Genomic DNA, 57,671 nt, shown 5'->3' with positions numbered 1-57,671 from the left:
GAGTGTGTTGTTCTACCTCACGGTGCTGCTGTTTATGAACTTCGGCATCTTTCAGTTCCTGCAGCTGTCAGAGGATAGGTTTGGGGTACAGAAACTGGACGATTTCAGCGGCCTTGGCCGTGCCTATCCCTTTGTTGGTGTGATGGCGCTGCTCTACCTGCTCTCGCTCACCGGGCTACCTCCTTTGGCAGGGTTCATGGGTAAGCTGCTTATCTTCAGTAATGTCTGGGAAGCCTACACTCTAAGCCGGAATACGCTTCTGCTTACGCTGCTCGTCGTCGGGATTTTGCTGACAGGGGTGGCACTATTCTATTATATCAAGATACCTTTCTACCTTTTCTTTAAAGGGAATTTAAGAGAGGAAAATTTAGTTACTTCACTGTCAGATAAACTGCTGCTTGCATTGTTTTCTCTGCCGCTGCTGGTTTTGTTCTTTAAGCCTGACCTGCTGCTGAACTGGATTGAACAACTGCTGGCCAGATAATATAATTTTATAGCACCTATGAGCGACGCTATTAAACATGAATGTGGTATTGCCTTGATCAGGCTCAGAAAACCCATTAATTATTATGTAGAAAAGTACGGTACCCCCATGTACGGCATCAACAAGCTGTACCTGCTGATGCAGAAGCAGCACAACCGCGGGCAGGACGGTGCCGGAGTAGCCAGTATCAAAATTAACGCCCTGCCAGGTATTGAGTACATCAGCCGCTTCCGCTCTGTTAAAACACGTGCCATCGACAGCATCTTCGGGAAAATAAGCAAGGAGTATAAAAACCTGAAGGAAGAATATCCCGACAGGGCTGATGACACGGAGTGGATATGGGAGAACACGCCTTTTCTGGGTGATGTATACCTGGGCCACCTGCGCTACGGCACACACGGTATTAACAGCGTGGATAATTGCCACCCGATGGTGCGTGAGAACAACTGGCGTAGCCGCAGCCTCGCTGTTGCCGGTAACTTCAACATGACAAACGTGGATGAGCAGTTTGAGAAGCTACTGGAGTTGGGGCAGCATCCGAAGCAAAAGTCTGACACCATTACCGTACTGGAGAAAATCGGCCATTTCCTGGATGAGGAAAACCAGGTGAAGTTTAACCACTTCAAGAAAGGAGATCACACCAATAAAGAAATAACGCAGCTGATCGAGGAAAACCTGGATCTGCAGCGTGTACTGCGCCGCGCCAGCCGCGACTTTGACGGTGGCTATGCTATGGCAGGCCTCACAGGCTACGGCGCTTCTTTCGTGTTGCGTGACCCCAATGGCATCCGTCCTGCTTACTACTACATGGATGATGAGGTAGTGGTGGTAGCGTCTGAAAAGCCAGCGATAAAAACTGCCTTTGATATAGAGTACAGCGATATACAGGAAATAAAGCCAGGCTACGCGTTGATTGTAGACAAAGCCGGCAACCCGCAGCATGTAGAAGTGGTGGAGCCACGTGAGAAACTCTCCTGCAGCTTTGAACGCATCTACTTCTCCAGGGGCAACGACCCGGAGATCTACACCGAGCGCAAGAACATGGGTAAACTGCTATGCCCACAGATTCTGGAAGCCATCAACTACGACCTTAAAAATACCGTGTTCTCATACATTCCCAATACCGCCGAGTCGTCATGGCTGGGTATGATGAAGGGGATTGAGAACCACCTGCGGGAGTACCGTAAAAAAGCTATTCTGAATCAGGAACTCACCGAGGAGCAGCTGGATGAGATTCTGCAGTTTAAGCCACGTGCTGAGAAGCTGGTAATCAAGGACGTGAAGCTCAGGACCTTCATTACAGACAACGACAGCCGGGATGACTTGGTGACGCACGTGTACGATACCACCTATGAGGTGGTGAAGAAGGGCGTAGATACGGTGGTGGTACTGGATGACTCTATTGTACGCGGTACAACCCTTGAGAAGAGTATCATCAAAATGCTGGACAAACTGGAGCCGAAGAAAATCATCATTGTGTCATGCGCCCCGCAAATTCGCTACCCTGACTGCTACGGTATCGACATGTCGCGCATGAAGGAGTTCGTGGCTTTCAGAGCACTGCTGGCACTCCTGAAAGAGCGCGGTTTGTACTTCAAAGCAGAGGAGATATATGATAAGTGTGCGGCTTTGGCAGGTACACCGGCATTCAGGGAGGCAAACTATGTGCAGGAGCTGTATGATATGTTTACAGCTGATGAAATATCCGCGAAAGTATCTGAAATAGTGAAAGCGCCGGATGTGAACGCAGAGGTGCAGGTTATTTACCAGCGTATTGAAGATTTACACCTCGCTTGCCCTAACCATAAAGGCGACTGGTACTTTACAGGTAATTACCCAACTCCAGGTGGAACAGGTGTCGTAAACCGTGCCTTCATGAACTTTATGGAAAATAAGTTGGCGAGAGCTTACTAAGACCGTACATTAAAAATCAGCTGTGTATCATATACATAGCTTAAAAGGCTGTTCTGAGTAATCAGGGCAGCTTTTTTATTTAACGCTGCATATGATAAGAAAAAATAAATAATCAATTGAACTTTGTAAAGCGAGTGCAGGTTTGGTTTCTGTTCTATCAGAGTATAATTATACTAATTAACTGCTGGAGCATAAACAGTATAACCTCTCTTAAGAATGATTAAAAGCTTTACTCTTCTCCGTCAGGTTTTCATTTGCCTGGCCGTTTTTCTTGTATCTGAAACTGCAACCGCTCAAATCAGTATGGAAAGGAGCCATACCAATTACACTCAAAACTTTGATATACTACCGGATTCCGGCACAGCTGTTTGGGCAAACGGCACCAGCTATATGGCCGGTTGGAGTGTACAACGTACCAAGCAGACCAGCAGCATCATTGCAAACGACGGTTCAAGTAACACGGGAGCTTTCTACAGTTACGGTTCCAATGGTTCTAAAGAAAGGGCCTTGGGTGCCATCAGTTCACTTAATGCAGGCGAGTTTGCATGGAGTGTGCTATTACAGAATACGACAGGCGACACCATTCATCACGTGGACATCAGCTTTTATGGTGAACAGTGGCGCATCTCTAATAAGACCGCAGGCGAGCACAAAATTGCCTTCTACTACGCCCTTAGTGATAAAAAAGAGTCTTTCGACCTCTCCCCGAGAGCTGATGCAAAATGGGTGCCTTATCCGGACCTGGATTTTAAAAGCCCCCACTTCTTCACAGAAGGGAAGCGTTTGAACGGCAATGCTTCTGCGAACAGGGCTTTCCTGGCCACGCAATTAACTGTAAATATACCTGACGGGCACTACCTGATGCTGCGCTGGAAAGATGCGGATGAACTGGAGGCGGACCATGGTTTAGCCATAGATGACTTTAGCATTACCTGGAGTGTTAAGCCTGATGAGCCTCTAGTAGTGCTTCCTGTGGAACTGGTCCGCTTTACTGCCAGGAACAGTGGCGCTGTGGTACAGTTGCAGTGGCTAACTGCCTCAGAATTTCAAAATGATTTTTTCTCTATAGAGAGGAGCTCCAATGGGCATATTTTTGAGAGTATTGGCAGAGTGGCTGGTAACGGAACGACGGCACAAGGCGCTGCCTATGGTTTTAAAGATGAATACCCCTTGGTAGGCACATCCTACTATAGATTAAAGCAGGTAGATGAAGATGGCAGCCACTCATACTCTTCTGTAGTTGCTGTGACAAGAACTGCTGCCACAAAGCTGGCCAAAGTCTATCCTACACTTACAAGTAATAAGTTGGAGATTAGTGTAGAACAAATCGGCACGAAGCAGCAGGTACTGGTGATGGACATGATGGGAAGGCAAGTGCTTCAGAAAAAGCTTGATAAAACTTCGCTCCAGCACACCTTGGATGTCAGCAACCTAAGTGACGGCAGTTATGTGCTTGTACTGCTGGATGAGCAGGGACAGCGCCAGACAACCCGGTTCATGAAAAGGTAAGAGAGCATCATCTTCTTATAAACACAAACGCCCGGCTTGTTGGAAGCCGGGCGTTTGTGTTTATTGAGCGTAATAACTTTTATACTGAAAAGCTGTCGCCGCAACCGCAGGTGCGGGTGGCATTGGGGTTGTTGAAGTAAAAGCCTTTGCCGTTGAGGCCATCAGAGAAATCAAGTTCCGTACCTGCCAGGTATAGAAAACTCTTCATGTCTACTACTACCTTCACGCCTTTGTCTTCAAACTCCTGATCCATCGGCTTCACTTCATCGTCGAAGTCAAGGTTATAGGACAGACCAGAGCAACCACCACCTGCAACAGAAGCGCGCAAGCGGTACGTGTCGTCCAGCTGAGCGTCCTGCTTCAGCTTGATTACCTTCTCTTTTGCTTTATCTGAAACTGTGATCATGATATGTATCTTTTAAGAGACAGGATTCAGCACCACACTAAAAACGGTGATGGTGTTCATGTCTCGGCCATAGTATAATTTATCGAGTGCCTCATACATATTACGTGCCCGGAAATAAGAAGTGTTCAGCTCCTTCTCGTCGCGGGATATCCACTGCACTGTATAAGAGCTTTCCTGTTCACGGTAATTCTGAACATAGGCCAGCATCTTACGCAGCGCATCCACCCGGTCATAGCCAATTTCTGAGTGAAACAGAAACGACTGGTGGTGGCGTGGGTTTACGGTAATCAGGTCGAGGCGCTCTTTGTTGTCGATGTGCCTGAATTCAAAAAGCAGACTGTTGCCGCTTATACCTAAGTGGTTTTCAATCTGCTTCTGAATGCGTGCATTTTCAACATGCACATCCGTATTTTTTGACTCCATTGAGTCCGTGTCTTAGTGGTGCGACTTAGCCATTTCCAGTGCTGGAAGGCCATTCTTCACTCTGTAGTCGTTTATAGCAGATTTTATTGCGTCTTCAGCCAGTACAGAGCAGTGAATTTTTACCGGCGGCAATGCCAGTTCTTCCACAATCGCCATGTTATCTATAGCAAGAGCCTCGTCTACTGATTTTCCTTTCAGCCACTCTGTTGCCAGGGAAGAAGAAGCGATAGCAGAACCACAACCAAACGTTTTGAACTTCGCGTCAGTAATTACCTGGTTCTCGTCTACTTCAATTTGAAGGCGCATCACGTCACCACACTCAGGGGCACCAACAAGTCCAGTACCCACACTTGTTTTAGATTTATCTAGCGTACCTACGTTACGTGGGTTGCTGTAATGATCAATTACTTTATCTGAATAAGCCATAGCTTTAATTTAATTACGAATGATGAATTATTAATTATGAATTGAATCAGAAATTACAAATTATGAAATTCTGCTTTCAGAACCTTCATAATTCATAATTTCTAACTCATCATTTATTTCTTAGTGTTCTGCCCACTCAATTGAGTCAAGGTCTATACCTTCTTTAAACATCTCCCATAGCGGGGATAGTTCACGTAGTTTGGAAACGGCTTCTTTCACGTGACCAATGGCATAGTCTATTTCCTCATCTTTCGTGAAGCGGCTCAGGCCGAAACGCAGAGAGGAGTGTGCCAGGTCATCGCTCAAGCCTAGTGCTTTTAATACGTAAGATGGCTCCAATGAGGCTGAAGTACAGGCAGATCCGGAAGATACCGCCAGGTCTTTTACACCCATCATCAAACCTTCGCCTTCCACATATTTAAAAGAGATGTTGGATACGTGCGGCAGGCGGTGCTCACGCGAACCGTTTACATAAGACTCTTCAATCTGGGTCAGTTCTCTCTCCAGGCGGTCGCGCATTGCTGAGATACGGGCGTTATCAGACTCCATATCCTGCTTTGCTATTTCAGCAGCTTTGCCGAGGCCAACAATACCTGGCACGTTCAGCGTACCGGAACGCATACCGCGCTCGTGGCCACCACCGTCCATTTGGGCGGTTACTTTTACACGTGGGTTCTTACGACGCACGTACAAAGCACCAACTCCTTTTGGCCCGTACATCTTGTGAGCTGAGAAAGCCATCAGGTCAATGCCGTCAGCCTCTACGTCCACCGGGATTTTACCTACAGCCTGTGTAGCATCTGTAAAGAAAAGGATGCCATGCTTCTTGGCAATAGCAGAAATCTCACGGATTGGCTGGATTACACCAACTTCATTGTTGGCATACATGATAGAGATAAGAATAGTCTTATCGGTAATCGCTTCCTCCAGTTCGTTCAGGTCAATCAGGCCTTCAGCGTTTACCTGCAGGTACGTTACTTTACCACCAATTTTCTCGATGTGCTTACAAGTGTCCAGTACAGCCTTGTGCTCAGTAGTAGCCGTAATAATATGGTTACCCTTAGAAGCGTACATTTCATAAACGCCTTTGATGGCCAGGTTATCAGATTCTGTGGCACCAGAGGTAAAGATGATTTCTTTTGGAGAACAGTTGATAAGCGACGCAATTTGCTCACGGGCATAATCAACAGCCTCTTCCGCCTGCCAGCCAAAAGCGTGGTTACGGGAAGCAGCATTACCGAACATGTTTGTCATGTAAGGTAGCATTGCCTCGAGTACACGCGGGTCTAACGGCGTAGTGGCATTGTTATCCAAGTATATAGGAAGTGTTAGCATAGCACTGTGTTTTTTTCTATTTATTGTCTGTTTTATAAACAGTTGAAAGAAATTATTAGTTTTGAATTCCACGCAAAATTACTAAAAAAAGCTTACTTAGACTAATTACAAATACAAAATGCGCAACGTAGAACATATAGGCATTGCTGTAAAGGATTTCAGCGAAGCAAATGCTTTGTACTTCAAACTTTTGGGCGTAAAACCCTATAAGACCGAATTTGTTTCGTCTGAAAATGTCAACACCTCTTTTTTTAAAGTAGGCGACACAAAGATTGAGTTACTGGAAGGAACAACAGAAGACAGTGCAATTACAAAATTCATTCAAAGGCGCGGAGAAGGCATCCATCATATCGCTTTTGAAGTAGAAGATATAATAAGCGAAATGGAGCGACTGAAGCAGGAGGGATTCACGCTAATGAACGAAACGCCCAAGAAAGGAGCCGACAACAAACTGGTGTGCTTCGTGCACCCCAAGAGCGCCAATGGTGTGCTGATAGAACTGACGCAGGAGATACGTTGATTGATGGATTGTTAATTGTTAAAAAAAATAACGCCAACAACAGTTTAACAACCAGCAATCAACAACTAACAATTAACAACAATAAAATGAGCCAGTTAATAAACGCCGTACAGGCAGCAGAAGAGGAATTACTGGTGGGCAACATTATACTCTACCCCACCGATACCGTCTGGGGAATTGGCTGCGATGCAGAAAATGCCGCGGCGGTGAAGCGGGTGGTGAAAATCAAAGAGCGTGACGCCTCCAAATCAATGATTCTGCTGGTAGCCGACCAGCAGATGCTGCTGCACTACATTGCATCACTGCCTGCAGATTTCCAGCAATTCGTGGAAAAGCAGGAGCGGCCTACCACCTATGTTTTTTCAAATCCGAAAAACCTGCCAAAAGAAGCCCTGGCTGACGATGGTACCGTCGCGATCAGGATTGTGAATGACGAATTCTGCCATCGCCTCATCAGGCAGATTAGCCGGCCCCTGATTTCTACATCGGCCAACATCAGCGGAGAACCTGCCCCCAAATCGTTTGCAGATGTTTCTGAAGAAATAAAGAAGCGCGTGGATTTTGTAGTGAACTGGCGGCAGGAGGAAACCATAGAGGCAAATCCTTCCCGTATAATTAAAATCAACCCTGACGGGAGCCAAAGAGTACTGCGCGATTAGCACAAATACCTTCTGACAGAAAGATGGTAGCGGCAATTCGGAACCCGTAATTCGTAATTGACGAGGTAATCCTTAATTTTGCACCTCAGGCCGCGCCACCGTTGCCTGAGGTTTTTGATTTTTAGAGATGGATAAAGTAGAACTACCGCAACACCCGATTTTTAATGTTGTAGCCGAGGCGGCCGCTGAGTTAAGCACTGATGCCTACGTCATCGGGGGCTTTGTGCGCGACCTGGTGCTGAAGCGGCCATCCAAGGACATCGACATTGTGTGTGTGGGCGATGGCATTGCGTTGGCGGCCATGGTGGCGCAGAAGCTGCGGCATAAACCAAAGGTATCCATCTTTAAAAACTTCGGGACGGCCATGCTGCGTGCGGATGAGTGGGAGGTAGAGTTCGTAGGAGCCCGCAAAGAATCTTATAGGGAGCATTCCCGGAAGCCTGAGGTGGAGCAGGGCACGTTGGACGATGACCTGAAACGGCGTGACTTTACCATCAATGCCCTTGGCATCAGCCTGAATAAAGAGAACTATGGTGTGTTGATTGATGAGTTTGAGGGTGTAAAGGACATGAAGCGCAAGGTTATCCGGACACCGCTGGAGCCGGGTATCACCTTCTCTGATGACCCGCTGCGCATGATGCGCGCCATCCGTTTTGCTTCCCAGTTAGGCTTTGATGTTGATCCGGATACTTTTGATGCCATCACGGAAAATAAAGAGCGCATCCGGATTGTGTCGCAGGAGCGTATTACGGATGAGTTGAATAAAATCATACTTTCACCTACGCCTTCTTATGGCTTTAAATTGCTGTTTGTGTCCGGGCTTCTGGAGCTCATCTTCCCGAAAATGACGGAGCTGCATGGGGTGGAAACGATAAACGGCAACTCACACAAGGACAATTTTTACCATACGCTGCAGGTGCTCGACAATGTGGCGGAGGTGTCGGATGACTTGTGGCTGCGCTGGGCGGCTATTATGCACGACATCGCCAAACCTGACACCAAGCGTTACTCGCCCAAGGTAGGCTGGACCTTCCATGGGCACGAAGACAGGGGTGCCCGCATGGTGCCGAAGCTGTTTAAAGACTTGAAGCTGCCCCTGAACGAGCACATGAAGTTTGTGCAGAAGCTGGTGAAACTGCACCTGCGTCCGATTGCCCTGGTTAAAGAAACCGTTACAGACTCGGCCATACGCCGCCTGCTCTTTGAGGCCGGAGACGATATAGAGGCACTCATGGCGTTATGCCGTGCCGACATCACCTCAAAAAATGACAACAAAGTAAAGCGCTATCTGCAGAATTTTGATAAAGTAGAGAAGCGACTGGTTGAGGTGGAGGAGAGCGATAAACTGCGCAACTTCCAACCGGTTATCACAGGCGAAGTCATCATGGAAACTTTCGGTTTGAAACCATCCAAAGCTGTAGGAGAACTGAAGGAGGTACTGACGGAGGCTATTCTGGAGGGGAAAGTAAGAAATGAGTTTGACGAAGCCTTCGCCTTTCTGCTGGAAAAAGGAAAGGAGAGGGGGCTTCGCCAAGTGCACTCATCAAACAACAACTAAACTAAGTTTACTTAAGGGTAACGCTCGTTTCAGTCTTTCTTATATATACTTTCCTAATATTTATTTCCGATACCCGAGAAACATACTTGGTTTTAAAATGCAAGCTGTTTATTTTCATGTTGTGGCTATAGTTTCGCTTGCTAGGCGAGGGCACACCGGATAGCCGGGGCCTGCATCGGCACATGATTTCGACCCACAACGGCATATACCTTCTCACCTCTTAACACGGCTTCAGTCAGGAGCCGGTACATGTGCAGGTTCCGGAACTCACTGCTGTGGCGGTTGATAGTATGTGTGAATTTGCCACCTGTTTTTTCTCCGTCTCCACCAGGCGTAAACCATTCTGCCGGAGCTTCCCACCAATTGGCCGGTGCTGACCAGTATTTGCTATAAGCAGGCTGCAGCGACGCTATATCGGGTAAAACAGTAGCGAAAGCAGGTATAAGGCTGTTGGCCCGCTGCAATAACTGCGCGATAGTAGCCTTTATCTGCTCCTCGGTCATGTTCTTGCGCTCTCGTAGTCTGCTTGCCTCCCGCAGTATGAAGAACAGCTTGATCTGCTCCGGTGTGAATTCCTTTCGGGATAATAAATAATCTGCCTCCTCCTGTGGGCTCGGCTCCAACGACTTTGTCTTGACACCATCGGCCTTTGCCATATACCTTACAAATCCTGATTCACCGAATTTGGAAATGGTTTCTGTCTCAGAGTCTGCTATACCCCTGTCTGGCCCTTCGAAGAAAGCTATAGTTGGTTTTTGTAATGCCCATGCCTGACGCAGCGCCGGAAACTGAGCATCTGCGGCATCATCAGAATGGGAGGCACCTATGTACTGCAGGCTTCCGCCATTTCTGGCTGTGAGGTGCAGCGACCATTCTGTATCCGGGGTTTCTTTCCAGTTTAGGTAAGAGAGTAATTTCTCATCGCAGGCTGTGGAGTTTTGATTCTGTGCCAAAGCTTCAGGAGCATGATGTAGTATGGCGGCGGCAGTCAGCAAAAGGAAAAGTTTATTTTTAACATAGTTTTAGATTGTACTAGCGGAGGTTTTGTTGGCGGGCTGAGGTTTAAAGAGCCTCAGCCGCTATTTTCATTCTTTTACTTTTAGTTCATATTTGGCTAGCGGCGCTTCACGCTGCTGGGGCCATTGCTGTCGATGGTGGTATCGGAGGGGTTGCCTTTGTAGGTGATGCGGCTGGCGCCTGATGCCTGGGCGCGAAGTTTGTCAGTGGCATACACCTGGGCTGCACTGGCACCTGTTACGTCAGCATCCACTGAGGTGGCCTGAAGGCCTTCTGCATCCACAACTCCGGCTCCGGTTGCATCCAGTTCAAAGTTCTCGGCACGGCCTGTAAACTTACTGATAGAAGCACCGGCAATACCCACTTTCAGGTTATGCACATTTAAGTCAGCAGTAGACCGGATGGCACCTGCTAAATTCAACTCCAGGTTATCAGAGTTAATTCTGCCGATATCCGCTTTGATAGCTCCGCTCAGGTCGATGTCAGTGTAATTAGGTGCTACAATCTGAATCAGCACCGGGTCGCGGTCATCAAACAGATCAAAGTCTTTTTCCTTATAGCCGATGCGCAACTCCTGGCCTGACTTTTCGATAGATATTAGCCTGAGCTCTTTGTCTCCGCCCCGCACCCGGATGCTGTAGTTGCTGCCCTGCTGAATCTGCACATGGTATGGCCCACTCACGGTTACTTGGCTGAAGTCATCGAAGTCAAAGGATTTAATATTGCTGCTGTACTCGCTCTCATTCAGCAGCACGCTTCCGCTTATACCGCTGGTAAAGCCGGTGTCAATAGCATTCGTAGAACTGTACTCCTGTGTGTCCAGCGTATCAGCGGCACAGGTAAGGCACTCCAGTTGGTTGCCGCTTGCCTGCCAAGTGTTGCGCACGATTTTATCAGTATCATAGCTTTGGGCAAAGGTGGCGCTTGGCAGCAGGTTGGTAAACTCGCGGGTCAGGCGCAGGGGCTTGTTCTGCGGGAGCATGAGCGTGACGCTTAATTCCTGGTCGCGGTAGGCAGCACCCTCTTTAAACTCATAGCTGTTGTCAAACCGTAGTACAGAGTCCTGCTGCACCACCCGGTAGGTTATCATGCGGGCATTTTGCTTCGCCTCCTCCTCTGTTCTGCCTTTAGCCTCTGCACGCTGTACCACCTCAACGTTATCGCTATTATGAGCACGTACGTCAATGAAAATGTTCTCATACTTTGTGTTTGTGTTGTAAGCATCCAGCGTCAGGGTGCCATAGTCAGCCACAGGAATCGTTTTAGTAGTTATCACCTCACCGGAACGGCGGAAGTTTGTAGTATGCATGGCAATACTCGCAATCAGCGTGAAAAGGCTCACAAGCCATACCCCAAACATAGACCAGCCAACAAAAGGGCGGAGGAAGGTGCGCTTCACCAGAAGGCTCACGCTCAGTATAATGAGTAATAGAAGCGGAATTAAGCCTACAAAAAAGCCTGCCACCAGTCCGAGCCTGGGAAAGCCCCCGAGAAACACGGAGGCCGGAAAATCACCTAAAACAATATACTGAGACTCATCTACTAAACCAAGCGCAACAAAAAACGAGGAGAAGAGGGCAATGGTCAAGCCAATAGACACTACCAGCAGGATGATGCCGGCTCCAACGCGTATAAGCGTAATCAGGAAGGCGAAGATGGGCCCCAATGCATGGCCGAGCCAGTTAAAAAGCTGGGAAATCAGGCGGAAAGGCATCAATATAACTTTAGCAAGAGCGCTTTCCTCGCCGTTGCTGTCCTTCATGTTCAGGTTGTCTTTCAGCGTTTTCTCTATACCGGCCAGCGTTACAGGGTCACCCTGCATCTGCAGGCGTTCGGTTAGCGTAACGGCTTCGGGCATGGCAACCCAAAGCACGATGTACGCTAAAATACCGAAGCCGCCAGCGAAAATAAGGGTTATGAACAGGACACGAACAACAGCTGTATCTACTCCAAAGTACTTGGCTATACCACTGGCTACACCCGCCAGTTTCTTGTCTTCCGGGTCGCGGAACAGCTTTCTGGCCGTTGTTTCTGGCAGCTGGTCATTCTCAGGCATGGCAATCCAAAGCACAATGTACAGGATAATACCTGTTGCGGCTGATATACCCGCCGATACAATGCCCAGTAACACCAGTAGCACAAAGAACAGCCTTACCCAGAGCGGATCCAGGTTCAGGTAGTTGGCTAATCCAGACGATACCCCTGCAATGACTTTGCGGTTAATGTCGCGGAACAGCTTCTTAGGACCTGTTGCCGTATAGGCGCCGGAGCCATCAGAGGTGCCGTAAGCTCCCTCATATGCCTTTTCGTAGGACTCTTGGTTTGGCTGTGGCTGTGGGGTTAAAATTCCCTCTTCTGCCGGGTCCAGCACTTCGAAGTCTGTTACACTGCCCATGCGTCCTATCAGGTACTCCACATCCTCTAAAGAGATTACCTGCTTGCCCGGGGAAAGCCGCGCAGAGAAAATCTCGGCAATTCTGGCTTCGATGTCGGCAATGATTTCCTCGTGCCCCTCATAATTGGAGAAGTACGTTCTGATGGAGGCAAGGTATCTGCTGAGCTGCTCATAACCATCCTCTTCTATATGGAAGATGATGCCTTGCAAGTTGATGCTTATATTCTTTTTCATAGTTGCTGAGCTTTCTTGTTTTGGATAATGTAATCTGTGGAGGCAACCAGGTCTGCCCAGGTTAGCCGGAGCTGTTCCAGAAAGTCGCGTCCTGTTTCAGTAAGGGTGTAGTATTTGCGGGGAGGCCCTGAAGTTGACTCTACCCAGTTGTAGTCGAGAAGCGACGCGTTCTTGAGGCGGGTGAGCAAAGGGTAGAGTGTACCCTCTACAACGATCATTCTGGCCGCTGTCAGCTCTTCCAACATATCGGACGCATATACTTCACCACGAGAGATAATCTCCAGGATGCAGAACTCCAGAATCCCCTTCCTCATCTGCACTTGTGTGTTTTCTACTTTCATGATGATTTCGTTTTAATGTTGAAGTAAAGATAATGAAAGGTACTATGTAACGCAAGGTACTGTATAAAAATAATTACGGGAGTTTATTTTATTAGTTATCCGGATCTCGGTTTATCTTGAATATTCAGTATTTTTGATTAAAATTAAACTGCACGGCAAACAACTAAAAAGCCTCATTATGTGTTGCTGAGGGAATTACCGGCGCCAGAAGCCGCTGTAGGCGTTATTAAAAGAGTGCACTAAAATTTTTTCTTGCGATACAACTTATACCTCTATTCATGATCAGATTCACCCTTCGCTGTTTCATGGCCGTTCTGTTTTTTATAGCATGGTCAGCTGCAACAGCACAAGTGTCCGCTCCGAAATACAGCAATGAGTTTTTGAACATTGGAGTAGGAGGGCGTGCGCTTGGTATGGGCAATGTGCAAGCCGCTATCGCTGGCGACGCCAATGCAGGCTACTGGAACCCGGCTGGTCTGCTGCGCCTCCGGAACAGGTACAATGTGAGCCTGATGCACTCAGAGCTTTTCGCGGGCATCGCCAAAAATGACTTCGCCGGCTTTGCCATGCCCCTCGACACCAACAGCGCCCTCGCTGTCTCCGTCATCCGGCTGGCCGTGGACGACATTGCTGACACACGCCGCCTGCAGAATGAGTACGGCTATATCCAGTATGACAGTATCCGGTTTTTCTCCGTGGCAGATTACGCCATGATCTTATCCTATGCCCGCCGCAGTGATCTTGTTGAGGGACTGGCCCTTGGTGCAAATGCAAAGATTATTTACCGGAATGTGGGGCAGTTTGCAAACGCCTATGGCTTTGGTGTAGATGTGGGGGCGCAGTTGCAGCGCGGAAAGTGGCAGTACGGCCTGATGGCTAAAGACATTACCACCACCTTCACCGCCTGGACGCATAATGTTGAAGAGTTGGAAGAGGTATATCAGCAAACCGGCAACGACCTGCCTGAAAACAATGCTGAACTGACCCTCCCCAGAATTGTGCTGGGGGTTGGCCGCTCTTTCCAGTTTAATGATAAGTTTTCGGCTCTCATCGCAGCAGATTTCGATTTTACCTTCGATGGCAAACGCAATGTGCTGCTTAAGTCTAATGTTGTATCGCTCGATCCGCATGTTGGACTCGAGCTGGCATATGCTAACTCTGTTTTTGTGAGAGGCGGAATCAACAACTATCAGCAGACAAGGAATTTCGACGGGGGCACTACCAAGCGATTGCAGCCTAACTTTGGGATAGGCGTTAAAACCGGTGGCCTCCTGCTCGACCTTGCGCTTTCCCGTGTCAACAACAGTGAAAACAATGCCATTGGCGGTGCCAACACCTCCTCTGTTATCGTTTCCCTCGGCTACTCTTTCGATAAATAATATAACTGCCTATCTAAGCAGGAAAAAGAATAAGTTAAACATGATGAAGCGACTTTTACCCGCACTCCTATTCCTCATCACCTGCTTCGCGGCAGGTACCGCACAAGCGCAGGAAGTGTACGGAAACGAGTGGATTAATTACTCCCAGACCTACTACAAGATCAGTGTAGTCAATACAGGCTTGCACCGCCTTGATCGTGAGTTTCTGGAGGGCCTTGGCCTGAGAGGCGTAAACCCGCAGCACCTGCAGCTCTTTCGCAGGGGTAAAGAAGTTTCTGTTTATGTAGCCGGAGAAGCCGATGGCAGGCTAGATGCTCAGGATTATGTGGAGTTCTACGGCGAGCGCAACGATGGTGCCATGGACCGCGAGCTGTACAAGAACCCAGCACACCAGGTACACCAGTTCTATAGCCTTTACACCGATACAGCCGCCTATTTCCTTACAGTGAATGCGGCCGGAGGCAAGCGTATGCGGGAGTCGAATCCTTCTGTTTCCGGCCGCACTCCTGAGCCATACCATTTGCAGAAGGCGGTTAGTGTAAGGACTGACCGCTTTAACTATGGGAAGTTGTATGATGTTGCAAACCGCCTGACCAGGATGCCATGGATGGATGAAGGGGAAGGATACTTTTCAGCTAACTCAATTAGTGTTAGGAACTACGAAATTAACAACATCACTAACCTAGAACCTAGCGGTCCAAGGCCAGTAGTAGAGTATGCAACTGTTGGAGCATACCATGAGTACCATAAATTGAATGTCAATGTAGTTGCTCCTACAGGTACCCGAAAACTTAAGTATTTTGAGTATGATTTTTATGCTTCTGCTAAAGACCAGCAAACGGTAGAGTTTAGCGACATCAACACACAGGGAGTATTTACCATTCAGGTAGCACCTGTCGCTACGCCAACCAACGGAAACTCTATTAGTTTTGCCTACGGCGTGCTTACCTATCCTCAGAAACCTGTCTTCACTGGTGCTGCCATGTACCTGTATACTGATTCAACAAAAAGTGCAAATCCTTATTTCAGCCTCTCAGATGCTCCTTCAACTGCTGTTGCATATGATGTGAGCGACCCATACAATATCACCAGAATTGCAGGACACGCCGATGGAAGCAGAAAAGGGTTTGTAATAGATGCCGGTAACGGGAAAACCCATAAGGTGCTTGTTGCGGATACTTCCATACCATTGACTCCTGTTAGGGGGAACAGGAGCGGAATTAAGTTCAGATCAATAGACCCTGCGAACCATAATTATATTGTTTTAACCAATAAGCGCTTAATGAAGGTTGCTGGCGGCAGTAGGTTGCCTGCTCCTATGGAGTATGCCGCTTACAGAGCCTCCGTAGCCGGAGGAGGATATGATACCCTGCTTTTCAATATGGAACAGGTAATTAACCTGTTCCACTATGGTGACTATTCATCTAACGCCATACGCCGCATGACAAGGTTTATGGGTACCTCCCCCAGGTCTACACAGTTGTTCATTATCGGTAAAGGCGTAACATATGCAGATCAGCAATATTTTTCTGAATATTACCCAGGGAAGTTCAGCTATTATCAGGTGGGTGCACGGCATCCTAAGGTATATGAAATGGATCTGGTGCCAACCGGTATTGTGCCTTCTTCTGATTTGGTGTTTTCTGCAGATTTCAGATACAGCTCTTATATTCCCATTGTGCCGACTGGCAGAATCTCCGTCACTACACCAGAGGCTATCATTGCTTATCTTAATAAAGTAAAGGAGCATGATGCTGTTAAAGAAGGAGAGCCCTGGCGAAAGAATATACTGCAACTCGGAGGAGGGAAAACACCTCGTGAAATCAGCCAGATTACAAATTATTTACAGGCATATGCAAGAATAGCTGAGGGACCCTTGTTGGGAGCCAATGTTTTCGAAAGATACAGGCAGAATGTAAGTGAGGTGACAGAGTTCATTAATGTTTCCGAGCAGCTTAATAAGGGGCTTTCTCTTATTACTTTCTTTGGACACAGTTCTACAAGCACCAATGATCTGGATATAGGCTATGTATCGAGTGCGGTGAACAACTACCAGAATAAAGGGAAGTACCCCATCATGTTGATGAATGGGTGTAACCTGGGAAACAGCTTTGTTCCCAACTACATAACATTTGGAGAAGATTGGCTGCTCACTCCGAACAAGGGAGCTGTCGCGTTGATAGCACATATAGATGCAGGAGACCTTAATCTATACTTAAATCTTTATTCATCTAACTTTTATAAGGTAGCCTTTCAGGACCCCAAGTTTTGGGGTGCCTCTCTGGGTGAAGTACAACAGGAAACTATTAAGCGGGTAATGCAGGGAACAGCAAGTAGCCATGCTATAGCCACGGTGTTGGAGATGACGTTACAAGGAGATCCTGCATTAAAGCCTTACAATCCAAGTAAGCCTGATTATGTCATAAAAGAAAGCGGCTTTGAAATAACTGGATTTGATGGCGGAGGAGTAACAGCCTCTGCTGATTCATTTATGGTGTCTTTTGATGTAGATAACCTTGGGAAAGCCATCACTGATCCCATCCATGTCTCTGTTAAAAGGACATTGTCCGATAACAGTGTTATCCTCAAAGATGCTATTCTGATAGACCCGATTATTAAGGGGCGGAGGGTAACACTTAAAATACCTAACAAAGACGTGATGGCGGCAGGAATGAATTCCTTCGAAATCAAGCTAGACAGCCCTGATGCATTTGAGGAGTTGAACGAAGAGAACAACGTAGCCACTTTTCAGCACTTCTTTCCGATAAGTGGTATAAAAACCGTTTACCCTGCTAACTACAGCATCATTGGAACTGATAAGGTGAAACTGGCAGTGCAGTCCACTGCAATAAATGATGATAAAGGCTATTATTTTGAAATAGATACATCTAAAACATTCAGAAGTTCGCTCCGACAGTCCCAAACTGTGACAAACACAGGAGTACCTGTGTGGGAGGTATCTTTGCCTTCAACAAGCAAAGACAGCGTTGTGTATTACTGGCGCGCCCGCTTTACACAGTATGAAGCAGGAGAGGACACGGTTTGGGCTACAAGTTCCTTCAGGCGTATAGCCGGGGCAAAAGGAGGCTGGTCACAAAGCCATTATGGGCAGCTTCAGGATGTACATTCGATTGGGTTCGATTCACTAACTGAGCGTAGCAGGACATGGCAGTTCAAACCCATAAAGAGGTTTATTAACATAAAAACGGCGGGAGGAGACATACGCTATGTTTACTCACCGTATGGTTTATATTTAGACGGTGTTTCAGAGCTGAACGGTGCCTGTGGTAACCCTGCAAGTTCTGCAGCTTCCAGGTTCTACTTTATAGTGATTGACAATGTTAACTTAGAAGTAGTTACCTCTTTGCCAGGGCAAACTTTTTGTTCACAAAGAATAAACCCGCCCTATCTGTTCGATACAGGAGATTTGTCAAACCCAGCCAATGTGACTAAAATGGAGGCTTTTCTGGATGCTGTGCCAGCAGGATATTATGTAGCAGGCATCAGCATCAACAAAGTACCCTTCAGTAATTTCACTTCAGAGGCCAAGGCAGCATTCAGGAGGATTGGCTCCAGCCTGATAGATAACCTTACGACAGGTGCACCGTTCGCGATCGTCGGGCAGAAGGGAAGTGCTGTAGGTACGGCACAGGAGTTGACCGCGTCTGCTGATAACGCTACACCGGTAACCTCTCAGGATATCTCTTTAGATGCCACACTCCAGTCCGCAAGAGCAGCCGGAACAATCACATCTGTTACGATAGGGCCAGCGCTTAAATGGGAGACATTGCACCATAACATTGAGCGCTATAAAGGAGGAAGTGATAAGTATACGCTGAAAGTAATCGGTATCGATACGACGGGCCAGGAAGACGTGCTGGTGGAGAAAGTGCAAAGCAAAGTGCTGGATATCTCCTCTATTGATGCAAAGCTGTACCCTAACCTGAAGCTTTCTGCCTTCTTATCAGATTCTACAGCCAGAACGGCACCTCAGCTAAAGCAATGGTTTGTCTATTATGAGGGTGTTCCGGAGGGTGTGGTCAGGCCGGACCTGGTAAAAATAAGCAGCGGCCTCTTATCTGAGCAGGCAAGCGGAGGACATATTACAGCACCCATGGCTTTTCAGAACATTTCGAACACAGCTTTCCGGGATTCCCTGGTGGTAGAGGTAACGTTATCTGGTGATGGCGTACAACCTGCTGTTTCACGGTTCAAAATAAAGCCTGTAGCAGCCGGGGAGACCGTAACCTTTACATATACTTCCCCAACACAGGAACTGGAAGGGAATTACAAGCTGAGCATGTATGTGAACCCGCGCCTGCAGCTGGAGCAGCATTACTTCAATAACATTTATGAAGTGAGCTTCAGCGTAAAACCAAAACTTCACCCCATTATGGATGTAGCTTTTGATGGCGTGCATATTCTGGATGGTGATCTTGTGTCGCCAAGTCCGGTCATTAGCGTTACGCTCAAAGATGAGAACCGCCATACATTCCTGCAGGATCCGTCTGCCATGTCTATCATCTTAATAAACTCACTGAAGGAAGAGACGGTGGTGTCGCTTGTGAACAATCCGCAGGAGGTCACTTATGTGGCTGCCACGGAGCAAAATGACTTCAAGTTAGAGTATAAGCCCTTGAAACTGGAGGACGACAAGTATACGATGGAAGTCAGGGCCAAGGATTCGGCAGGCAAAGACTCAGGTATATCACCTTACAGAATAGGCTTTGAGGTTGTGAGTGAGGCGGGAGTAACGAACTTTTATCCGTTCCCGAACCCATTCTCCACCAAAACCAACTTCATCTTTACGCTGACAGGTAGCACGATACCGGAGCACATGAAAATCCAGATCCTAACGGTGACAGGTAAAGTGGTGAAGGAAATCATGAAAGAAGAACTGGGGCCGCTGCGCATTGGCAATAACAAAACAGAGTATGCCTGGGATGGCACCGACATGTACGGCGACAAACTGGCCAACGGGGTATACCTGTACCGAGTGGTGATGAGCAGAATTGATGAGGAGATGAAGCATCGTAACACCTTCGGCGATAAAGCCTTTAAGAACGGCTATGGTAAACTGTACATTCTGAGATAAAAGAAACTTATATATAAAGCAAGAGGGGCAGCTATCAGATAGCTGCCCCTCTTGCTTTATTTCTGTAGGATCTCGTCATTCCGACGAGGGTTCTGCAGAAATCACTTTCTTTTCAAAGTAATGAAACTGTAACTGTACTTATTTTTCTCGTCTGGTTCGTGGTGCTCTTGCTCCACCGTTTCCCATTCTTCTTCCTTTAGTTCAGGGAAAAAAACATCTCCCTCAAAAGTATGATGGATGCGGGTAAGATAAATTGTGTCTGTAAGGGGAAGTGCCTGACTGTAAACCTCAGCGCCACCAATGATGCAGACTTCTTCATCCAAAGCATTTGCCTGCTCAATTGCCTCCTGCACGGAATGTGTTACTATACATCCTTCTGCCAAATAATCTTTTTGAGTAGTGATGATGATGGAGGTACGGCCGGGCAGAGGTTTGCCAATAGATTCAAAGGTTTTCCGACCCATCAGCATTGGGTGGCCCATGGTGATTTGTTTGAAGTGGCGCAGGTCGGCTGGGAGGTGCCAGATTAACCCATTGTCTTTCCCGATGACGTTATTCTCAGCGGCGGCTACTACTATCGCTATCATCTATCTATGCGTTAAAAGTATAACCTCTTAATAAATTCTGAACCGGCATGCGTTTTTTGCCTTCCATCTGCAGGTCAAGCACTGCAAGAGCGCCATCAGTAGTTTGCACATGCAGAAACGTTTTGTTGTCAGTATTTATCTGGCCGGGCGCTAAACCATAAGCTGTATTGTCCAGCACCTCTGTCTTGAAAATTTTAAAAGTCTTATCATCAAAACGAGTCCAGGCGGCGGGGTAGGGGCTAAGGCCACGTATAAAGTTTCGGACCTCGTAGGCTGGCTGGTTCCAGTTTATCTCACAGGTTTCTTTGAAAATCTTAGGAGCATGCTTTGTTTCGGCAGAAGTAACCTGTGGCTGCGGCTGCACCTCGTCCCGCTCAATGGCCTGCACGGTGCGCAAGGCTAGCCTGGCTCCTTCGTACTTTAACTTCTCATACACAGAGCCGAAATCATCTTCCTCCAAAATAGGCACCCGCTCCTGGAAGATAAGGTCGCCCGTGTCAATTTCGTGTTTCAGGAAAAAGGAAGTAACGCCTGTTTCTTTCTCCCCATTGATAATAGCCCAGTTGATGGGGGCAGCCCCACGATACTGCGGCAGCAATGAGCCGTGAATATTGAATGTTCCTAGTTCGGGCATTGCCCACACCACCTCCGGCAGCATCCGGAATGCTACAATAATCTGTAGGTTTGCCTGGTAACTTCGAAGTTCGTCCAGAAAAGCTTCAGATTTCAAGTTGGTAGGCTGCAGCACTGGTATGTTTTGCGCCACAGCATACTCCTTTACTGGTGACTGGTGTAGCTTCTGCCCCCGGCCAGATGGTCTGTCCGGCGCTGTGATAACGGCTACTACATCGTATTTATGTTCCACAAGTGTTTGCAGGGTAGGCACGGCAAAATCCGGGGTACCCATAAACACGATTCGTAAATCTCTGGTCATCTTAGTTTTTTTCAGGATAAAGCAGGTATTGCTCCCGCAGGGCCTTATAGTTTGAAAGGGCTGGCTCCCAACTGGCGCGTATCTCTGCTTCTGTCTTACCGGACTTTATCTGCTCCCGCAGCTTGCTGGTGCCTGCCAGTTTCTCAAAGAAGTTGTTGAAGAACTTGTCTTTCTGAGTGGAGTTCTTATACATCTCCTGCAGGAAAGCCAGTGTAAAAGGTTGCGCTTTAGCCGGATCAGTTAAATCCATGCCGTAGCAGGCTACTCCTTTATGAGGCGGGTTTGTAGCTCCAGGAGTACTTTCGGGTACAAACTTAAAAGTTTTATCGGTGTAGTTTGGGCTGCCAATTACCTGAAACGGGGCAGGTGTGCCACGGCCGACACTCACGTTCGTTCCCTCAAACAGGCAGATGGAAGGATATAGTGTAATAGCCTGGGCATTCGGTAGATTGGGAGAAGGCTTGACAGGCAGAATGTATGCGGTATTGTGCGTGTAATTCGCCACCGGCACCACCGTCAGGTCTGCTTGCCGCTGCCCCTCCAGCCATTTTTCGCCGTTTATCATCTCAGCCAGTTCTCCCACCGTCAGGCCATGCACAATCGGAATAGGGTGCATGCCCACAAACGACTGCTGCTCTTTTTCCAGCACCGGGCCATCTACGTAGTGACCGTTCGGATTCGGGCGGTCCAGCACCAGCACAGGCTTATTGTTTTCGGCGGCAGCCTCCATCACATAATGCATGGTGCTGATGTAAGTATAGAAGCGTGCGCCCACATCCTGAATATCGAATACCAGTACATCCAGGTCTTTTACCTGCTCTGCTGATGGCTTTTTGTTCTTGCCGTAAAGCGAAATAATAGGAAGGCCTGTCCTGATATCTTTGGCGTCTTTTACATGAGCTCCTGCATCAGCCTCGCCGCGAAAGCCGTGCTCCGGCGCGAAAATTGTTACCACATCAACGCCCCGGCTCAACAAGGTATCTACTAGATGCGTTTGGCCAACAACGGACGTTTGATTAACCACCAAGCCCACGCGCTTGCCCTTCAGTTGGGGCAGGTACAGTTCCAGTTGCTCTGCGCCTGTTTGCAGGGGCTTGGCTTGTGGTGCTGGAGCAGGCTCAGCAGTTGTTACCTCAACAGGCTGGGCTTGTGGTGCTGTGGCAGGCGTTTGTTTAGGGGCGCAGTTGCCCAGGGCCAGCAGAAACGTAGTATAAAGTATAAGCATGGGCTGTGTCATCGTCATATAAGGTAGAAGTCAAATTTCATACCTATCTTTAAGGCTGTTATAAAATAAGGCGAGTGAATATCTCCAAATACATATCTGATAAAATATCAGAAGTGCAGACCGGCTCATTTACATCGTCGGTTACAAAAATAGCAATAATCAGCATAGCTGCAGGCATTGCTATCATGATCGTTTCATTTGCGATTCTGGAAGGCTTCCGGGACGAAATCAGGCAGAAGATTTTTTCTTTCGGGGCACACCTGCAGGTAAGCAAGTACGATACCAATAATTCGCTGGAAGGGGCGCCTATCAGCAGGAACATCGGCGTGGCTGATTCTGTGGCAGGAATCCAGCGGATTCAGGCCTTTGCCCGCAAAACAGCTATCATTAAAACAGAAGAAGAGGTGCTGGGTGTGGTGCTTAAAGGAGTAGGAGAAGACTACGACCTAAGCTCTATGCAGCAGAACCTGAAGTCCGGTGAGCTGATTACTTACAACGACTCAACATCATCAAAAGAGGTTCTCATCAGCCAGAGCGTAGCAAACAAACTGAGCCTGAAAGTGGGCGATGAGGCTATATTCTATTTTATCCAAAATCCGCCGCGTGCCCGGAAGTTGCAGGTAAAAGGCATTTTCAATACAGGCCTGGAGGAGTTTGATGAAGTTTTTGTAATCGGGGATATTGAACTGATCCGGGAACTGAATAACTGGCCCGACACCCTGGTCGGGGGCATCGAGATTGTGCTGAAGGACTTTGAGCAGATAGACCAGGCGGCAGACCAGGTGTTTGACCAGATGAACTACGATTTGCAACTGGAGAAAATCACAGACCGCCACGCGCAGCTGTTTGACTGGCTGAAGCTGCTGCGAAAAAACGTCATTATTTTTCTGGTACTTATCATTTTTGTAGCTTCGTTTAACATGGTGTCTACAGTCTTCATCATGATTATTGAGCGGATCAATATGATTGGGGTACTGAAGGCGGTAGGCGCCACCGATGCTCAGATCCGACAGGTCTTCTACTTCCGGGGCCTAAAACTTACCATCAAAGGCCTAATCTGGGGAAACATCATTGGCCTCGGTTTCTGTGCTATCCAGTACTACTTTAAAGTTATCCCGCTTGATCCGGAGAACTATTACATGGATACAGTCCCTATCAGCTGGAATGCAGGCATAATTATAGGCTTGAATGTCATCACGCTACTGCTCACCATGCTGGCCATTCTGATCCCTGCGGCCATGGTGGCCCGTGTAAAGCCAGTGAAGGCAATAAAGTTTGACTAAGCTGATATTGCAGTATAAATGAATCTCTTCCTGCCATAAAGCAAAGGCCCCGCTGTTACACGGGGCCTTTGCTTTATAAGGAGGTAAATCAGTCTTAAGGTCTGCTGTTCTGCTGTACGGCAACCACTTCCCGTTTCTGTATGGGTGCCGGGGCTTTCACGCCATTTTCCTCAAAGGCTATTTTTACCCGCTCGTTCATCTCCCAGTTTAGGGGCCAGAACTCTTCCTTTTTTGCCCAAAGGCGCATGCTGATGGTTAAAGAATACTCTGTGAAAGCTGTTACCGCAATGACTGGGTCAGGATCGGCCAAAATCCGTGGATCAGAGTCAATGAGGCTCTGGAGTATTCGTTTTACAGCGGCTAAATCATTCTCCGGGCTGATAACAAGGTTAAGTTCCATCCGGCGTGTCGGCTCCACAGAGTAATTGATAACTACGCTGGAGGCCAGCGGGCCGTTAGGCATGTAGATAACCTGGTTATTACCCGTTTTTATAACGGTATTGAAGATGTTAATCAGGTGCACAGTGCCCATTTGCCCCTGCGCCTCAATAAAGTCTCCTACCCTGAATGGCTTGATGGTCAGTATCAATACGCCACCGGCAAAATTGGAAAGGCTACCCTGCAGCGCCAAACCAATGGCCAAGCCGGCAGATCCCAGCACAGCGATAAAGGAGGTCATCTCCAGGCCCAGTTGCGCCACCACCAGCACAATCAGCAGTACCCACAGCGCTATGTTGATGATGCTCCCTAAAAAAGGCCGCAGTGACTCATCTACACCTTTGCGAAGCATCAGGCTTTGCAGCAGCCTGTTCAAGCGCCTCACCACCCAGGCACCAATCATCAGAATCACAATGGCCACAACAAGCTTCAGGCCATACAGCATGGCAAAGTTTAGCACCATCTCGCGAATGGAATCAATGTCAAGTACCATATTCTACATGTTTTGAAAAGTAAAAATAAAAGGCGCTGCCAGCGAAAGCAGCGCCAAAAGGTGGCAATTTTACTTAAAAATCAGGGGATACGCAAGCTTATGCCAGGTGTCGGGACTGCAGTATCAGGTTCGGGTTTGGGCAAAGCAGCTGGTACTTTTCTTTTTCTGCCGTTGTCGCCACGCCCGGAAAGTCACCCGCTTTACCTTCCATAGATGCCATCACCTGGAAGTGCAGGTGCGGGGGCCAGTGCCCGTTTTCCGGGAAGGGGCCAACCTCTGCAGTTTTATCTCCTTTTACAAAATGCTTCCCCACTTGCAGCCCTTCTAACGAAGAGCGGGTCAGGTGACCGTAAAGGGTGTAAAAAGTTAGGCCTTCCAATTCGTGTTGCAGGATGATAGTGGGGCCATAGTCGCCGAAATTATTGTTGTCCGCGAATGAGTGAACGACAGCATCTAAAGGAGTGAAAACTGCCGTACCTGCCTCTATCCAGACATCTACACCAAGATGGAGGTTCCTGCTTTGAGAGGCTACATCAAAATGCTGGCTGCGCTGGTAAATAAACCGGTCTTCTAAATAGCCGCCCAAGCCCACAGTAGCCCCTTTTGCCTGTAGCATCTGCTGCACAGCCGCGTTAAAAGCTACAGTGTCCTGCAAGTCTGTGTGTTGCAGCAGCGTGTTGGCTGCCGTAAAATCTAACGCACAAGCATTCTCGGTATTCAAGTCAGCGTCGAGTACGGGGACAAAGGCATGGCTGTGCCGGCTTAGTATTTCGCTAAGATTTGATGATTGGTTCATAAGATGGAGGAGGGTAAAAAAAAGCCTCCTGCAAGTATAAGCAGAAATTCAGGGCTTGTTTATATTTTGTTCTGAAAGCAAGAATACGCGACGTCAGATTCTGAAATCACCCTTTTCCCGCTCAACAAAAATATTTAAACAAGTTCTCGACTGACAGCCTCTTCCTCTACAAGCTTGGTGAGCGTTTTGAGGCTTTTTGTTTTGCCAAATAGCTCCTCAGACTTCTTGCTGTAAGCAGAGGCTGCTTCCTGCAGTGTTTCGAAGGTGCCCAGGTTTATACGCTGCTTGTTAAAATGAATGATGGCGCGGTACTTTTGTGCCTCCTTGTGCACACCCCGTACACCCAGTTTATTGCCTGTTTTAGAGGTGTTTCGAACAATTTTACAAAGCGGTGCCCATTCCAAATTATCGAGGCGGCAATCCAGTTTGTTCCCGTTCTTAAAATGCACATACAGTTTCAGGTCACTTTCTGTTTTCTTGAGCAGTTGCTCCCCAATCATTTTATGCAGGTAAATCGTCTCGTTGCGGTACTTGCCGTTTTTGAGAGGCCAGTTCTTTTGGAAGAAGGCATAGCCGTTGGAGTGGATGCGTAAGTGCTTCAGAAATTCAATCTGTTGCAGGTACACATTTTTCTGGATGTACTCGTAGGTTCTGTCGTCTACGACTACTGTTTTTTCACAGTTTTTGAGGGTTAGTTTGTACAGCATGTTGTTTTCATTAATACAAAGGACCGGTAAGGGGGCATAGGCAGAAAGCATGTTGCTCTACTGCAGACGCAGCGTTCTGTAAAGTTGCAGCTTTTTTTATATCTATTACAACTAATATTCATAAAAAATGTTATTCTTTTTATGAATTATTTCCTGTATGGCCACTTTCTATACGCAATTTTCTTATAACGGGCCGGATTGTTGTAACTTTCAGGATTGAATGCAGTTTTTAGGCAAGACAATTTAGCGCAAATACAGTACGAGCATGAGTAGCCCCTACCTCAACCTGAAGGTTGTAGATATCATAAGAGAAACCCCGGACGCCATTACCATTCATTTTGAGCATCCAGATAAAATAAATATCACCTATAAGCCCGGGCAGTTCCTGACACTGATTCTGCCCATAGATGGCAGAGAAGTACGCCGTTCCTATTCCCTGAGTAGTACCCCGCATGAAGCGCCGCGCCTTGCTGTAACGGTAAAGCGTGTGGATGGAGGATTGGTGTCAAACTACCTCGTAGAGCGCCTGCAGGTAGGGCAGGAGGTAAAGGTGATGGAGCCATTGGGTAACTTCTGTCTTACCTGTGCCTCCTCTAATCAACGGCAGGTGTTGCTGTTTGGCGCAGGCAGCGGTATAACACCGCTTATGTCTATTTTAAAGGCAGTGCTGGCAGGGGAGCCAAACAGCAAAGTGACTTTACTGTATGGTAACCGCGATGAGTATACAGTAATTTTCAAAGAACAGCTGCAACAGTTGGTAGAAGAGAACCCTAACCGCCTGCACGTAGAATACATCTATAGCCAGCCAAAGCATGACTGCGAGTACCGCGGCCGCATGAACCAAAGCTTAATCTTAAAGATTATGGAGCGCCTGCAGTTGACAAGGCCGCTGGAGACTGTTTATTTCATGTGCGGTCCTGAGGGTATGATGCAGGAGGTGCAGCATGCACTGAATGTATTGCATGTGCCGGCAGAGCGGATTTTCCGGGAGAGCTTTGTGAGCAGCAAACTACAGGTGCAGGAAGAAGACTTGCTGCCACAGCATGGAACAGTGGCTTCCTCAGAGGATGACGGAGAGATTACAACACAAACAGTGACAATTATATATGAGGGCGCAGAGTACACTGTAGAAGTGAATCCTGACAAAACGATACTGGAGGCAGCCCTGGACCAGGATATTGACCTGCCCTATTCCTGCCAGGCTGGCTTGTGCACCGCCTGCCGGGGCAAGTGCCTCAGCGGAAAAGTACACCTGGATGAGAGTGATGGTTTGTCTGACGCTGAGATGGAAGAAGGCTATGTACTGAACTGCGTGGGCCATCCTTTAACAAGTAATGTGGTAATCGAAATCGGCTAAGCGATTTAAATCGTATAAAAAAGCAGCGCAGCACAAATAAATATTTGTAGCGCTGCTTTTTTATTGTACTTTCGTAAGAAGCCGACATATTGTTTTTTCAAAATATTTGCCAATATAACAATGCAAACAACCGATCTGGCAATTCCGAAACGGAAGCCAAGGGTATACCTGGAGGAAAATTTTAAAATAGAATCGTGGCAGACGTTGCAGCCATACTTTGAGGAACTGAAGGCGCGCGAAATAGATTCGGAAGAGGAGTTGGAGAAGTGGATGAAGGACCGTAGCGAGCTGGAAAGCGTACTGTCAGAGGACCTTGGCTGGCGCTACATCCGTATGACCTGCGACACTCAAAATGAAGAGACCACGAAAGCTTTTCAGTATTTTGTTTCAGAGATTGAGCCTCAGATTGCACCTTATGATCATGAGCTTAACTTAAAGCTGATGCAATCGCCGTTTGTGAACAGCCTTGATAAAGAAAAATATAAAATATACCTGCGTGGGGTAGGGCGCGCATTGGAAATTTTTAGGGAAGAGAACATCCCGCTGCAAACAGAAATCAGCACCAAGCAGCAACAATATGCTGCCATTACGGGAGCCATGACGGTTACACTGGATGGGGAGGAAATGACGCTGCAGCGTGCCGCTGACCGGCTGAAGAAAACAGACCGGGCTGTGCGCGAAAAAGCATGGCTAGCCATACAGGACCGCCGTTACGAAGACCGTCAGAAGCTGGACAACCTCTTTGATGAACTGCTGCAGTTGCGCAACAAGGTTGCCCTGAATGCAGATTTCAAGAACTTCCGTGACTATATGTTTGCTGCCCTGGGCCGCTTTGACTATACGCCGCAAGACTGTTTTGATTTTCACCAGTCCATACAGGAAACGATTGTGCCCCTGCTCACGAAAATAGACGAGGAGCGCAAATCCAAACTCGGCTTAGACGAACTACGGCCGTGGGATTTAGATGTGGACCCAAGCGGTAAAAAACCATTGGAGCCATTTCAGAAAGGGGAAGAACTACTGGAAAAAACAGTGCAGGTGTTTTACAACCTGGACCCGTTTCTGGGTGACTGCCTTGCTACCATGCGGGAGATGGGGCACCTGGACCTGGAGTCAAGGAAAGGGAAAGCACCTGGTGGCTATAACTACCCACTGGATGAAATCGGGGTGCCTTTTATCTTCATGAATGCTACCTCCAGCCTGCGCGACGTGATTACGATGCTGCATGAGGGAGGCCACGCCGTACACTCTTTCCTCACACGTGAGATGAGCCTGAACGCGTTCAAGCATCCTCCATCCGAAGTGGCAGAACTGGCCTCTATGTCGATGGAACTGATTTCTATGGATAACTGGGATACGTTTTTCGAGGATGAAGATGAACTACGCCGTGCTAAACGCACCCATTTAGAGAGCGTATTGGAAACATTCCCGTGGGTGGCGACGGTAGATAAATTCCAGCACTGGATTTACGAGCACCCGGAGCAGACAGCAGCGCAACGGCACCAGGAGTGGGTGAATATTTTCGAAAACTTTAACCATAAGCTGGTAAGTTGGGATGGGCTGGAGCAGTACAAGCCGTATACCTGGCAGAAGCAGCTGCATATTTATGAAGTGCCGTTCTACTACATTGAGTATGCCATGGCACAGCTTGGTGCTATTGCTGTATGGAAAAACTACAAGGAGAATCCAGCCGAAGGGCTTGCTGCTTATAAGCGTGCCCTGGGCCTGGGCTATACCGTCTCAATTGGAGAAGTATACGAGGCTGCCGGCATCAAATTCGACTTCAGCACAGACTACATCAGAAGCCTTGCTGACTTTGTGCAGGCGGAGATGGAGAAGATATAGAAGCAATAGACAAGATGAAGAAAGCCTTGCATGTGAATGCAGGGCTTTTGCTTTTTAGTACCAGTTGGTTCGCAGCTTATACTCCACATGAACGGCATGGCAGGTAAGGCCGTACAAAGAAGTATGAAAAAAGCTTATACTTCTATTTATATAGGGCTGCTCCTATGGGTAACCGCGGCTTGTACCACCGAGCCAGTAACGAACACATCAGGAATATCTTTGCCAACAGAACCTGTAGACGTGACGGTAGGAGGAGATTTGCTGCCGAACAGTATGCCGTTTAATGTTGTTGGCACCTGGCATGGCGTTATTCCCTGTATCGACTGCCCCGGAATTGTTTATGATCTCAACCTAAGGGAGGACAATACCTTTGAAGAAACCCGGGTATATCAGAACAAATCCACTGACTCTGACATACGGGTTGGTACGTGGCGCATCACAGATGAGGGTGTGCTGGAGTTGAGCAGCCAGAACGCTGAACGTACAAAATTTGACCTGTCTACAGCGGGGGAACTGAACATGCTGGATGAAAGTGGCAATCCCATCGAAACTCCCATTGCAGACATGTACCGCCTGAGGAGAGACACAGCTTTGACAGATAACAACACACCGCTTAACAGCGACCAACGGAGGGTAGGGGTAGACTTTGTGGCAACGGGTAATGAACCCGGTTGGCTGTTGGAAATTGACCTGGAGGATGGCGTTTACTTTAAGACACGCCCTTCTGAGACGGTAGAGTTGAAAGGTTCTGTACCAGAGCCATCTACTGAAGGGAAAACAACAAAGTACCGTACGCAGACAGAAGCAGGTGAACTGATGGTAGAACTGACAGAGGCACCCTGCACAGATTCTATGTCAGGCAGAGTGTCTCCATATACCGTTCGGGTTACAGCAAAGGGAAAAAGCTATAGCGGTTGTGGCATGTATTTAGGCAGCGCAGAAAATAAATAGAAGGCTGAAAAAAGCAATGAGGTGATAAAACGAAGGCCCCGGCTATAGGTATAGCCGGGGCCTTCGCTGTTGGTAACAGTGCCAGACCAGGAAGGCCCGGCGTATTAAGTTTGGTTTACAAAGGGTGTTTTAAGGTGAGATTAGGTTAGTTGTTTCTTTTTTAGTTTTTAATCCCATCAGCAGCATGAGCGAGAGGTTGCGGGCAATTTCCGCTGGCGTCATCTTGCCTTCGGGCTTATACCAGGTATGGATCCAGTTCAGGCCGGAGAGGATAGTTAATGCTGCAAACTTCTCATCCGGAACAGTAAACTCACCGCTTTCAATACCAGCCTTTATGATGCCGCGGAAGCGCGCCTCATACTTGTCTCTTAACGATAGGAACTGGCTGTGAAAAGGCTCACTCAGGTGGCGCCATTCGTGCAGGAATACAGCAGAAGCCTCAGTGTTATTTGTGAGTACCTGAACGTGGGCAGCAATGGCCTGCTGCAACTGCTGTGTTGCCGTGGCTGCTGTTGCCTCTGCGGCGTCTATGGCTTCAAAAAACTCATCGGCCATCCGGAAGCATACCCGCTGCAGAATCTCTTCTTTCGATTTGATATGCGAGTAGATGCTGGCAGCCTCTATGCCCAAAGCATTAGCCAAGTCACGCATAGACGTAGCTGAAAAGCCTTTCGATTTAAAAAGCGCTGTGGCCGTTTGCTCTATTTGTTTTTTTCTGCTCAATCGTACCTGTATGTATTTTTCAAATATAAGTAGCCTAACGTCCGTTAGCAAATTTGTTTTATCAAACATTCCTCCTTTACATGATTTGGTAATGAGCAGTTTAGACATTTCTAAAGAGTAGAAACCGCAGAAGGTGGTGTGCTTTTTGTACTTGTTAATTATGCACAAAATACCTGTTTTGCAGCGACTTCTGTGTAATTTCTAAAGCTTTATAAGATGGCTTGCGTATTTGTGTAACCATGTCTGCCTTTTTTAAGCTATACCTATACTTGATAATGAGAACGAAATCATGAATGACCAGATAAATACATTGGATACGCGGACGATGGAGTTTGTCCATTACGAAGTTAAAGAACGCGTAGGATATATCACCCTTGCCCGTGCCGAGAAACGCAATGCCCTTAATTATGAGGTGGTGCTGGAACTGAAGCGTGCTTTTGCCATGGCAGAAGATGACGAGACCTGTAAGGTAGTGGTGCTGCGCGCGGAGGGGAAAGTGTTCTGTGCCGGTGCTGACCTGGAGTATCTGCAACGCCTGCAGCGCAATAATTACCACGAGAACCTGGTTGATTCCACACACCTGATGGAGTTGTTTCGCCAGATTTATACGTTGAAGAAAGTAGTTGTAGCACAAGTACACGGGCATGCTATAGCAGGAGGCTGTGGCCTGGCCGCTATCTGTGATTTCTCGTTTACTGTGCCTGAAGCAAAGTTCGGCTACACTGAGGTGAAAATTGGCTTTATTCCGGCCATTGTAAAGGTTTTCCTGCTGCGCAAGATAGGGGAGGCCAGAGCCAAGCAAATGCTGCTGACCGGCGACCTCATTTCAGCTGAAGAGGCAGAGCGTTACGGGCTGGTAAATTATGTAGTGCCTGCCGCCGAACTGGAAGAGCAGGTATTTGCCTTCGCCCAAAAACTCTGCAATGAGAATTCACGTCAGTCGATGGAAGTTACCAAAGAAATGATTGCCCGCGTGCAGGCAATGGGCTTGGAAGAAGGCCTGCAATATGCCGCTGAAATGAATGCCGTGGCTCGTGGTAGCGAAGATTGCCAGCGCGGTATTGCTGCTTTTCTTAACAAGGAGCCAATAAACTGGTAAACCTCTGTTTAATTTTTAAAACTATTCGTTAAACTTGCTGTTCTTTGGGTATGCTGACAGGTATCTGTATCATGCTGATAACTTTTGTGGCGATGGAGGGTGTGGCCTGGGTGATGCACAAGTATGTGCTGCACGGGTTTTTATGGTTCCTGCACAAGTCACACCACACACGTCATAATCATGCTTTCGAGCTAAATGACCTGTTTTTTGCCTATTATGGCACGTTAGCAATGCTGTTCTTTATTTTTGGCAGCGACCCTATCGACTACAGGTTTTGGATTGGCGCAGGAGTTACCCTTTATGGCGTGGCATACTTTCTTATTCATGATGTATTTATTCACCGGCGCATCAAAGTTTTTGGGAATTCGTCTAACGTTTACCTTAAAGCTTTAAACATGGCGCACAAGGTGCATCATAAAACAAAAAGAAAGGATGGCTCAGAGTCTTTCGGTATGCTTTGGGTGGCACCCCAGTATTACAAGACAGCATACGAAATAGTTAAAAACAAGGAAAAGCGTGGCTCAGTACACAATCAAAGAACTTGAACATCTCTCAGGAATTAAAGCGCATACTATCCGAATATGGGAGCAACGCTATAATATCCTAAACCCTAAGCGCACTGACACCAACATCCGTTACTATGACGATGCTGACCTAAAATCGCTGCTGAACATATCCGTACTGAATGAGCGGGGCTTTAAAATATCTAAGATAGCGCAGATGGAGCCTCAGCAAATATTAAACAAGGTGTCGCAGTTGTGTGATGCCCCCTGCGAGTCTTCCCACCATATTAGCATACTTGTCTCCGCCATGGTCGACATGGACGAGGCGAAGTTTGAGAAACAACTATCCACGGCTACCCTGCAACTGGGGCTGCATCAGACAATGGAGCAGGTGGTATACCCCTTTCTGCACAAGATCGGCATCCTGTGGCAGACAGATAATATTACACCAGCCCATGAGCACTTTGTAAGCAACCTGATCAGGCAAAAACTGATTGTAGCCATAGATGGGCAGGTACTACGCAGAAAAGAAGAATCCCCGACATATTTATTGTATCTGCCAGAAGGTGAATTGCATGAGTTGGTGCTGCTCTACATGAATTATATTCTGAGAGCGAATAACCAGCATGTGGTATACCTGGGGCAGAACCTGCCGTTCAAAGATCTGGAGCTGACGTACGAGCAGTTTCAGGCAGAGTACATCTGTACGGTGTTAACCTGCCAGCCCGAACGCGACCAGGTACAGTCTTATCTGAACAATCTTTCCCAGCGTTTCCCGGAAAGCACAATCTATGTGTGTGGCTATCAGTCACAACAGGATTCTCTTGTTTTCCCTGAAAATGTCAAGCGCCTTTCCTCTATGCAGGACCTGCTGGATAAATTAAAGTAGAAATTTTAATTTCCTGGAAATCCGGGCTCCTGTCCCTGTCGTTTGTATGGCAGGGTCAGGAGCTTTTTTTGTTAGTGCATGCTTTTTACCTAACAAATAAGTACATACACGGGTTAGGATAAGGTGTTTGTCTATTTTGTTTAAGTTTTATCGAAAATACACTCAACAAAATTAGATGAAGTTAAAGCATTTGCGTATATTTGTTTATGCTTTACACATAAAAGTATAAACAAATGACTGCTATAGAATTCAACAACCTCGTACAAAATGTAGCGCTGTCGCTTCGGCCAGTAGCAATGAACCTAACCAGGGATGCGGATGATGCCAAAGACCTAGTGCAGGAAACAATGCTCAAAGCGCTTACCAACCGTGATAAGTTTAAGTCCGGTACAAACCTAAAGGCATGGTTGTACACCATCATGCGTAACACGTTTATCAACAACTACAATAAAATCACGAAGCGCAGCAGCAACATCGACAGCAACGAGTACCTCCAGTACCTGAACACCGATGAAAGCTACATCACGCAAAACAAAGGCATGGCAACTTTCGTCATGAATGATATAAACAAAGCCATTGCCAACCTGAGCGAAGAGCACAGGACGCCTTTTATGATGTATTACATAGGCTTTAAGTATCTGGAGATAGCCGAGAAACTGAATATCCCGATTGGTACCGTGAAAAACCGCATCCACATTGCCCGCAAAGAGCTGAAGCATGCGCTTAAGGTGTATAATCTCGATAACTAGACGGCAATTTTAAACCTGTAGCTGCCTGCATGGCCCAACAAAAGATAATCGTGATTGGATCTGGTTTCTCAGGTCTGTCGGCAGCAACTTGCCTTGCTGATCAGGGCTATGACGTGACGGTACTGGAGAAGAACAGCAGCCCTGGGGGGCGTGCCAGAAGCTTTTCTGCTGAGGGTTTTACCTACGACATGGGGCCCAGTTGGTACTGGATGCCCGATGTATTTGATTCTTATTTCGGCCGCTTCGGCAAAAGCACCTCCGACTATTACGACCTGAAACGCCTGGACCCGTCTTACACCGTTATTTTCGGTGAAGACGATTTCATGGACATTCCGGCGTCTATGGATAAGCTGCGCTCCCTGTTTGAGAGCCTGGAAAAAGGCAGTGCCGTGGCCTTAGACAAATTTCTGGAGCAGGCGGCTTACAAGTACGAGGTAGGCATTAACCAGCTCGTTTACAAGCCTGGCAGGTCTATTACAGAGTTCATGAGCCCCCGCCTTTTACTGGATGTGCTCCGCATGGATGTTTTCCAGTCTATTCACAAACACATCCGCCGCTTCTTCAGCCATGACAAAATTATCAAGCTGATGGAGTTTCCGATACTTTTCCTGGGAGCCTTGCCTCAAAACACACCGGCGCTTTACAGCCTGATGAACTATGCTGATATTAGCTTGGGCACCTGGTACCCGATGGGTGGGATGCACAAAATTGTGGAGGGCATGGTGAAGCTTGCTGAGGAGAAAGGTGTAAAGTTTATGTATGATCAGGATGTGCAGCGCATCGAAGTGCAGGACGGCATCGCGAAGCAAGTATTAACAGCTACTGATATTTTTGAGGTGGATGTGGTGGTAGCCAGTGCTGATTACCACCATGTAGAGAAAGAACTGTTGCCAAAGACCTACCAGAGCTACTCTGATGATTACTGGGAGAAGCGCGTCATGGCGCCCTCGTCGCTGCTGTTTTACCTCGGAGTAAATAAGCGCCTGCAAAACCTGCAGCACCACAATTTATTTTTTGATGAAGATTTCGGGCCGCATGCCCATGAAATATATACAGACCCCAAGTGGCCAAACAAGCCGCTTTTCTATGTGTCTGCTCCTTCTGTTACAGATCTCTCTGTAGCGCCTGAAGGCTGCGAGAACCTGTTTGTGCTGATACCAGTGGCGCCAGACCTGCAGGATACTGAGGAAATAAGGGAGAAATACTACCACCTCGTCATGGACAGGCTGGAAAAATTAACAAAACAGGACATCCGCGGTTCTGTTATATACAAGCGCAGCTACGCCCACAAAGATTTTATAGACGACTACAATGCTTTCAAAGGCAATGCCTACGGGCTGGCCAACACCCTGATGCAGACAGCGCTGCTGAAGCCAAGCCTGAAGAGCAAAAAAGTAAAGAACCTGTTTTATACAGGGCAGTTAACTGTTCCCGGTCCGGGGGTGCCGCCGTCCCTGATTTCAGGGCAGGTGGTGGCGAAGGAGGTCGCGAAAGACTATGTAGCGCCCGTAGCCGTAAAAGTATAGAGTACCCTAAACCAACTAGTGCATGGAGCTATTTAAGGAATGTTGCTTAAAGTGCAGCAAGATCATCACCGAATTTTACAGTACCTCATTTACATTGGGTATTAAAACGTTGCATAAAAAGTTTCACATGCCCATCTACGGGATCTATGGATTTGTCCGGATGGCCGATGAGATAGTGGATACTTTTCATGACTTTGATAAGCGACATCTCCTGGCGGATTTTAAAAAGCAGACGTACGAGGCAATTGACAGTGGCATTAGCCTGAACCCGGTGCTGCATGCTTTCCAGTGTGTGGTGAAAGAATATGATATTGATAAGGAGTATATAGAGGCATTTCTGAAAAGTATGGAGATGGACCTGGACGACCATGTGTATGATCGTTCGCTTTATAAAGAATATATTTATGGCTCGGCTGAGGTGGTGGGGCTGATGTGCCTGAAGGTGTTCTGTGAGGGGGACAGGGAAATGTTTGAGCGCCTGAAAAAGCCTGCTGCCAGTCTGGGATCAGCCTTTCAGAAGGTGAACTTCCTCCGCGATATGAAGAGCGATTACAACGATCGTGGCCGGGTATATTTCCCGAAAGTGGAATATATGAACTTTAGCAACGACTGTAAGGTTGAGATCGAAAATGATATCCTGAGAGATTTTGAGGATGCATACGCTGGTATCATGGCTTTGCCACGTTCAGCGCGGATGGGCGTTTATTTAGCCTATGTATATTACCTCAAGCTCTTCCGGAAGATACAGAATCTTCCGGCAACCCATATACTGAAAGAGCGCGTAAGAGTACCTGACAATACAAAGCTGGCACTACTGCTCGGCTCGTATCTCAAGTACCGACTAAACGTATTCTAATACATGTTAAAAAATCTCCCTTTCCTGTTCCTGCTCGTGCTACTGCACAGCAGTGTATGGGCCGATAGCACCCGCTACAATGTATCACAGTTGCGCCTGCAGTACCTGCAGGCAAGTAAAGAGGAAGCTGTGGCGCTACAGTTTCATAAGAAAATGAGTGCTTATAACGACAATGATCCCCTGTTATTGGCTTATAAAGCAGCATCAGAGGCAGTAATGGCCAAATATGTTTGGAACCCTTACAGTAAGCTGAAGCAGGTGAAAACCGCAAACGCCATTTTTGAAGACGCTGTGGCAATGGATAAAGACAATGCGGAGATACGTTTCCTGCGCTTTACCCTGCAGCATTACGTTCCGCGTTACCTGAACCTGAGTGGGCAGGTAGAGGAGGACAAGGAAATGATCATACAAAGCCTGAAGGCCTATCCTGACTCCGGTATGTCGAAGCCGCTGGCACGCACCATACGCGACTTTATGTTGACAAAGGACCACTGTACGGAGGCCGAGAAGAAAGTATTGCGCAACATCAACATCTAAATGTACATCTACTTATACCTCAATATTTTTACCATACTCTTCCCGCTGCTGCTGTCTTTTGATAAGAAAGTAGCGTTTTATAAGAACTGGCCGGCATTGTTTCCGGCCATACTTGTAAATGCCATCGTGTTCATGGCCTGGGATGCCTGGTTTACTGATATAGGGGTATGGGGATTTAACGAGGAGTATCTGACGGGAATCTACCTGTTCAACCTGCCACTGGAGGAGGTGCTTTTCTTTATCACAGTGCCATATGCCTGCGTGTTTATCTATGATGTGCTGAATGCCTATATTCAGAAGGACCTGCTGCAGCCCTATGCCAGGCCGATTGCATTGGGGCTGATGCTGGTGCTGCCGCTTATCGCGGTCTTTCATATTTCTGAGCTGTATACCTCTATTACTTTCACAGCGCTGGTAGTACTGCACCTGGTACACCTGCGCTACTTCGGAACGCGTTACCTGGGCCGGTTTTACCTGGCTTACCTTGTGCACCTGGTGCCGTTCCTGCTGGTGAATGGCGTACTGACGTACCTGCCTATTGTCTGGTACAACAATGAATACAACCTTGGCCTGCGGATAATTTCCATACCCGTGGAAGATACCATGTACTCGATGCTCATGCTGCTGCTAACTATCTCTGTTTATGAAAGTTTACGGCAGCGCAAAACGGTTAAACATTATGCGCCTTTAGCTGTATAATTAGGTATATGCAAAGCCTTCGTGTTACAATCGACTCTAATTCCGGATTCTGCTTTGGGGTGGTGTATGCCATCCAGATGGCAGAAGATATTCTGGATGAGCAGGGGTATCTCTTCTGCTTAGGAGATATTGTGCACAACGATGAGGAGGTAGAGCGCCTGCAGAAGCGGGGCCTGCGCATTATCAACCACGAGCAAATGGCGGAACTGCACAATGAGGCAGTGCTGATTCGGGCGCATGGCGAACCGCCGGAAACATACCAACTGGCACTGCAGAACAACCTCACCCTGATTGATGCTTCTTGCCCGGTAGTGCTAAAACTGCAGAACCGCATTAAAACCTCTTTCGATAAAAAAGATAAGATTTTTATTTACGGCAAGCACGGCCACGCCGAGGTATTGGGCCTGTTAGGCCAGACAAGCAACGAGGCAGTGGTTTTTGAGAACATGGAGGAGTTGCTGAAGCACGAACTACCCTCTAACATTACCCTCTATAGCCAGACAACTAAGAGCACCGACAGCTTCTACAAGATAAAAGGAGAACTGGAGGAGCGTGGCTATGAAGTAAATGCCAACGACACTATCTGCCGCCAAGTGTCCAACCGTGATAAAGACCTGCGCAGGTTTGCAGCCAAGTTCGATAAAATTATTTTCGTGTCCGGCACAAAGTCATCTAACGGCAAGGTCTTGTACCAGGTCTGCAAAGACACTAACCCGCATACTTATTTTATTTCCAAAGTTGAAGAACTGAAACCGGAGTGGTTCCAGCTAGGCGACACAGTGGGTATCTGTGGTGCCACTTCCACCCCTATGTGGCTGATGGAAACAGTGCGGGATGCTCTTCAGGATTATAAATTTTAAACTTGTTGTCTGTCCTCCTGGTTTGGAGAAAGAGTAAAGGTGTACTTCAGGAGATGGCAGGTAATTAGAAACAATTATTGAATGGCAAAAAACAGGCGAAAGGATTACAGAGGTGTGGCGATAGCAGCAGCAGTAGTAACGCTCTGGACCGGGCTGCTGGCATACCTGCTGCAATGGCCTGTTAACTTCCTGTCGCCGCTTACTTACGTTTTCATCCTGCTGCAGACGCACCTGTACACCGGCCTTTTTATTACTGCCCACGATTCTATGCATGGGGTGGTGGCTCCCGGGCACCCGAAGCTAAACAGGGCAATAGGCACTGTTACAGCGTTTCTCTTTGCCTACAACTGGTACCCGCGCCTTTTGCCCCGTCACCACCAGCACCACCGCCATGTGGCCACAGAGCACGACCCGGACTACCACACTGGTTCTTTCTGGCCCTGGTATCTCAACTTTCTGAAACAGTACATTACTTGGTGGCAGATCCTGCTGATGGCCATCACCTTTAATGTGCTGAAAGTTTTCTTCCCGTTGGAGAACGTCATCCTCTTCTGGATGCTGCCGGCAATTTTGGCAACTTTTCAGCTCTTTTATTTTGGCACTTATTTGCCTCACCGCGGAGAGCACCCTGAAGAGAATCCGCACAAGTCCCGAACACAGGCTAAAAACCATCTGTGGGCTTTTGTCAGCTGCTACTTCTTTGGCTATCATTATGAGCACCATGATAAGCCGTACCTGCCCTGGTGGCAGCTATACAAAGCCAAAGGCTGAACTCAGCCACAAGTTTCAGGCGGAAAATATAATTCAGCTCAGCTTGCAACAGCCATTGCCAAAGAGACGTATGGGACTTGACTTTACCACGTGTGGCATCACCTAAACTATACCTCTTCGGTCATGATAAAAAATATATTGAAAGCTGCTCTGTTACTGGCATTCCTGCTTTTTGGCCTCTCTTATCAAACAGTTTATGCGCAGGGCGTCTTTGCAAACAAAGACCCGGGTTCTCTCAGGGCAAGCATCAGCTATGTGTGGCTTTCTGATTTCGACAGTCAGGGCCTTATGTTTAACAACCGGCTACACCACTACCTGGGAGAGCGTTTTGGTTTAGGTGTGAACGTGGGCATGCTCTCAGGGTCACGTTACGACGAAAGCAGTAGAATTTATACCATCAAAAGCACCTACTACATGGGTGGGTTTGACCTGAATTACGATGTGCTGCAGAACGCAACGCTTGTTTTCAGGGTAGGAGCGGGAATGACAGGCCGGCATCGCTCAGAAATAAACACTGATCCGGAAGATCTGGGCGGTACAGTGGATGGCTCCGTTGTCCATATCAGGACGGCTGATGTCGGAGTTACAGGCTTTATAGAAAACGACTTCGGTATATTCCGAAACGGTGTGGCAGGCGGAAGGCTGGAGTACATGTATTATACCAAAGGCTCGCCTGTGCTTGCGATTGGCTTGCATGTAGGATTTACCTTTTAGTCATCCTGTTGTCTTGACAACAGAAAAGGGGCCGCGAAAGCGGCCCCTTTTCTGTATGATGTATGTTGCAATTAATGTGCTCCTTTTTTGCAGCAGTCATCTAATCTGTTGTAAGCACGCTCCTGCGCAGGCTTGTCATCGGCATCGTAGCCCGTCTCTGTCACGGCTTTGCGCACATTGTCCAGGTTTGTTTTGCGGCTATCGAATACAACTGTCAGCACTTTCGAGTCAACATCCAGAGACGATGACTTTACGCCTTTCTCATAAGCCATTGCCTTTTCAAGGGTTTTCTTACACATGTCGCACACAGCAGAAGTCTTGATGGCTACTGTTTCCTGGTTCTTAGGCTGTGTCTGTGCATTCGCACTCATACTCAGGAGAGCTATGAGCATGGATAAGAGCAACATTTTTACCTTTGTCATTTTGATTTGAGGTTATAATGGATTTAAAGTTCTGTTAAATTTATATTCTTAACTAGTCGAGCTTAAAGCGCAGGCCGGCATAAATAACGCGTCCTGTGATAGGCCCCCATACCATACTGGCATCAAAAGTTGAGCCAAACGGGTCGCTGGCACCAACTATCGGGTTAGGCTGTCGATAATTTAATAAGTTTTCTCCACCAACATAAACTTCCCAGCGCTTAAAGGCCCTTGTTACCTGCGCGTTGGTGGTAAAAAACCTGTTTGATTCCCGCATATTCGCTGCATTGCTGTTGCCTTCAATAGAGGCTAATGGCATTAACCCAAAGTACTGCGTCGTCAGGTCGGCGCGCCATTTATCGAAAGGCGTTGCAAAGCCCAGGTTCACGAAGAAACGGTGCTCCGGAATCATAGGCTTTAGCACCAGTTGACCGTTGTAGGTCGTTTTCACATCAAAGAATTTGTAGGCAGCTTTTACGTCAAAGCCTTTCAAAACCTCGTACTGCAGCTCTGCCTGAAAGCTTTTAGAAAATGAGCGTCCAGCCAGGTTGTAGAACATCACGCGGCGGGGATCTGTGTACATATCAGCTACCACCTGGTTGGTAAAAGTTGTGTAGTAGTAGTCTGTCACAAAAGTACCCGGTCTTCCGCCTAACTCAAAGTAGTGGGTAAACGAACCACCAATGTTCCAGGCTTCCTCAGGCTGTAGTGCTTCCCTGAAACTAAACGCTCTTGAACTGACAAGTGCAGCCGTGTTCTCTGCCACAGGATTGGCTACTCTGAACCCTTTGCCAGCCGCCAGCCGGAAAATGGTGTTTTTGGTAGCATCAAATTTAGCATTCAGCCGGGGTGTGAAGATGGTGCCGTAGAGGTTATGAAAGTCGACACGGGAGCCCACTACCACCGTCAGGTTATTGGAGTTGTTGTACACATACTCCAGGAACGCCCCTGGCACGCGCTCTGCCCGCCCAAAGGTGCTGTCGGTTAAGGTCTCGGTGTAGCTGTCGTAGTTGTAGCTGAGGCCGGCTTTATACGTGTGGCCGGTGTGGCCGATAATGGACTGAAATATTAATCTGGCAGAGCCGCTGTTCTGCTCCCCGTCGTAGTTGCGCAAGCCATACTGTGCTTCGAATTTGTGATGCGTAAGCGACGTGATAGCGCCGATGCTCTGGTAAGGCTTTCCCGGAAAAGTATAGGAAGACTTGTTGTAGGCGGTAAGCCTATCGGTTTCAGATTCGGTACCATAGTAAGGCTGCTGCTCCTGTGGCGTATCCTCATCGTAATCCATCTGCCCGCCTATCCTGGTCTCGCGCAGAGCACCCACGCCAAACTCTGATACAACATCCTTATGCTCATACTTCCACTTGTTGTACAGGTTATATTGTGTGCCCAGCGATAGGTCCATAAAGCCGTCCTTGTTACGGTCTACGCGGTTACCAAGGTGGTCAGTGTGCAGCATCAGGATGGTACTCCACTTATCGCCTACTTCAGTGGCTACATTCACATTGGCATCGAAGCGGGCGAGGCTGTTGCCATACACGTTTACGAAAAGCCGCTCGGCCTTTGCCGGATCTTTCAGCATCACGTTCACCTGCCCGGAAACAGACTCATAGCCGTTCAGCACAGAACCGGTGCCTTTGATGATGTCAATAGACTGGATATAAGTGCCGGAGAGGTAGTTAAGCCGGTAAGGCGTAGCAAGTCCCCGCAAGGCGGGGATGTTGTCGGTTGTCAGCAACGTATAGGAACCGTCCAGGCCCAGCATCTGGATCTGCTTTGCCCCGGACACCGCATCCGTGGTCGACACTTCCACAGATGCATTGGTCTCAAAGCTCTCTGCTAGGTTGCAGCAGGCAGACTTCTCCAGGTCACGTGACGTGATAATCTGGGAGTTAGTGGGAGTGAGGGAAGAGTAGCGGGCCTGCTGGCCTTCTACCACCACTTCTTTCAGCGTACCGGAAGCTGCCAGAGGAACGGTGACAAAATCTTTCCCGGCTACCTGAATGGTGTCAGGCTCATAACCAATATAGGTTATAATAATCTCAGGGTTTATGGCATCCTGTTTCTGAAGTATAAAACCACCGGTGGCATCGGTGGCCGTGCCAATGCTGGTGCCTTTCCATACCACATTTGCTCCTATAATCGGATGGTTTGCATGGGCACTGTCTACCACTTTGCCCCTTAGTTCCTGGGCACCGGCAGACAAGGGAAAGGTAAGCAATGCAGCTATAGCTGCGACGTAAGAGCGCGTATTGCTCAGTCTATTCTGTAACATGTTTTGAGTTTTTGAACTTCGGGCGTTAAATCACGACTAATGTGGGAAAAGGTCCCACTTCAGCAATTATCAACCGAAAATCAAATTTGCAGCACCTGCAGGCGGTGCAGGAGTCTGCACCCATAAAGTGGAGGGGAAGAATCGGAGTAGGTGAGGAGGCGCTGGTCTGTTGCCAGGGTGCTGAAACACTGAAAGAATACCTGTTTTACCTCTGAATAAAAGAGAACAGGCAGCGTAACAGCCAGTGCTTTCTGCGCTGAAACCGTCTCCAGTTTAGCAAAAGTCACCTTTTCTGTGCAGCAGCTATCTTCCTCACTGGCAGCCTCTCCGCTCTCGCAGCAGCCGCCATTTTGAGCCAGCATTACCACCTTTTCTAGCCCCGTCATAAGGCAGAGTTGCTCGCTCAATGCAATGCCTGCAGACCCCAGCAAAACGCAGAGGGCAAGCAGCAATGAAAGGGTATGGCGAAGGGTGGTTTTCACATCACAAAGATACACATTTTTCCCACTTTGTCCCAAATTTGCCTCTTTCCCCCACTTTTGCTGCAGGACCAGAACAGGTAAAATTAGTTGTTTTCTATGTTTTGGTCATTTAGCTGTAAAACAAGGCGTTATGTTTTGATGTCTCGTATTATAATCAATACCAGCAAATGGTGCAAATAAACTTATACCCAAAATATAGACGACAAAATGTGGATAATGTGGATAAGTGGGGTGGATAACCATAATTTATCCACAAAGTGGTAAAAAGTGGTAGATTGTGGTTGTGGAGTTTTACTGAATCGCTACATTTGTATAGTCCTAAATCTATACAGTCAAGACCTCGGTGCCTATGAACTTTCTCTCTGGCGAATATGAGTGCAAGATTGACCCCAAGGGGAGATTGGTTTTACCTGCAAAGATAAAAGCCAACCTGCCGGAGGAGTCAGGCAACCATGTTGTGCTTATGAGAGGGTTCGAGCCATGCCTGGTGCTGTATCCGAAGGCGGAGTGGAAGGTGATTTACGATAAGGTAGCCGGGCTCAACGAGTTCAACGAGGAGTACCGCCATTTTCAGCGGAACTTCTTCCGGGGCAACACCGAGATAGAACTGGATGGCACAGGCCGCTTTATTGTGCCAAAGACGATGGCGCGTTTTGCGGCGCTTGACAAGGAGGCGATTGTAGTGGGGCTTGGAAACCGTGTGGAAATATGGAACCCGGACCAATATGAGGACTTCCTGATTAAGGATCAACAGAATTTCTCACAGCTTGCCCAGAAGTTTTTGGGTGATAAACCGGCTGAGGAGCCGCTGATTTAATTAATGGAGTACCACCGCCCTGTCATGTTAGAGGAGTCTGTAGAGGCCCTCGCGATTAAGCCGGAAGGCATTTACGTAGACGTGACCTTTGGTGGGGGTGGGCATTCCTCCCTTATCGCAAGCAAGCTTACAGCCGGTAAGCTCTACGGGTTTGACCAGGACCGGGACGCAGAGGAGCAGTCGAAGAAACTGGACAGCGCTACTTTTCAGTTTGTGCGCGCCAATTTCCGGGATTTGAAAAAGTACCTGCGGCTTTACCGGGTAAAGGAAGTAGACGGTATACTGGCCGATCTGGGCGTTTCATCGCACCAGTTCAATGTGCCGGAGCGCGGCTTCTCTACCCGCTTCGATGGTCCGCTGGACATGCGGATGAACGCAGAGGCAGGTGCTACGGCGCAGGAGGTGCTGGAAACATATTCGGAAGAGCAGCTGCATCGCATCTTCGGAATTTATGGAGAGGTGAAAAACGCGAAGACGCTGGCCCGCACGGTGGCGGAAAAGCGGAACCGGGTGCCCCTGCAAACGATAAACGACTTTAAAGAGGCCATCAGGTCCTGTACCCCGAAAGGGAAAGAAAACAAGTACCTGGCGCAGGTATTCCAGGCGCTCCGCATCGAGGTGAACGACGAGATGAAGGCGCTGGAGGAAATGCTGGAGCAGGCAACAGAGCTTCTGAAGCCGGGGGGACGGTTGGTGGTGATTTCATACCACTCCCTCGAAGACAGGCTGGTGAAGAACTACATTGCAAAGGGAAAGTTTTTTGGAGAGGTAGAGAAAGACCTGTTCGGAAATGAGATAAAGCCGCTGGAGGCGGTGTACCGGAAGCCGGTAACGCCAACGGAGCAGGAGTTGCTGGAGAACAGCCGCTCCAGGAGCGCCAAGCTAAGGGTGGCAGAGAAGAGAGAGGACAGCGGACAGAAGTAATGCAGAGAATTAGCTAAAGGAAACAAATTATTATGGCTTCAAATGTACTAACAAAGAGAGCAGACGCAACAACCAAGGGCAACCTGGTGCGTGTGAAGCCAGAGCCTGAAGCACCGAAGCCTAAAAAGGGCAGAGGTTTCAGCTTATTTGCACTGCTTGATAAGTATGCCAACGTAGATGCCTTGTTTGAGCATGGTGTGCCGCTTAAGTTTATGCCGCACGTCCTGTTCCTGACGGGCATTACCCTTTTCTATATCGGCAACACCCACTTCGCCGAGAAAACCATCCGCAAGATCGATAAAGTCAAAATAGAGACAGAAGATCTCCGTGCAGATTTCACCACGCTCAAGTCTGAGTATATGGAGGCCAGCAAGCAATCGGAGGTGGCACGCAACGTAGCGCCCCTTGGCCTGATAGAAAGTTCCTCTCCACCTTATCAAGTAATAGTGCCTGAAGATGAATATTAAAAAATCCATACTGGTGAGGGTGCGGGTAGCTTTTCTGGCTATCTGCCTTTTCGCGTGTGCGATTGTTTACAAAATCGTGCAGATACAGTTTATGGATGGCCAGAAGTGGAAGAGTATCTCCAAAGAGCGCCGCATCTATTACAAGCCTGTTGCGGCAACGCGCGGAAACATCTTCTCCGACAATGGCAGCATCCTGGCTACCTCGCTTCCATTTTACCGCGTCGCTTTCGACCCGACAGTGGCGAAAGCAGAAGTTTTTAACAGCGGAATTGACTCTGTGGCTTTGCTGCTCTCCAGGTTCTACGGCGATAAATCTGCTGACCATTACCGCCGGAAAATGAAGAATGCGCGCCACGCAGGCCGCCGTTATATCCGCCTGAACAGCCGCCAGATCAACTATCAGGAGAAAAAAATGATGGCGCGCTGGCCTGTCTTCCGGGAAGGGAAAGGCAGAGGCGGCGTGATATTCGAGAAAGTAGAGAAGCGCTTTAAGCCTTTCGGCCTGCTGGCTGATAGAACCATCGGGTTTATCAACGAAGACAAATACGGGGCTGGTTTGGAGTACAGCTTTAACAGCAACCTATCAGGTACAGACGGGGAGGCGCTTTTCGAGCGTATAGCCGGAGGCAGCAAACCGATTTACGACGGTACCGACGTAAAGCCTCAGCATGGCTATGATATCAAAACCACCATCGACATCAACCTGCAGGACGTAGCTGAGAATGCACTTTACAAAGCCCTGGAGCGAACCAATGCAGAGTATGGCTGTGTGATCATGATGGAGGTGAAGACAGGGGAGATAAAGGCGATAGCAAACCTGGGCAAAACAACCGGCGGCTACATCGAAGACTATAACTATGCTGTTGGTAACCAGGGACGTACAGAGCCGGGATCCACATTTAAACTGGCCTCAATGATGGCGCTCTTTGAGTATGCCCCACACGTAAACCTAGCCGATACCATTGACACGGGGGATGGCCGCTTCCGCATCAAAAATACCGTCATGACCGATGCCAAGATCAACGGTTACGGTAAAATAACAGTGCAGCAGGTGTTTGAGAAATCTTCCAACATTGGCGTAGCAAAGCTGATGATGGAGCACTTCGGTAAGGATAACAGGGCGTATGTGGATTACCTCCATAAATTCGGTCTGAGCAGCACGCTTGGTTTCCAGATGGACGGCGAAGCACGTCCTTATATGAAGAACCCACAGGATAAGAACTGGTACGGCACCACGCTTACCTCTATGGCTATCGGCTATGAGTTAAAGCTGTCTCCGCTGCAGACGCTGGCGCTTTATAATGCGGTGGCCAACAATGGGGTGAAGATCCAGCCTATCATAGTGAAGGAAATCCGCAAGGCAGACAACGTGATTCAATCCTTCAATACACGGGTGCTGAACGAGAAAATCTGCTCGGATGAGACACTGAAGAAATTAAAGGCGATGCTGGAGGGAGTAGTGGAGCACGGTACTGCCACCAACATCCGGAGCGCAGATTATAAGGTAGCGGGTAAAACAGGTACGGCGCGCAAAGTAAAGAACGGACGCTACGTGCGCGAATACTCCACTTCCTTTGCCGGTTACTTCCCTGCCGACAATCCGAAATACTCCTGCATTGTGATCATCGACAGCCCGAGAGGCGTGAATGTATACGGTGGCGATGTGGCAGCGCCTGTGTTCAAGGAACTGGCTGATAAAGCCTATGCCCGCGACCTGGCCATGCACAAACCAATGCATGCCCGTGTGATACCAAACAAAGAAAGCCTTCCGCTGGTGCCTGCCGGCAGTTTTGATGACCTCTCAGTTGTCCTGAACAAACTTGGCATCAGCAGCCACGCGACGGCTGGTCTGGATGAGGAATGGGTAAAAGTGGAGCCACAGCGTCGTTCGCTCAACTTAAAGGCAAACCCAGTGCTGCAGGGGCAGGTGCCTGATGTAACAGGTATGACGCTGCGCGACGCATTGTTCATACTGGGTAACCAGCACCTCGAGGTGAAAGTGGAAGGCGCAGGGAAGCGGGTGCAAAGACAGTCTATGGCTCCCGGCACAGAAATAGATAAAGACAAAACGATAACGATTACGCTTAGCTAATGCAGTTACTGCAAACCATACTGAAAGAGGTGAAAGTGCTGGACACAAAAGGTTCGCTGGATGTGCCGGTGGCTGGTATCACGTTTGACTCACGCCAGGTGCGGGAGCAGGTGGTATTTGTGGCAGTGCGCGGTGTGCAGACAGACGGGCATGACTTTATTCCGAAGGCAGAAGAAGCCAACGCGGCCGCCATTGTTTGCGAGGCACTGCCCGCGCAGCCACAGCCAGGGATGGCCTACGTGGTGGTGCAGGACTCGAAAAAGGCACTGGGGCAGATGGCCTCCGCTTTCTATGGTAATCCTTCTAAAAAGCTGCAATTGGTGGGCGTAACAGGTACAAACGGCAAAACAACCTCCGTTACGCTGCTGCACAAACTGTTCCGGGAGTTAGGTTACCATGTGGGGCTGCTCTCCACAGTGCAGAACCAGATTGATGAGGAAGTCATTCCGGCTACGCATACCACTCCGGATGCTGTAAAGCTGAATGAGTTGCTGGCGCAGATGGTGAAGGCAGGCTGTACGCATTGCTTTATGGAGGTGAGTTCACACGCCATGGTGCAGCAGCGCGTGGCGGGGCTTACGTTTGCAGGTGGTGTTTTCACGAACATCACCCACGACCACCTCGACTACCACGGTACTTTTGATGAGTATATAAAAGCAAAAAAATCCTTCTTTGACATGCTGCCGAAAGGTGCTTTTGCGCTTATCAATGCCGATGATAAGCGGGGGCCGGTGATGGTGCAGAATACGCAGGCTAATGTGTATTATTTTGCGCTGCGCAAAGCAGTGGATTTCAAAGCCCGCATCATCGACAATACTATACAGGGGCTGCACCTTGAGGTGGACGGACACGAAATCTGGTGCAAGTTGATTGGGGCCTTCAATGCCTACAACCTGCTTGGGGCCTATGGTGTGGCTGTGCTGATGGAGGAAGATAAAATGGAGACGCTGACCGTGCTGTCAAGCCTGAGTTCAGCGGTTGGCCGCTTCGATTATGTGGTGTCTGATGCACAGATAACAGGCATCGTGGATTATGCCCACACGCCGGATGCGCTGGAGAACGTGCTGAACACGATTCAGCAGATTCGGAACCCGAACCAGAAAGTGATTACGCTGGTGGGTTGTGGTGGAAACCGCGATGCTGCCAAGCGGCCTGTGATGGCAGACATTGCCTGCCGTTTCAGCGACAAAGTGATTCTGACCTCCGACAACCCACGCTTTGAGGAGCCGCAGGCCATACTGGAGGATATGCAGAAGGGGGTAAAGCCGCTTGACTATAAAAAAACGCTGTCGGTGCTGGACAGAAGAGAAGCCATTAAAACAGCCATTATGCTGGCCGAGCCAAACGATATTATCCTGGTGGCAGGCAAAGGTCATGAGACTTACCAGGAAGTAAAAGGGGTGAAGTACGATTTTGATGACAAGCAGGTGCTGCACGATATGTTTCAGCAATTAGGGAAATAAGCCGGAACAGCTGATTACAAAGATTAAAGCCAAAGGAACAGATTACATTAAATGCTATACTACCTCTTTACATATCTTGACCGTGAATTCGATTTCTTCGGAGCAGGTGTATTCCAATACATCTCATTCAGGGCGGGTATGGCTACACTTGTTTCATTGCTGATCGCCATGATTTTTGGCGGTAAGCTGATAAAAGTACTCCAGCGCAAGCAGGTGGGGGAGAGCATCCGCGACCTGGGCCTGGAGGGGCAGATGGAAAAGAAGGGAACACCTACCATGGGCGGGTTGATTATTCTGCTGGCTATCCTGGTGCCGACACTGCTCTTCGCGCGGCTCGATAATATATACGTGCAGCTCATGCTGGTCTCTACAGTGTGGCTTGGCTTAATTGGTTTCCTTGACGACTACATTAAGATTTTCAGAAAGAACAAAGAAGGGCTGGCTGGGCGCTTTAAAATATTAGGGCAGATAGGCCTTGGTTTGATCGTGGGACTGACGCTTTACTTCAACGATGACGTGGTCGTAAGGCAGTACTTGTTATCAGACGGTACTATTTCAGCTGCGAATGCAAGCGGCAGGTACACAGACGTGCATACCATGATCACGACCATACCGTTCCGCAAAAACAACGAGTTGGATTACTGCAACCTGTTCGCTTTTGCCGGACCGCTGTTCCAGGACTGGTCCTGTTACCTGTACATCCCGTTTGTTATCCTGATTATCACCGCAGTATCTAATGGCGCTAACATTACGGATGGAATTGACGGTTTGGCAGCTGGTACATCGGCTATTATCGGTATGACGCTGGCGATTTTCACCTACGTTTCTGGTAACACTATTTTTGCTGATTACCTAGACATCATGTACATCCCGAATTCCGGTGAGTTGGCTATTTTCTGTCTGGCTTTTGTGGGAGCCTGCGTGGGGTTTTTATGGTATAACACCTATCCAGCGCAAGTGTTCATGGGAGATACAGGTAGTCTGGCCATCGGCGGTATCATTGCGGTGCTGGCGCTAATTGTTCGGAAAGAACTGTTGATTCCTATTCTGTGCGGTATTTTCCTAGTAGAGAACCTGTCGGTGATGCTGCAGGTGAGCTACTTTAAGTACACACGCAAAAAGTACGGCGAGGGCCGCCGCATCTTTAAGATGTCGCCGCTCCACCACCATTACCAGAAATCAGGCTACCACGAGTCTAAGATTGTAGGCCGTTTCTGGATTGTGGGAATCATGCTGGCCATTTTGACTTTGGCAACGCTGAAGTTGAGATAACCAGGCAAAATGAACAACGATTAACGAAACTATGAAAGTAGCAATACTTGGAGCAGGAGAAAGTGGTGTTGGGGCTGCTTTGCTGGCAAAGGCAAAGGGACTGGAGGTGTTTGTGTCGGATATGGGGCAGATAAAGGAAAGCTACAAGGAAAAGCTGGCGCAGGCTGCTATCCCATTTGAAGAAGGAACACATACTTTTGACCAAATATTAAACGCTGATGAAATCATTAAAAGTCCTGGCATTCCTGATAAAGCTGCAATTGTACACGAAGCAACCAAAAGAGAGATACCGGTAATTTCCGAGATCGAGTTTGCCGGCAGGTACACCGATGCAAAGTTTATCTGCATCACCGGAACCAACGGCAAAACGACAACGACGCTGCTGACCTATCACCTGCTTAAGAGCGCAGGACTGAACGTGGCGCTGGCAGGTAACATAGGAGAAAGCCTGGCAGAAAAAGTAATTGAGAACAAGTACGATTGCTATGTGGTGGAGTTGAGCAGTTTTCAGCTCGACAACATGTACCAGTTCAAAGCACACATTGCCGTGCTCACGAACATTACACCGGATCACCTGGACCGCTATGAGTACAGCATGGACAAGTATGCTGCCTCCAAGCTCCGGGTGGCGCAGAATATGACCGGTGATGATTTCTTTGTGTACAATGCCGATGACGAGAACATTGCCAAAACTTTCCGGGGAGAGACGTTCGCGGGAACTGCAGTGCCTTTCACACTAAAAGGAGCAGCAGGTCGCAAAGTATTCCAGGAAGGCCAAAATATAAAAGTAGAGCTTGAGTTTTATAAGGGGGAAATCAACACCTCTAAATCCAGCCTGATTGGCAAGCACAACCAATATAACACTATGGCTGCTGTGGCAGTGGCCAAATTGATGCAGGTTTCAGACGAAGCCATTGAGCAGGCACTGGAGAGTTTCCAGAACGCAGCGCACCGTTTGCAGCCCGTTGGAGTAGCCAAAGAGGTTACCTACATCAATGATTCCAAAGCCACCAATGTAGAGGCGGTGTGGTATGCGCTGGAAGGTATTAAACAACCTATTATATGGATTGCAGGTGGCGTGGACAAGGGAAACGACTACAGCACCTTGGTAGAGCTGGCACGTGAGAAAGTGAAAGTGCTGGTGTGCCTGGGCAAAGACAACAAAAAGCTGCAGCAGGCTTTTGGAAGGGTAGTACCGATTATAGCAGAGACGACCTCCATTGAATACGCTGTGCGCCTGAGCCGCTCACTGGCGGAGCCCGGAGATGTGGTGTTGCTGTCGCCGGCCTGTGCGAGCTTCGATTTGTTTAAGAATTACGAGCACCGCGGGCAGCGATTCAAGGAAGCTGTAGAGAAGATAGTACTGAAGAAATAAGGGAAAACAAGCATAACCAAAGCCAAAGGTTTATGAAAAAGGAGTGGTTACAGAAAAACCTGAATGGAGACGCCGTGCTGTGGGGAATCGTGATCGTGTTCTCACTGATCAGCGTAGCCGTGGTGTATTCTGCGACAGGGACGCTTGCCTACAAAAAAATGGAGGGGAATACGGAGTACTTCCTGTTCAAGCATTCTTTCCTGATCATTGTAGGACTGTTCTTTATGTGGGCTGCTCACAAGATTAACTACCGCTATTATTCCAAGCTTTCCCTGCTGGCGCTGCTGCTGTCAGCCCCCCTGCTTATTATCACATTTTTCTACGGTTCCAACATTAACGAAGCGTCCCGCTGGATCACGATCCCGGTAATCAACCAGACATTTCAGCCTTCGGATTTAGCCAAACTGGCTCTGATTTCATACCTGGCCAGCATGCTTTCAAAAAGACAGCAGGTACTGCATGATTTGAAAGGAACCCTGTTACCTATTTTTGGCTGGACAGTAGTTATCTGTGCTTTAATTGCGCTTACGAACACGTCTACTGCTGTTCTGCTCTTCGGCACCTGTATGCTGCTCATGTTTATAGGCAGGGTGCCAGTAAAGTACCTGGCGGCGGTAGTAGTAGTAGGAATTTTTGTTGGCGGTATCGGTCTGGCTGTGGGGCAGCGTATGGACACGGCCATCAGCCGGGTGCAGGATTTCATGGACCCTAATGAGGTGCCCTTCCAGTTAGAGCAGTCTTACATTGCTATTGCCACCGGTGGCGTGATGGGTAAAGGACCCGGGAACAGCGATCAGCGCGACATCCTGCCGCACCCTTACTCTGACTTTATCTACTCTATCATACTGGAAGAATACGGCTTGATAGGAGGGGTGGCCGTGCTGTTTCTGTACCTGGCGCTGCTCTACCGGGGCCTCGTCACGGTGAGTAAGAGCAATGGCGCCTTCGGAGGGCTTCTGTCTGCTGGCCTGAGTTTCAGCCTGGTGCTGCAGGGGATGGTAAACATGGCAGTAGCCGTTGGCCTTGGTCCGATTACAGGACTGCCCTTGCCACTGCTGAGTATGGGAGGGACCTCCCTGATTTTTACTGGTATTTCCATTGGTATTATCTTGAGCGTGAGCCGAAACGAAGGCGATTTGGAGCTCTCCGCTATGGCGACGGCAACTGTAAATACACCCGCTAACGCAACTGTGAATGCCTGAGTCTAACAGACCATATCGCGTAATCATCAGCGGTGGCGGAACCGGTGGGCATATCTATCCGGCAGTGGCAATAGCTAACCGACTGAAGGAAGTTAACTCGGAGGCGGAGATCCTTTTTGTGGGAGCGAAGGGCCGGATGGAGATGACGCGTGTGCCGGAGGCGGGGTATAAAATTGTGGGCCTGTGGATAAGTGGCCTGCAGCGCCGGCTGACGCTGGACAACCTGTCCTTCCCGTTCAAGGTGTTCTCGAGTGTGCGTACGGCACATAAGATTATCAGGGATTTCAAGCCGGATGCTGTGGTGGGTGTGGGAGGCTATGCAAGCGGGCCCTTGTTATATGCCGCTACAGCACGAAAGGTGCCGGCGCTCATTCAGGAGCAGAACTCCTACGCAGGTATCACCAATAAGCTGTTGGCGAAGCGGGTAGATAAAGTATGTGTGGCGTACCCGAACATGGAACAGTTTTTCCCGGCTGAGAAACTGGTATTGACCGGGAACCCAGTGCGCAGCGACATCATGAACAGCCAGCAGAAACGGCAGGAGGCGTTGCAGCACTTTGGCCTGATAGGGGAGAAGAAAACAATTCTGGTGATTGGCGGGAGCCTTGGAGCCAGAACTATTAACCACAGCATTGCTGTTGGCCTGGAGCAAATCCTGCAGGCAGGTTATCAGCTCATCTGGCAAACCGGAAAGGCCTATTTTGCGCAGGCACAGGCGCTGGAAGAAAAGCATGAGGCACAGGATGTGCGCGCTTTCGACTTCATCAAGCGGATGGATCTGGCCTATGCGGCAGCTGATATTGTAATTTCAAGGGCAGGGGCTTTGTCTATTTCAGAGCTTTGCCTGGCCGGTAAACCCGCCATACTGGTGCCTTCCCCGAATGTGGCTGAAGATCATCAGACCAAAAATGCCATGGCGCTGGTGCAGCAAAATGCTGCCATGCTGGTGCGTGACGCAGAGGCGGCTGAGAAATTAATTCCGGCTGCTTTGCAACTTGCGCAGGATGAGCAGGAGCAGAAAAGACTGCACTCGAACATCCTGAAAATGGCCCACCCTAATGCGGCGACTGATATTGTGAACGAGTTAATCGGATTGATCAAGTGAAACTGGAAGACTATACCTACATCTACTTCTTAGGCATCGGCGGCATCGGAATGAGCGCCATTGCCCGCTGGTTCAATGCCAAAGGTTATCCGGTGTGGGGCTACGACAAAACCCGCACCACCTTAACCGAGGCACTGGAGCAGGAGGGCATTATGGTGCACTATGAGGATGATGTAAACCTGCTGCCGCAGGAGGTTTTGCAGCACAGAGAAGAGACACTGGTGGTGCTGACGCCCGCTATTCCGGCAGAGCACACCGAGTGGGCTTACCTGAAGGCGCAGGGCTATACCATCAAAAAGCGGTCAGAGGTGTTGGGTATCATCACGGCATCTGCTTATACAGTAGCAGTGGCTGGTACTCATGGTAAAACCACCACTTCCTCTATTGTCACGCAGCTACTGCATCATGCGGGGGTAGACTGTTCAGCCTTTCTGGGTGGTATTGCCACTAACCTGAACTCGAATTTGCTGATCAGCAAGGCGTCTGCCGAAAATGAGGTGGTGGTAGTGGAAGCAGACGAGTACGACCGTTCGTTCCTGACGCTGTTTCCGGAAATTGCAATTGTAACTTCCGCAGACCCAGACCATTTGGATATTTATGGGGATAACGAGGAACTGATACGCACTTTTCAGAAGTTCATTAGCCAGGTAAAGCCCGGCGGATACCTGTTCTTACACGAAAATACGGACCCCCGGCTGACGGATAAAGTGCAGGAAGGCGTGCAGGTAATCAAGTACAGTTTGAACGGTGGCGAAGCGCATGCTGAAAACCTTCAGATAAACGGGCGTTGGTTTGAGTATGATATGGTAAGTCCGCTGGGGAACATCAGTGGTTTGCGCCTGGGTGTGCCAGGTTTCCATAACGTGGAAAATACAATTGCGGCTACGCTGGCAGCGCAGGTTTTGCAGGTTCCGGCGGAAGAAATCAAGCGTGGTGTAGCGGCTTATACAGGTGTGAAGCGTCGGTTTGAATTTGTGTACGAAAACAAGGACAAAGTATACATCGACGACTACGCGCACCACCCAAGAGAGATAGATGCATTCATGAATTCGCTTCGTGCGCTCTATCCAAACAAGAGAATTTTAGTGATATTTCAGCCGCACCTTTTTACACGTACCCGCGACTTTGCAGATGAGTTTGCAGAGAGTCTGAGCAAGGCGGATGAGCTCTATCTGCTGGATATCTACCCGGCACGTGAGAAACCAATAGAAGGGGTGACTTCAGACATCATTTTGGAGCAGGTAAAGTGTCCAAAAAAGACACTGGTTCAAAAAGAAAAAGTAGTGGAAAAACTGTCCAAAAACAGTGATTTTGATGTTTTGGCCACTGTTGGTGCAGGTGACATTGACACGCTAGTAAAGCCATTAAGAATTTTTTTAGAAAATAACTGCGATGGGCTTGAATAGTAAAATAAAATCTTTAATTTTTGCAGGTTGTAGCCTCGTATCCATAGGCGCTTTAGCAGGGTTTGCCTCTTCCAGGCAAAATGAAAAAATCTGTGAGAAAGTGTCAATTAATATTGATAATGAGTACAATAATTACTTTATTGGGGATAAGGAAGTCCGGGACTTGTTAACACGTGAAGGGGAGCGAAAACTTGAAGGTCTTTATAACCAGGACATCGACCTGAAGAACCTCGAAAAACGCATCGAAGCAAACAAATTTGTAGAGGATGCGGAGGTGTATAGGGGCTTAGATGGTAACGTGCATGTACAGGTAAAACAAACGAGGCCTATTGCTAGAATTATACGAACAGATCAACAAGATGTCTACATTGACGCAGAGGGTAACATCCTTCCTCTGTCCGACAGATACACCGCTCGTGTAATACCAATAACCAAGTCAGCACTTATAAAGTCATCTGACAAAGGGTTCTTCCAGGACTCCATAGGTACGTCTTACCTTTCCCTGCTGCAGTTCATCGAGAACGACCAGTTTTGGAAAGCCCAGATTGCCCAGATGCATATTGACGGCAAAGGGAAAGTTTCTTTCCTGCCCCAGGTAGGCGAGCATACCATAGAGTTTGGTAAGCCTGTGCGGGTAGAGCAGAAATTTAAAAAGCTGATGATCTTTTATAAAGAGGTACTGCCTGTGATGGGTTGGGAGAAATATAAAAGAGTGAACATTGAGTATGAAGACCAGATAATTTGTGAATAACAGAAAAAAGATATGCAGAACGACAAAATAGTAGTAGGCTTGGATATTGGCACAACCAAAGTTTGCGCACTTGTAGGTCGTAAAAATGAGTTTGGCAAGCTGGAGATATTAGGGATGGGAAAAGCTACCTCCGAAGGGGTAGTGCGTGGCATAGTAAGCAATATCGACAAAACAGTAGAAGCCATCCGCAAAGCGATTCGTCAGGCCGAGGAACAGTCGGGTATCAACATTGGTGTAGTGAACGTGGGCATTGCCGGGCAGCATATTAAGAGCCTGCTGCACAACGGAAGCATCACACGCCAGGTGACCGACCATGAAATCACGGTAGAGGATGTAAATCGGCTTACGAACGACATGTACCGGCTGGTGACACCTCCCGGAAGCGAAATCATTCACGTGATGCCGCAGGAGTATAAGGTAGATTATGAAGAAGGGATTGTTGACCCGGTAGGCATGTCTGGTGTGCGCCTGGAGGGTAACTTCCATATCATCACAGCGCAATCCAATGCTATCAACAACATCAACAAGTGTGTCTCGCGCGCAGGCCTGGAGGTCGATCAGCTGATCCTGGAGCCACTGGCATCCAGCATGTCTGTTCTGAGCGAAGAGGAAAAGGAAGCCGGGGTGGCCCTTGTAGATGTGGGCGGAGGCACAACCGACGTCGCGATCTTCAAGGATAACATTATTCGTCACACCGCAGTGTTACCTTTTGGAGGAAATATCATAACTTCGGACATTAAGCAGGGATGTATGGTGATGCAAAACCAGGCAGAACAGCTGAAGGTGAAGTTTGGAAGAGCCATAGCCGATGAGGCTTCCGAAAACGAGATTGTCTCCATACCTGGTTTGCGTGACCGCACGCCAAAGGAAATCTCGCTGAAGAACCTTGCTTACATCATTGAGGCAAGGATGGAAGAGATTGTGGAATTAGTGTATGCTGAAATAGTGCGCTCAGGTTATGCGAATAGCCTGGCGGGGGGCATAGTGGTAACAGGAGGGGGCTCCCAGTTACAGAATCTGGTGCAGTTGGTAGAGTACATCACGGGCATGGATACGCGTATCGGTTATCCGAACGAGCACCTGGGAAGGTCTAAGATAGACGCCGTAAAGAGCCCGATGTATGCCACCAGCGTTGGATTAGTGCTTGCCGGCTACCAGCCGCTGGATCAGCGCGTGGACCATTACACAAGCGTGAACGAGCCTGTGTATCAGAAGCAGCCAGAGCCGAAAAGCACAACTGGCAGCAGTAACACTGGAGGGGGCCTTCTGCAAAAGTTGAAGGGCTTCTTATCAGATGACATCGACAACAAACAAAGTTATTAACCCATTTTAGAGCAGGAGAAATTAGCATGACTTCAATGTATACGTTTGACTTGCCAGCCAG

53 protein-coding genes (2 of these 53 running past the window's edge) are annotated in these 57,671 nt (G+C 48.3%); 36 read left to right on the top strand and 17 right to left on the bottom strand.

What is annotated here, in order from left to right:
• The 3 genes from ACFS7Z_RS09270 to ACFS7Z_RS09260 all read left to right on the top strand — a co-directional run.
• Nucleotides 1-484 carry the 3' portion of an NADH-quinone oxidoreductase subunit N gene (locus ACFS7Z_RS09270; RefSeq protein WP_377483659.1) on the top strand. It extends 1,016 nt beyond the left edge of the window, so only the last 484 of its 1,500 coding nucleotides appear in the window; the start codon falls outside the window, past its left edge; its stop codon occupies nt 482-484.
• A gap of 18 nt (nt 485-502) precedes the next feature.
• Entirely contained in the window at nt 503-2,398 is a 1,896-nt protein-coding gene (locus ACFS7Z_RS09265) for an amidophosphoribosyltransferase (RefSeq protein ID WP_377483657.1), read from the top strand.
• A 303-nt stretch (nt 2,399-2,701) separates the two neighbouring features.
• Nucleotides 2,702-3,907, top strand: a complete 1,206-nt coding sequence (locus tag ACFS7Z_RS09260) for a T9SS type A sorting domain-containing protein (protein ID WP_377483655.1) — start codon at nt 2,702-2,704, stop codon at nt 3,905-3,907.
• Between the two features lie 79 nt (nt 3,908-3,986).
• Here ACFS7Z_RS09260 and ACFS7Z_RS09255 read toward each other — a convergent pair whose 3' ends face one another.
• From ACFS7Z_RS09255 to ACFS7Z_RS09240, 4 genes are all read right to left on the bottom strand, one after another.
• Nucleotides 3,987-4,313, bottom strand: coding sequence for a HesB/IscA family protein (locus ACFS7Z_RS09255; protein ID WP_377483653.1), 327 nt, complete (start codon nt 4,311-4,313; stop codon nt 3,987-3,989).
• 12 nt (nt 4,314-4,325) lie between these two features.
• The gene (locus ACFS7Z_RS09250; RefSeq protein ID WP_377483651.1) at nt 4,326-4,736 is read right to left on the bottom strand and encodes a hypothetical protein; all 411 of its coding nucleotides are present in this window, start codon (nt 4,734-4,736) and stop codon (nt 4,326-4,328) included.
• 12 nt (nt 4,737-4,748) lie between these two features.
• Nucleotides 4,749-5,162 (bottom strand): Fe-S cluster assembly scaffold IscU, encoded by a 414-nt coding sequence (iscU, locus tag ACFS7Z_RS09245; RefSeq protein WP_377483648.1) that lies wholly within the window; start codon nt 5,160-5,162, stop codon nt 4,749-4,751.
• A 120-nt stretch (nt 5,163-5,282) separates the two neighbouring features.
• Complete coding sequence (locus ACFS7Z_RS09240; protein ID WP_377483646.1) at nt 5,283-6,497, bottom strand: IscS subfamily cysteine desulfurase; 1,215 nt, start codon at nt 6,495-6,497, stop codon at nt 5,283-5,285.
• Nucleotides 6,498-6,615: 118 nt separating this feature from the next.
• Here ACFS7Z_RS09240 and mce point away from each other — a divergent pair, with 118 nt between their 5' ends.
• From mce to ACFS7Z_RS09225, 3 genes are all read left to right on the top strand, one after another.
• Complete coding sequence (gene mce / locus ACFS7Z_RS09235) at nt 6,616-7,017, top strand: methylmalonyl-CoA epimerase (protein ID WP_377483644.1); 402 nt, start codon at nt 6,616-6,618, stop codon at nt 7,015-7,017.
• Between the two features lie 86 nt (nt 7,018-7,103).
• Complete coding sequence (locus ACFS7Z_RS09230; protein WP_377483642.1) at nt 7,104-7,676, top strand: L-threonylcarbamoyladenylate synthase; 573 nt, start codon at nt 7,104-7,106, stop codon at nt 7,674-7,676.
• Between the two features lie 127 nt (nt 7,677-7,803).
• On the top strand, nt 7,804-9,234 hold the full coding sequence (locus tag ACFS7Z_RS09225; protein WP_377483640.1) for a CCA tRNA nucleotidyltransferase: 1,431 nt from the start codon (nt 7,804-7,806) through the stop codon (nt 9,232-9,234).
• A 140-nt stretch (nt 9,235-9,374) separates the two neighbouring features.
• Here ACFS7Z_RS09225 and ACFS7Z_RS09220 read toward each other — a convergent pair whose 3' ends face one another.
• The 3 genes from ACFS7Z_RS09220 to ACFS7Z_RS09210 all read right to left on the bottom strand — a co-directional run bounded on the left by ACFS7Z_RS09220 (nt 9,375) and on the right by ACFS7Z_RS09210 (nt 13,221).
• On the bottom strand, nt 9,375-10,187 hold the full coding sequence (locus ACFS7Z_RS09220; protein ID WP_377483638.1) for a hypothetical protein: 813 nt from the start codon (nt 10,185-10,187) through the stop codon (nt 9,375-9,377).
• A gap of 161 nt (nt 10,188-10,348) precedes the next feature.
• Nucleotides 10,349-12,880 carry a PspC domain-containing protein gene (locus tag ACFS7Z_RS09215; protein ID WP_377483636.1) on the bottom strand — a complete coding sequence of 844 codons (2,532 nt, stop codon included), beginning with the start codon at nt 12,878-12,880 and terminating at the stop codon, nt 10,349-10,351.
• Nucleotides 12,877-13,221, bottom strand: a complete 345-nt coding sequence (locus ACFS7Z_RS09210; protein WP_377483634.1) for a PadR family transcriptional regulator — start codon at nt 13,219-13,221, stop codon at nt 12,877-12,879. The genes ACFS7Z_RS09215 and ACFS7Z_RS09210 overlap by 4 nt, the downstream gene beginning before the upstream one ends.
• 278 nt (nt 13,222-13,499) lie before the next feature.
• Between ACFS7Z_RS09210 and ACFS7Z_RS09205 the strand changes: the two genes are divergently transcribed.
• Both ACFS7Z_RS09205 and porU2 read left to right on the top strand, forming a co-directional pair.
• Entirely contained in the window at nt 13,500-14,600 is a 1,101-nt protein-coding gene (locus ACFS7Z_RS09205; RefSeq protein WP_449301449.1) for a putative type IX sorting system protein PorV2, read from the top strand.
• 40 nt (nt 14,601-14,640) lie between these two features.
• On the top strand, nt 14,641-19,695 hold the full coding sequence (gene porU2, locus ACFS7Z_RS09200; protein ID WP_377483630.1) for a putative type IX secretion system sortase PorU2: 5,055 nt from the start codon (nt 14,641-14,643) through the stop codon (nt 19,693-19,695).
• A 101-nt stretch (nt 19,696-19,796) separates the two neighbouring features.
• Here porU2 and ACFS7Z_RS09195 read toward each other — a convergent pair whose 3' ends face one another.
• From ACFS7Z_RS09195 to ACFS7Z_RS09185, 3 genes are read right to left on the bottom strand one after another with little or no spacing between them, the layout of a single operon-like run.
• Nucleotides 19,797-20,282, bottom strand: a complete 486-nt coding sequence (locus ACFS7Z_RS09195) for a dihydrofolate reductase (RefSeq protein ID WP_377483627.1) — start codon at nt 20,280-20,282, stop codon at nt 19,797-19,799.
• A gap of 4 nt (nt 20,283-20,286) precedes the next feature.
• A complete protein-coding gene (fmt, locus tag ACFS7Z_RS09190; RefSeq protein ID WP_377483625.1) occupies nt 20,287-21,216 on the bottom strand; it encodes a methionyl-tRNA formyltransferase in 930 nt (309 codons plus the stop codon).
• Nucleotide 21,217: 1 nt separating this feature from the next.
• Nucleotides 21,218-22,453, bottom strand: a complete 1,236-nt coding sequence (locus ACFS7Z_RS09185) for an exo-beta-N-acetylmuramidase NamZ family protein (RefSeq protein WP_377483622.1) — start codon at nt 22,451-22,453, stop codon at nt 21,218-21,220.
• Between the two features lie 62 nt (nt 22,454-22,515).
• On the opposite strand from ACFS7Z_RS09185, the gene ACFS7Z_RS09180 reads away from it, so the two are divergent.
• Nucleotides 22,516-23,724, top strand: coding sequence for an ABC transporter permease (locus ACFS7Z_RS09180; protein ID WP_377483620.1), 1,209 nt, complete (start codon nt 22,516-22,518; stop codon nt 23,722-23,724).
• 94 nt (nt 23,725-23,818) lie between these two features.
• Here ACFS7Z_RS09180 and ACFS7Z_RS09175 read toward each other — a convergent pair whose 3' ends face one another.
• The 3 genes from ACFS7Z_RS09175 to ACFS7Z_RS09165 all read right to left on the bottom strand — a co-directional run bounded on the left by ACFS7Z_RS09175 (nt 23,819) and on the right by ACFS7Z_RS09165 (nt 26,158).
• On the bottom strand, nt 23,819-24,655 hold the full coding sequence (locus ACFS7Z_RS09175) for a mechanosensitive ion channel family protein (RefSeq protein ID WP_377483618.1): 837 nt from the start codon (nt 24,653-24,655) through the stop codon (nt 23,819-23,821).
• 97 nt (nt 24,656-24,752) lie between these two features.
• The gene (locus ACFS7Z_RS09170; protein ID WP_377483616.1) at nt 24,753-25,451 is read right to left on the bottom strand and encodes a peptidoglycan DD-metalloendopeptidase family protein; all 699 of its coding nucleotides are present in this window, start codon (nt 25,449-25,451) and stop codon (nt 24,753-24,755) included.
• A gap of 134 nt (nt 25,452-25,585) precedes the next feature.
• Nucleotides 25,586-26,158, bottom strand: a complete 573-nt coding sequence (locus ACFS7Z_RS09165) for an HNH endonuclease (protein WP_377483614.1) — start codon at nt 26,156-26,158, stop codon at nt 25,586-25,588.
• A gap of 265 nt (nt 26,159-26,423) precedes the next feature.
• On the opposite strand from ACFS7Z_RS09165, the gene ACFS7Z_RS09160 reads away from it, so the two are divergent.
• From ACFS7Z_RS09160 to ACFS7Z_RS09150, 3 genes are all read left to right on the top strand, one after another.
• A complete protein-coding gene (locus tag ACFS7Z_RS09160; RefSeq protein WP_377483612.1) occupies nt 26,424-27,515 on the top strand; it encodes a 2Fe-2S iron-sulfur cluster-binding protein in 1,092 nt (363 codons plus the stop codon).
• 120 nt (nt 27,516-27,635) lie between these two features.
• Nucleotides 27,636-29,360, top strand: a complete 1,725-nt coding sequence (locus ACFS7Z_RS09155) for a M3 family oligoendopeptidase (RefSeq protein ID WP_377483609.1) — start codon at nt 27,636-27,638, stop codon at nt 29,358-29,360.
• 123 nt (nt 29,361-29,483) lie between these two features.
• A complete protein-coding gene (locus tag ACFS7Z_RS09150; protein ID WP_377483607.1) occupies nt 29,484-30,311 on the top strand; it encodes a copper resistance protein NlpE N-terminal domain-containing protein in 828 nt (275 codons plus the stop codon).
• A gap of 129 nt (nt 30,312-30,440) precedes the next feature.
• Here the strand turns inward: ACFS7Z_RS09150 and ACFS7Z_RS09145 are convergent, their stop codons facing one another.
• On the bottom strand, nt 30,441-31,034 hold the full coding sequence (locus ACFS7Z_RS09145; protein ID WP_377483605.1) for a TetR/AcrR family transcriptional regulator: 594 nt from the start codon (nt 31,032-31,034) through the stop codon (nt 30,441-30,443).
• A gap of 325 nt (nt 31,035-31,359) precedes the next feature.
• Here ACFS7Z_RS09145 and ACFS7Z_RS09140 point away from each other — a divergent pair, with 325 nt between their 5' ends.
• From ACFS7Z_RS09140 to ACFS7Z_RS09090, 11 genes are all read left to right on the top strand, one after another.
• Nucleotides 31,360-32,133, top strand: a complete 774-nt coding sequence (locus ACFS7Z_RS09140) for an enoyl-CoA hydratase/isomerase family protein (RefSeq protein ID WP_377483789.1) — start codon at nt 31,360-31,362, stop codon at nt 32,131-32,133.
• Between the two features lie 71 nt (nt 32,134-32,204).
• Nucleotides 32,205-32,678 (top strand): fatty acid hydroxylase, encoded by a 474-nt coding sequence (locus ACFS7Z_RS09135; protein ID WP_377483603.1) that lies wholly within the window; start codon nt 32,205-32,207, stop codon nt 32,676-32,678.
• Complete coding sequence (locus ACFS7Z_RS09130; protein WP_377483600.1) at nt 32,650-33,525, top strand: MerR family transcriptional regulator; 876 nt, start codon at nt 32,650-32,652, stop codon at nt 33,523-33,525. The genes ACFS7Z_RS09135 and ACFS7Z_RS09130 overlap by 29 nt, the downstream gene beginning before the upstream one ends.
• A 233-nt stretch (nt 33,526-33,758) precedes the next feature.
• Nucleotides 33,759-34,274 (top strand): RNA polymerase sigma factor, encoded by a 516-nt coding sequence (locus ACFS7Z_RS09125; RefSeq protein ID WP_377483598.1) that lies wholly within the window; start codon nt 33,759-33,761, stop codon nt 34,272-34,274.
• Nucleotides 34,275-34,303: 29 nt separating this feature from the next.
• Nucleotides 34,304-35,800, top strand: coding sequence for a phytoene desaturase family protein (locus tag ACFS7Z_RS09120; protein ID WP_377483595.1), 1,497 nt, complete (start codon nt 34,304-34,306; stop codon nt 35,798-35,800).
• Nucleotides 35,801-35,822: 22 nt separating this feature from the next.
• On the top strand, nt 35,823-36,656 hold the full coding sequence (locus ACFS7Z_RS09115; RefSeq protein WP_377483593.1) for a phytoene/squalene synthase family protein: 834 nt from the start codon (nt 35,823-35,825) through the stop codon (nt 36,654-36,656).
• Nucleotides 36,657-36,659: 3 nt separating this feature from the next.
• The gene (locus tag ACFS7Z_RS09110; RefSeq protein ID WP_377483590.1) at nt 36,660-37,193 is read left to right on the top strand and encodes a hypothetical protein; all 534 of its coding nucleotides are present in this window, start codon (nt 36,660-36,662) and stop codon (nt 37,191-37,193) included.
• On the top strand, nt 37,194-37,892 hold the full coding sequence (locus tag ACFS7Z_RS09105; RefSeq protein WP_377483588.1) for a lycopene cyclase domain-containing protein: 699 nt from the start codon (nt 37,194-37,196) through the stop codon (nt 37,890-37,892).
• 8 nt (nt 37,893-37,900) lie between these two features.
• Nucleotides 37,901-38,752: a 4-hydroxy-3-methylbut-2-enyl diphosphate reductase gene (locus tag ACFS7Z_RS09100; RefSeq protein WP_377483586.1), complete on the top strand. Its 852-nt coding sequence runs from the start codon at nt 37,901-37,903 to the stop codon at nt 38,750-38,752.
• Nucleotides 38,753-38,833: 81 nt separating this feature from the next.
• Nucleotides 38,834-39,523: a fatty acid desaturase gene (locus ACFS7Z_RS09095; RefSeq protein WP_377483584.1), complete on the top strand. Its 690-nt coding sequence runs from the start codon at nt 38,834-38,836 to the stop codon at nt 39,521-39,523.
• Nucleotides 39,524-39,646: 123 nt separating this feature from the next.
• Entirely contained in the window at nt 39,647-40,237 is a 591-nt protein-coding gene (locus ACFS7Z_RS09090) for a hypothetical protein (protein WP_377483581.1), read from the top strand.
• Nucleotides 40,238-40,308: 71 nt separating this feature from the next.
• Here the strand turns inward: ACFS7Z_RS09090 and ACFS7Z_RS09085 are convergent, their stop codons facing one another.
• From ACFS7Z_RS09085 to ACFS7Z_RS09075, 3 genes are all read right to left on the bottom strand, one after another.
• Nucleotides 40,309-40,659, bottom strand: a complete 351-nt coding sequence (locus ACFS7Z_RS09085; RefSeq protein ID WP_377483579.1) for a heavy-metal-associated domain-containing protein — start codon at nt 40,657-40,659, stop codon at nt 40,309-40,311.
• Between the two features lie 52 nt (nt 40,660-40,711).
• Nucleotides 40,712-42,931, bottom strand: a complete 2,220-nt coding sequence (locus tag ACFS7Z_RS09080; RefSeq protein ID WP_377483576.1) for a TonB-dependent receptor — start codon at nt 42,929-42,931, stop codon at nt 40,712-40,714.
• Nucleotides 42,932-43,011: 80 nt separating this feature from the next.
• Entirely contained in the window at nt 43,012-43,413 is a 402-nt protein-coding gene (locus tag ACFS7Z_RS09075) for an HYC_CC_PP family protein (protein WP_449301448.1), read from the bottom strand.
• 349 nt (nt 43,414-43,762) lie between these two features.
• On the opposite strand from ACFS7Z_RS09075, the gene mraZ reads away from it, so the two are divergent.
• From mraZ to ftsZ, 13 genes are all read left to right on the top strand, one after another.
• Nucleotides 43,763-44,230: a division/cell wall cluster transcriptional repressor MraZ gene (mraZ, locus tag ACFS7Z_RS09070; RefSeq protein WP_377483571.1), complete on the top strand. Its 468-nt coding sequence runs from the start codon at nt 43,763-43,765 to the stop codon at nt 44,228-44,230.
• Nucleotides 44,231-44,233: 3 nt separating this feature from the next.
• Nucleotides 44,234-45,154: a 16S rRNA (cytosine(1402)-N(4))-methyltransferase RsmH gene (gene rsmH, locus ACFS7Z_RS09065; protein WP_377483568.1), complete on the top strand. Its 921-nt coding sequence runs from the start codon at nt 44,234-44,236 to the stop codon at nt 45,152-45,154.
• Between the two features lie 32 nt (nt 45,155-45,186).
• A complete protein-coding gene (locus ACFS7Z_RS09060) occupies nt 45,187-45,621 on the top strand; it encodes an FtsL-like putative cell division protein (protein ID WP_377483565.1) in 435 nt (144 codons plus the stop codon).
• Nucleotides 45,611-47,713, top strand: coding sequence for a penicillin-binding protein (locus ACFS7Z_RS09055; protein ID WP_377483563.1), 2,103 nt, complete (start codon nt 45,611-45,613; stop codon nt 47,711-47,713). Before ACFS7Z_RS09060 ends, ACFS7Z_RS09055 begins: the two co-directional genes overlap by 11 nt.
• Complete coding sequence (locus ACFS7Z_RS09050; RefSeq protein WP_377483561.1) at nt 47,713-49,176, top strand: UDP-N-acetylmuramoyl-L-alanyl-D-glutamate--2,6-diaminopimelate ligase; 1,464 nt, start codon at nt 47,713-47,715, stop codon at nt 49,174-49,176. Before ACFS7Z_RS09055 ends, ACFS7Z_RS09050 begins: the two co-directional genes overlap by 1 nt.
• Nucleotides 49,177-49,227: 51 nt before the next feature.
• The gene (gene mraY / locus ACFS7Z_RS09045) at nt 49,228-50,448 is read left to right on the top strand and encodes a phospho-N-acetylmuramoyl-pentapeptide-transferase (RefSeq protein WP_377483559.1); all 1,221 of its coding nucleotides are present in this window, start codon (nt 49,228-49,230) and stop codon (nt 50,446-50,448) included.
• Nucleotides 50,449-50,479: 31 nt separating this feature from the next.
• Nucleotides 50,480-51,823 (top strand): UDP-N-acetylmuramoyl-L-alanine--D-glutamate ligase, encoded by a 1,344-nt coding sequence (gene murD, locus ACFS7Z_RS09040; RefSeq protein WP_377483557.1) that lies wholly within the window; start codon nt 50,480-50,482, stop codon nt 51,821-51,823.
• A 32-nt stretch (nt 51,824-51,855) separates the two neighbouring features.
• Nucleotides 51,856-53,025 carry an FtsW/RodA/SpoVE family cell cycle protein gene (locus ACFS7Z_RS09035; protein ID WP_377483554.1) on the top strand — a complete coding sequence of 390 codons (1,170 nt, stop codon included), beginning with the start codon at nt 51,856-51,858 and terminating at the stop codon, nt 53,023-53,025.
• Nucleotides 53,018-54,130 (top strand): undecaprenyldiphospho-muramoylpentapeptide beta-N-acetylglucosaminyltransferase, encoded by a 1,113-nt coding sequence (gene murG, locus ACFS7Z_RS09030; protein WP_377483552.1) that lies wholly within the window; start codon nt 53,018-53,020, stop codon nt 54,128-54,130. Before ACFS7Z_RS09035 ends, murG begins: the two co-directional genes overlap by 8 nt.
• Nucleotides 54,127-55,536: a UDP-N-acetylmuramate--L-alanine ligase gene (murC, locus tag ACFS7Z_RS09025; protein WP_377483550.1), complete on the top strand. Its 1,410-nt coding sequence runs from the start codon at nt 54,127-54,129 to the stop codon at nt 55,534-55,536. Before murG ends, murC begins: the two co-directional genes overlap by 4 nt.
• Nucleotides 55,537-55,636: 100 nt before the next feature.
• Nucleotides 55,637-56,287 carry a cell division protein FtsQ/DivIB gene (locus ACFS7Z_RS09020; protein ID WP_377483549.1) on the top strand — a complete coding sequence of 217 codons (651 nt, stop codon included), beginning with the start codon at nt 55,637-55,639 and terminating at the stop codon, nt 56,285-56,287.
• Nucleotides 56,288-56,299: 12 nt separating this feature from the next.
• On the top strand, nt 56,300-57,610 hold the full coding sequence (gene ftsA, locus ACFS7Z_RS09015) for a cell division protein FtsA (protein ID WP_377483547.1): 1,311 nt from the start codon (nt 56,300-56,302) through the stop codon (nt 57,608-57,610).
• Between the two features lie 26 nt (nt 57,611-57,636).
• A protein-coding gene (gene ftsZ / locus ACFS7Z_RS09010; RefSeq protein WP_377483545.1) for a cell division protein FtsZ crosses the window boundary here: on the top strand, nt 57,637-57,671 show its start. It continues 1,546 nt past the right edge of the window; the window shows 35 of its 1,581 coding nt (coding positions 1-35); it begins with the start codon at nt 57,637-57,639; its stop codon lies beyond the right edge, outside the window.

The organism is Pontibacter toksunensis (assembly GCF_042686245.1).
Taxonomy (GTDB): domain Bacteria; phylum Bacteroidota; class Bacteroidia; order Cytophagales; family Hymenobacteraceae; genus Pontibacter; species Pontibacter toksunensis.
This window is presented reverse-complemented; position numbering and strand designations above follow the sequence as displayed.

What these genes read in the sequence shown, in the direction of transcription:
- ACFS7Z_RS09265 (WP_377483657.1), top strand. Translation starts at nt 503, where the DNA reads ATGAGCGACGCTATTAAACATGAATGTGGTATTGCCTTGATCAGGCTC.
- ACFS7Z_RS09260 (WP_377483655.1), top strand. Translation starts at nt 2,702, where the DNA reads ATGGAAAGGAGCCATACCAATTACACTCAAAACTTTGATATACTACCG.
- ACFS7Z_RS09255 (WP_377483653.1), bottom strand. Translation starts at nt 4,313, where the DNA reads ATGATCACAGTTTCAGATAAAGCAAAAGAGAAGGTAATCAAGCTGAAG.
- ACFS7Z_RS09250 (WP_377483651.1), bottom strand. Translation starts at nt 4,736, where the DNA reads ATGGAGTCAAAAAATACGGATGTGCATGTTGAAAATGCACGCATTCAG.
- iscU (WP_377483648.1), bottom strand. Translation starts at nt 5,162, where the DNA reads ATGGCTTATTCAGATAAAGTAATTGATCATTACAGCAACCCACGTAAC.
- ACFS7Z_RS09240 (WP_377483646.1), bottom strand. Translation starts at nt 6,497, where the DNA reads ATGCTAACACTTCCTATATACTTGGATAACAATGCCACTACGCCGTTA.
- mce (WP_377483644.1), top strand. Translation starts at nt 6,616, where the DNA reads ATGCGCAACGTAGAACATATAGGCATTGCTGTAAAGGATTTCAGCGAA.
- ACFS7Z_RS09230 (WP_377483642.1), top strand. Translation starts at nt 7,104, where the DNA reads ATGAGCCAGTTAATAAACGCCGTACAGGCAGCAGAAGAGGAATTACTG.
- ACFS7Z_RS09225 (WP_377483640.1), top strand. Translation starts at nt 7,804, where the DNA reads ATGGATAAAGTAGAACTACCGCAACACCCGATTTTTAATGTTGTAGCC.
- ACFS7Z_RS09215 (WP_377483636.1), bottom strand. Translation starts at nt 12,880, where the DNA reads ATGAAAAAGAATATAAGCATCAACTTGCAAGGCATCATCTTCCATATA.
- ACFS7Z_RS09210 (WP_377483634.1), bottom strand. Translation starts at nt 13,221, where the DNA reads ATGAAAGTAGAAAACACACAAGTGCAGATGAGGAAGGGGATTCTGGAG.
- ACFS7Z_RS09205 (WP_449301449.1), top strand. Translation starts at nt 13,500, where the DNA reads ATGATCAGATTCACCCTTCGCTGTTTCATGGCCGTTCTGTTTTTTATA.
- porU2 (WP_377483630.1), top strand. Translation starts at nt 14,641, where the DNA reads ATGATGAAGCGACTTTTACCCGCACTCCTATTCCTCATCACCTGCTTC.
- ACFS7Z_RS09195 (WP_377483627.1), bottom strand. Translation starts at nt 20,282, where the DNA reads ATGATAGCGATAGTAGTAGCCGCCGCTGAGAATAACGTCATCGGGAAA.
- fmt (WP_377483625.1), bottom strand. Translation starts at nt 21,216, where the DNA reads ATGACCAGAGATTTACGAATCGTGTTTATGGGTACCCCGGATTTTGCC.
- ACFS7Z_RS09185 (WP_377483622.1), bottom strand. Translation starts at nt 22,453, where the DNA reads ATGACACAGCCCATGCTTATACTTTATACTACGTTTCTGCTGGCCCTG.
- ACFS7Z_RS09175 (WP_377483618.1), bottom strand. Translation starts at nt 24,655, where the DNA reads ATGGTACTTGACATTGATTCCATTCGCGAGATGGTGCTAAACTTTGCC.
- ACFS7Z_RS09170 (WP_377483616.1), bottom strand. Translation starts at nt 25,451, where the DNA reads ATGAACCAATCATCAAATCTTAGCGAAATACTAAGCCGGCACAGCCAT.
- ACFS7Z_RS09165 (WP_377483614.1), bottom strand. Translation starts at nt 26,158, where the DNA reads ATGCTGTACAAACTAACCCTCAAAAACTGTGAAAAAACAGTAGTCGTA.
- ACFS7Z_RS09160 (WP_377483612.1), top strand. Translation starts at nt 26,424, where the DNA reads ATGAGTAGCCCCTACCTCAACCTGAAGGTTGTAGATATCATAAGAGAA.
- ACFS7Z_RS09155 (WP_377483609.1), top strand. Translation starts at nt 27,636, where the DNA reads ATGCAAACAACCGATCTGGCAATTCCGAAACGGAAGCCAAGGGTATAC.
- ACFS7Z_RS09150 (WP_377483607.1), top strand. Translation starts at nt 29,484, where the DNA reads ATGAAAAAAGCTTATACTTCTATTTATATAGGGCTGCTCCTATGGGTA.
- ACFS7Z_RS09140 (WP_377483789.1), top strand. Translation starts at nt 31,360, where the DNA reads ATGGAGTTTGTCCATTACGAAGTTAAAGAACGCGTAGGATATATCACC.
- ACFS7Z_RS09135 (WP_377483603.1), top strand. Translation starts at nt 32,205, where the DNA reads ATGCTGATAACTTTTGTGGCGATGGAGGGTGTGGCCTGGGTGATGCAC.
- ACFS7Z_RS09125 (WP_377483598.1), top strand. Translation starts at nt 33,759, where the DNA reads ATGACTGCTATAGAATTCAACAACCTCGTACAAAATGTAGCGCTGTCG.
- ACFS7Z_RS09120 (WP_377483595.1), top strand. Translation starts at nt 34,304, where the DNA reads ATGGCCCAACAAAAGATAATCGTGATTGGATCTGGTTTCTCAGGTCTG.
- ACFS7Z_RS09115 (WP_377483593.1), top strand. Translation starts at nt 35,823, where the DNA reads ATGGAGCTATTTAAGGAATGTTGCTTAAAGTGCAGCAAGATCATCACC.
- ACFS7Z_RS09110 (WP_377483590.1), top strand. Translation starts at nt 36,660, where the DNA reads ATGTTAAAAAATCTCCCTTTCCTGTTCCTGCTCGTGCTACTGCACAGC.
- ACFS7Z_RS09105 (WP_377483588.1), top strand. Translation starts at nt 37,194, where the DNA reads ATGTACATCTACTTATACCTCAATATTTTTACCATACTCTTCCCGCTG.
- ACFS7Z_RS09100 (WP_377483586.1), top strand. Translation starts at nt 37,901, where the DNA reads ATGCAAAGCCTTCGTGTTACAATCGACTCTAATTCCGGATTCTGCTTT.
- ACFS7Z_RS09095 (WP_377483584.1), top strand. Translation starts at nt 38,834, where the DNA reads ATGGCAAAAAACAGGCGAAAGGATTACAGAGGTGTGGCGATAGCAGCA.
- ACFS7Z_RS09090 (WP_377483581.1), top strand. Translation starts at nt 39,647, where the DNA reads ATGATAAAAAATATATTGAAAGCTGCTCTGTTACTGGCATTCCTGCTT.
- ACFS7Z_RS09085 (WP_377483579.1), bottom strand. Translation starts at nt 40,659, where the DNA reads ATGACAAAGGTAAAAATGTTGCTCTTATCCATGCTCATAGCTCTCCTG.
- ACFS7Z_RS09080 (WP_377483576.1), bottom strand. Translation starts at nt 42,931, where the DNA reads ATGTTACAGAATAGACTGAGCAATACGCGCTCTTACGTCGCAGCTATA.
- mraZ (WP_377483571.1), top strand. Translation starts at nt 43,763, where the DNA reads ATGAACTTTCTCTCTGGCGAATATGAGTGCAAGATTGACCCCAAGGGG.
- rsmH (WP_377483568.1), top strand. Translation starts at nt 44,234, where the DNA reads ATGGAGTACCACCGCCCTGTCATGTTAGAGGAGTCTGTAGAGGCCCTC.
- ACFS7Z_RS09060 (WP_377483565.1), top strand. Translation starts at nt 45,187, where the DNA reads ATGGCTTCAAATGTACTAACAAAGAGAGCAGACGCAACAACCAAGGGC.
- ACFS7Z_RS09055 (WP_377483563.1), top strand. Translation starts at nt 45,611, where the DNA reads ATGAATATTAAAAAATCCATACTGGTGAGGGTGCGGGTAGCTTTTCTG.
- ACFS7Z_RS09050 (WP_377483561.1), top strand. Translation starts at nt 47,713, where the DNA reads ATGCAGTTACTGCAAACCATACTGAAAGAGGTGAAAGTGCTGGACACA.
- mraY (WP_377483559.1), top strand. Translation starts at nt 49,228, where the DNA reads ATGCTATACTACCTCTTTACATATCTTGACCGTGAATTCGATTTCTTC.
- murD (WP_377483557.1), top strand. Translation starts at nt 50,480, where the DNA reads ATGAAAGTAGCAATACTTGGAGCAGGAGAAAGTGGTGTTGGGGCTGCT.
- ACFS7Z_RS09035 (WP_377483554.1), top strand. Translation starts at nt 51,856, where the DNA reads ATGAAAAAGGAGTGGTTACAGAAAAACCTGAATGGAGACGCCGTGCTG.
- murG (WP_377483552.1), top strand. Translation starts at nt 53,018, where the DNA reads ATGCCTGAGTCTAACAGACCATATCGCGTAATCATCAGCGGTGGCGGA.
- ftsA (WP_377483547.1), top strand. Translation starts at nt 56,300, where the DNA reads ATGCAGAACGACAAAATAGTAGTAGGCTTGGATATTGGCACAACCAAA.